This is a genomic window from uncultured Brachyspira sp., assembly GCF_944388875.1.
In the GTDB taxonomy this organism is placed as follows: Bacteria; Spirochaetota; Brachyspiria; order Brachyspirales; family Brachyspiraceae; genus Brachyspira.
This window is the reverse complement of record NZ_CALXKQ010000013.1, coordinates 1-57,671: the sequence shown is the minus strand read 5'-3', so window position 1 is coordinate 57,671 and position 57,671 is coordinate 1. Positions and strand designations below refer to the sequence as shown.

Genomic DNA, 57,671 nt, shown 5'->3' with positions numbered 1-57,671 from the left:
TTTTACAGTTACAGCAAATAGGCTTGCTAATACCACCACTTATGATATAGCTATAAAGGACATAGCAGCTAGTCAGAAATTTTCTTCTAAGGCATATAATATGTCTGATCAGCTCCCTGCAGGTACAATAGTATTAAAGGTAGGCGAAGAAGAAAAAACTATAGAATTTGCAGGCGGAAGTTTGGTTAATTTACAGAAAGCTATTGATAAAGCATTTGGTAAGGATATAAAAACTACAGTAACTCAGAAGTCTAAGAATTTACAGGTTCTTACTATAGATTTAGTTAAAACTGGTTCTAAAAATATTGTAGAAGTTGTAAGCGATGATGCTGGGATATTAAAAGAATTGAACATGTTTACAAGAAGACCATATAGATATCTTGGACATATATTCAATGAACAGCTTATAAATAAATGGGAAGATGAATCTGAAAATTTATCTACTAATTATTTTGTTAAAAAAGACTTTATGGTATTAAAAGGCGTAAATAAAGTATCAATGCCTCTTCATAGGGAAGCCGAGGCTAATGAAAATATAACTATATCAATTACAGCAAGAGCTTCTGATAGTTTGGATGATGAAGATGCACCTATGATTCCTCCTACAGTTGATTTATCAATACCTGATACTGGAGTTACATTCAATAAAATAGATAGTGTTATATTTAAAGATGTTGAATTATATGGTGAGGGATTATCTCCTGCGGATAGTTCAAGAACATTTGAGGATATAAAGAAATATAAAGAGGCTTTAGAGGCAGAAAGAAAGGCAAAAGAAGGTTTAGAAGCTGAGGCTCCTGAGGCAATAAATGCTGACGGATTTAATTCTGAGATTATAGGGGTTAAATATATAAATAAGGCTGGAGATGAGGTTGAAAAATTCTTTGCTTTGCCTACTATAAGTTCATCTTGGCAAAGACTTAATATACCTATAGGAAATCAATTTGAAGAGGGAGATGTTATAACTGAGGTTGTGCTTATAAACCATAATGAAGGCTATAATATATTTTATAAGGATTTGCTTGTTGAGGATATGGGAAGAGAAGAGGATGCCCCTAATTATTTAGTGTCTGAAGCAACAGATGCAAGGGCTTCTATAGACGGTGTTGATGTATTGAGTGAAAGTAATGAATTTAATGATGTTGTTAATGGTCTTAATATAACGGCTAAAAAAGTTACCCCTGAGGCTTATGCTACTACTATTGAAGTAGATAAAGAGGGAGTAGTTAATGCAATAGTTGATTTTATAAGGGCTTATAATGAGGTTATAGATTTGCTTAATGATACCACTCAAAGACCTTTGAGCAGGGATATAAGAGATGGTATAGAAAATATGAACAGAACAGATTTAATAGATTTAGCTACCACATTGAATGTAGAGTTTGATCCTGAAATATCTGATTCTGGATTGAAAAAGAAATTGTATTATGTAGGTGTGTTCAGCGGAAATGCCCTTGTAAGTACAATATCTCAGCGAATAAAAATGATAGTGGCTGATTCTTATGAAACTGATTACGGTGAAGAGTTGGCTTTGCTTGATCAAATAGGTATTAATAGAGGAAATGCTGGCGAAGAATGGTCTAAGGTGAAAAAAGGTTTCTTGCAAGTCGATGAAGAGAAATTTATGAATAAAATAGAAACTCAAATGGATGGAATAGAGGAATTATTCTCTAATGATACTACAGGGGATGATATACCTGATACTGGAGTTGCCTATACTATGAGTGATTTTGTAACACCTTATTCTCAAACTAGAGGTATAGTAGAAAACAGTATTACAATGACTAGAAGCCGTTTAGAAGATAATAAAAAACGTATGGATGCTGAGAAAGATAGAATAGAAGAATACAGACAGCAAAGACTTGCTTCATATTATAAAATGCAGTCAGAGCTTCAGCAGGCTGAGAGAGAAAGAAAAAGACTGGAATCTTCTTTCCAAAATCAGGGCGGAAATTAATATTTTATAATTTTAAGGCGGTATGTTTAATACATATCGCTTTTTTTATGTTTACATAATTATTATTTTATTATCAAATTATATTAAGGTTTTATATTATGATTATAAATTTCACAAAAATGCATGGAATAGGTAATGATTACATTTATATAGATTGTTTTAAAGAAAAATTTACAGCTGATGATGCTAAAAAATATGCTCCTATATTTAGTCATAGACATTATTCAGTAGGAGCAGACGGTATTATTTTGATAATGCCTAGTGATATAGCTGATGTTAAAATGAGAATGTTTAATTATGATGGCAGTGAAAGTGAAATGTGCGGAAATGGCATAAGATGTGTTGCTAAATATACTTATGATAAAGGCATATCTAAAAATAATCCTATAAAAATAGAAACTTTAAGGGGAATTTTAGAAGCAAAATTATTTATAAAGGATGATGAAGTTGATACCGTTGAAATTAATATGGACAGTCCTATATTTGACGGGCTTAAAATTCCAACAACTATAGATAAAAATCCAATAATAGATGAGCCTATAAATATTAACGGCATAACATACAATTTTACTGCTGTTTCTATGGGTAATCCGCATGCTGTGGTATTTTTGGATGAAATTGATAACATTGATATTAATTATATTGGAGGATATATAGAGAACAGCTGTATATTCCCTAATAGAACTAATGTAGAGTTTGTGAAAATAATAAGCAGATCAGAAGTTAGGCAAAGGACTTGGGAGAGGGGAAGCGGTGAAACATTAGCCTGCGGTACAGGTGCTTCTGCTGTATGTGCTGCTGGTTTTATAAGCGGACGTACTGATAATATAATATTAAATCATCTTTTAGGAGGAGATTTAATTTTAAGATATGAAAATAATAAAATTTTTATGAAAGGAGAAGCCAGATATTCTTTTTCGGGTACAATTAAATTCTAAATTTTATATGACTTTTTTAAATAAATTGTTATCTTTAAAATATATATATTAGTGTATTTTATTTAGAGCATCTAATTTATTAAGATAATATTTAAAGTGAGGTTTTATGAAAAGGATTATTATATTAATATGCTTATTCGTTGGAAGTATGACTCTTGAAACTCATAATTTCAATATTAATAATTATTCCTTTCCATCAAATGATTGGGTTACTTTGATTAAGGATGTTTCTAATCATTATAAACAAGATTTTTGGTTTATTAAAGATGTTTTTGATATTTGCGGTAATTATGATGTTGATCCTCTTCTAATGGTTGCTTTAATTAAGGTGGAAAGCAGTTTTATACCTACAGCATTATCAAGAAAAAATGCTTATGGATACTGTCAAATAACACCTATTGCTAATGAAGATGTTGATCCTACTTTAAATAGATATAATACAAGGGATAATATTGTATTGGGTGTTAGATTCATTAATAAACTTTTAAATAGGTTTGAAGGCAATATTATAAAATCGCTTAGATATTATAATGCAGGAAATAATTATGATGAGTATGGTGAATCTTATGCTGAGAGTATACAATATGAATATGATACTATGGTTAAGCTTTATGTGAAATCAGAAGATGCCTATGGTTCTATATATAGAAAAGAGGTCTTTTAATAAAATATAAAATTTCGGCTTTATATAAAAAAGGGGCTTATAAAAAGCCCCTTTATATATTTTTACTAGTTATATTTTCGCTTAATTAAAAATTATTTATTATCTTTTTAAGTTCACAACAGTAGCAAGAAGATTATCGCTTGTTTGTACAGCTTTAGAGTTCATTTCATAAGCTCTTTGTGCTACAATCATATCAACCATTTCATCAACCACTTTTACATTAGACATTTCTACAAAGCCTTGATGTATTCTAGGGAAACCATTAGCACCAGGTTCACCCTCAAAAGCAGGTCCGCTTGCTATAGTTTCTTTATATAGGTTATCGCCTATAGAAAGAAGACCTGGCTGATTTATAAATCTATGAAGTGTAATCTGACCTATTTCAACAGGGTCATTTTCATCTCCTATTTTTACAGATACAACACCTTCTCTTGATATAGATATTTGTTCTACCAAAAAATTTTCAGGAAAAACAATTTCTGGAACTAATCTGTATCCGTTTGAAGTAACCATTTGTCCGTTAGCATCAATTTTGAAAGATCCATCTCTAGTATATGAAACGCTGCCGTCTGGCATTAATACTTGAAAGAAACCTTCTCCTTCTAATGCCAAATCTAGTTTATTTCCTGTTGCCTGTAAAGAACCTTGATCAAACATTTTTTGTGTAGAAGCACTTTTTACACCAAGTCCTGTTTGAAGTCCTACTGGTCTTACTGTATCTTCTGTAGCAGGTGTTCCTTGTATTTTTAAATTTTGATATATTAAATCTTCAAAATCAGCTCTTACTTTTTTATATCCTATAGTGTTAACATTGGCAAGGTTATTTGCGATAGTGTCAGTTTTAAATTGCATACCGTTCATACCGCTTGCTGCTGTCCATAAAGAACGTACCATATAATACACTCCATTATCTTATAAATTTATTATATTATATTTTCGGTAATTACAAAAATTGCTTTATAAAAATTATAATATTATGTTAATTAATTATTATAATTTTTTTTATTGAAATTTTATTTTTTTTATATATTATTACTATTGTAAAATTATGGAGATAATATGAAAAAATTAGGTCTTGTACTTGGAGGAGGCGGAGGAAGAGGAGCTTATCATATAGGCGTTTGGAAATATTTAATAGAATCTGGTATATATGATAAAGTGTCTGCTATTTCAGGTAATTCTGTAGGTGCTTTGAACTCATGCCTTTTTGCTATGAATAATTATTATACAGCTGAGAAAGTGTGGAAAGAAGAGATAAAACATAAAATATTGTCGCATAAAAAAATAAAAGAATATTTCAAAATTAATAAATCATCTGTATTCGGAATATTTTCAAGAGAAGGGCTTATAGAAATTATAGATAAATATATTGATCTTAATCTTATTTCAAATTATCATTTTAATATATACGCATCTTGTTCAGAGTATAATCCTCCTTTCTTTGTAAAACCAAAGTATTTTAAGCTAAACGGAAATAGTAATGATAGGATAAAGAAAATACTCCTTGCTACTTCTGCATTATTAGCAGTATTTCCTACAGAAAAAATTGATGATAATTATTATCTTGACGGCTGTTATACAGATGATTGTCCTATAGAGCCTCTTTATCGTTATGAAAATTGTACTGATATAATAGTTGTTCATTTAGATTATAAAAAGCCTGTTGTAAGAAATAATGATGTTAATATATATGAACTTTATCCTTCTAAAGATTTGGGCAATTTTTTTAAAGGTGTTTTAGACTTTTCTCCTGAAGGAGCAGTAAAAAGAATAGAGCAGGGATATAATGATGCCAAAAATATTTTTCAAAACTTAAATATATTCTGACATACAACACTATAAATATATACTGTATTAACATAATTCAGTTATCATAATATATTGAAAACTATTCCTTTTTACATATTTACAAAAATCATGTTTTTTTATACATTACATAATATTGACTTTTATTAATAATTCTATTATTATAAAAGCCATTAAAAAATAATGTGTAAAAATATAGTAAGGTTATGGGAATGAATACTAGGGGTAAGTCTAAAAAGAAAATTAAGGAAAATGATAATCCTTTTTTAAATCTTAATGCCTATACTAAAGAGGATGATGAATTAGCAAAGGCATCTATTAAAACAATAGCAAACAGCGTTGTGATTACAGAAAGTGATAATAAAAGAATAGATAGAAATAAAAAAGAAGAATCTTCAGAAATAATAGACCCCGCCCGTAAGGATTGGCTTTATTATACAAGATCGCCTTTGATGGATAATTATAGAGATAACTTATATAGAGAATATTATAGTTTGTCTGTACTTTTATCTTTAAGAGGTGATAATAATAATGAGAGAACATTAGGGCTTTCTTTAAAATTAATAGATTTAGAAAATAAAAAGGAATTAAGAGTAGGCGAGCTTGAGAGTTTTTTATTTTCATGTGTTATAGGACAAACTCAGAATATAGAAGATTCTGAGAAAAAAATAGAGTTAGAGGATTTCAGCAAGTCAGAAGCCAAATTAATAAGATTTTTAAATAATTTATATGCGGAAGCTAAGCAAGTGCAGGAAAACGGTAAATTATGGTTTAAAGATTATGATGCTTATCAATGCCTGCTGTTATTAAAAGATATAGCCAATATAAGACTTGAAAGCAGAGTTATAACATTCAGTGATGAAATTTTAAATTTACAGTTGGAAAGCTATTATAATGAAGAAAAAGATTTAGTGCTTAATTTGTCTATTAAAGATATTGACTTAAATAGAGTATATACATTCGGAGAGAACTGCGATTTTATACTTTATAAAGATATTTTTTATGAAACTAATCCTTCATACCCTAAAATAAAAAAGAATATTTTTAAAGACAGTATAATAGTAAAAAAAGATTATATAAAAGATTTCTGTTCAAGAGTTCTGCCGAATTTAAAAAAGGACTTTGATAATATAGAGCTTCCAGAAGATATAAAAGAGAATGATATATTAGCTTTTCCAGCTCAGGCATTGGTATTTTTGGATTATGATGGTACTAATGTATTTTCTACTATTAAATTCAAATACGGTTCTTTTACTGTTGATCCTTATTCAGGCAAGTTTACAAGCAGCAATATGTTTGATAATGAAGTTACTGAGATTTACAGAGATACTGAAAAAGAAGAATATTTCTGCAGAACATTATCCAAATATTTGGAAAAAGTTGGTGATTATACTTTTGCAACTTCAGATGATGAGAAGATATTTTATTTATGCTATAAGATACTTCCTGCCCTTCAGGATAGAGGCTGGACTTGCTATTACAGTGAATCTTTTAAATCTTTAAAATTAAATGTTAAGCCTTTAAAAATGAGGGTTTCTTTAACTAAAGATATTAACTTTTTTGAGATTAATTTTTCTTTTGAAGGTGTTAAAGAAATACATGATTTATCTGATATTGTAAGAGCTGTAAAAGTAGAAAATAAGGAATATATAAGACTTCAAAACGGTTCATTTGTGCCTATAGATTTGGAAGTAATTGATTATATTGCAAAGATGTTTAAAGATAATCCTATAGAACAGAAAGATGATAACAGATACTTGCTTCCTATGTTCAGTGCCCCTTATTTTGCTGATATGCTTGAAAAACATAGCGGTATAGAATTAGATTTAGATGATAATGCAATAGATACAATAGCAAATATAAAAAGAGTAGACTATGATGAAACACCTCCGAAGACCATAGTAGGAGATTTCAGAAGCTATCAATTAGTAGGATACAAATGGCTTAGAAAATTGGCTGATATGTCATTAAACGGTATACTTGCCGATGATATGGGGCTTGGAAAAAGTTTTCAGACTATAGCTACAATATTAAAAGAAAAAGAAAATGGTAATAAACTTACTTCTTTAGTTGTTGCTCCTACTTCATGCGTTGCCAACTGGGAATGCGAGATTAAAAAATTTGCTCCTTCACTTGATGTAATAGTTTTATCAGGTAATTTAAAAACAAGAATGAAAAAAATAAGGGCAGTTAGTAATTATGATGTTGCTGTAATATCATATTCTACATTAAGACGGGATGTAAAAGCATTAAGTGAGAATGAGTTTAACTATCTTATACTTGATGAGGCACAGCATATAAAAAATGCTAATACTCAAAATGCAAAAATGGTTAAAAGTTTAAAATCATTAAAAAGACTTGCTTTAAGCGGTACGCCTATAGAAAACAGCATAAGCGAGATGTGGTCAATGTTTGATTTTCTTATGCCCGGATTTTTGGGTAAGCATAAAGACTTTGTTGAAGATTATGAAGCTCCTATACTTGCAGGGTTAGAGAGTTCTAGCGAGGCTTTGGATAATTTAAAGACTAGAATAGCTCCTTTTATATTAAGAAGATTAAAAACCGATGTACTTACAGATTTGCCTCCTAAACATACTGTTGTAAGTTACTGCGATTTGACAAAAGACCAAAAAGAACTTTATATGTCTATACTTGAAGCTGCTAGAATAGAAATATTTGAAACTGTTAAACGTAAAGGTTTTGCTCAGTCGCATATAGAAATATTTTCGGCATTAACAAGATTAAGACAGGTTTGCTGCCACCCTAGACTTATGCATGATGATTTGAGAGGAGAGAGTCATACAAGCGGTAAGTTTAACATGTTTATAGAGATGATAAGAGAGGCTATTTCAGGAGGGCATAGCGTATTAGTATTCAGTTCATTTACTAGAATGCTTAATCTTATGCGTAGTGCTTTCAAGAAATTGGGAATAGATTATTTTTATTTGGATGGTGCTACAAAAGACAGAATGGATTTAGTTCATAGATTTAATGCTGGAGAAGCTCCTGTATTTTTATTAAGTTTAAAAGCTGCAGGTACTGGACTTACTTTAACTCAGGCGGATACGGTGATGCATTATGATTTATGGTGGAATCCAGCAGTAGAAGATCAAGCAACAGACAGAGCGTACAGAATAGGACAAAAACGCGTTGTTACAAATTATAAACTCATAACAAGAGGCACCATAGAAGAGAAGATATTAGAGCTACAAAATAAAAAGCGTGTACTTATTGATACTGTTGTAGGCGACTCTATGGCTGATATAAATAAATTAAGCTGGGATGAAGTAAAAAATCTTATTAATTAATTTAGTAATATATACTAAGAATTTTTAAGTTTGTCAATTTTTTTATTCAGCTTTTTCCTACTTTACTCTTTTGGTTATTACTGTTTCTAATTGCAGGCGGTATTCATGATATAAACAATATTTAAATAAAATAATACCCATTTCATATATAAATTATGAAATGGGCATAATTATCAATTTAATATTAATCTATTTCAACAGAGCTTGGATCTTTTATATATTTTTTAGTCAAAGTTATAACTATAGGCGATAGTAATAATATTGCTATTAGATTAGGTATTGCCATAAGCCCGTTAAATGTATCAGCTATAGACCATACAATTTTTAAATCTATTGCTGCTCCTACTACAATTGCCGCTATAAATATTAATTTGTATGCCATTATAACAAATTTACTTCTTTTTGTCAGATATCCTAAACAGCTTTCACCATAATATGACCATCCTATTATAGTAGAAAATGCAAATAGTACGCTTGCCAAAGTTAATATAACTTCTCCTTTGTATCCTAATGCACTTTTAAAAGCCAAAGATGTAAGTACAGCTCCATCAGCATCTGTATGTCCGTATATATTAGAAGATAATATTATAAGTCCAGTTAATATGCATATTATTAAAGTATTAAATACTTCAAATATTCCCCACATTCCCTGTTCTATAGGATTATTTGTATTGCTTGCAGCATGCACTATAGGAGCAGTTCCAATACCAGCTTCATTTGAAAATACTCCTCTTGCTATACCGTATCTCATTGCAAGAACTATAACGTATCCTGATATTCCAGCACCGACAGATTTTAATGAGAATGCATTTGATATTATTAAGTTTACAGCATTGGGAATATTTTTAGAATTTATTATTAATACTATTACTGATGTAATAAAATAAAATAAAGCCATAAAAGGAACTATTTTTTCTGATATGCTTGATACCCTTTTTATACCTCCTATAATAACTATTGCAACTATAATAGCAACAGCAATACCTGAAGCTATATTTGGTATTTTGAAAGTTTCATTTAATAGACTCGCTATCGAGTTTGACTGAGTCATATTTCCGGCACCGAAAGTTGCTATTGAAGCAAAAACGGCAAATATCATAGCAAGCCATTTTTGTTTAATCCCTTTTTCTATATAATACATAGGTCCGCCGTAATGTACTCCTTTATGATCTTTTTCTCTAAAATATACGGCTAAAACAACTTCTGAAAATTTTGTTATCATACCAAAAAATGCCGAGACCAACATCCAAAATAAAGCACCAGGTCCTCCTGCCACAATAGCTGTTGCTATACCTGCTATACTTCCTATCCCTATTGTGCTTGCCAAAGCAGTACTTACCGCCTGAAAAGGTGTTACATTATGATCTATATTTTTATCTTTAGCATGCAGGCTTCCGTATGTTGATTTCATCCAAAGATTAATTTTTGTTATTTGGAATAGCCTAGTTCTTATAGTCATGTATACGCCTGTACCAACAAGCAGTACTAGCATATATGGTCCCCATACAAAACTATTTATTATATTATTTATCCTTTCTATTTCGAGCATAATTATCCCCTATGATTTTATTATATTAATGAATATATAAGAATTATTCTATATGTTGAAAATGTTAAAATAGGATTTTCCCATTTAACGAAATACCGCTATAAAATATATATTTTATAGCGGTACTACAATTGTAGAATTATTTAGCTTTTATGCTAAGTTAGTATTTATTAGCATCCTAAAGCAGCTTTTGGATCAGTATATTCAATACCAAATGCTTCAGCAACACCTTTAAATGTACATTTACCATTATAAGTGTTAAGACCAGTAAGCATGGTATTATTAGTTTTACAAATTTCTTCTAAACCTTTATCTGCTAACATTACACCATAATGAGTAGTAGCATTAGTAAGAGCGATAGTAGAAGTTCTTGCAACAGCACCAGGCATATTAGCAACACAGTAATGTACTACTCCGTCTTCAATGAAAATAGGATCATCATGTGTAGTAGCATGAGAAGTTTCAAAACATCCGCCTTGGTCAATAGCAACATCGACGATAACAGCACCTTTTTTCATTATCTTTAAATGTTCTTTTCTTAAAAGCTTAGGAGCTTTAGCACCAGGTATTAAAACACTTCCGATAACAACATCTGCTGTCCTGTATAATTCCTCTAATTTAGCAGGAGCACTGAAGTATGTGTTTATTCTCATATTGAATACATGATCAATATATTCTAATCTTTTTAGGTTAACATCAGTTATTGATACATTTGCACCAATACCCATAGCCATTTGTGCAGCATTAAATCCTACAACACCAGCACCAAGTATAACAACATTAGCTTTTTGAACACCAGGTACGCCGCCTAGTAATATACCTTGACCGCCGAATTTTTTTTCCATATATTTAGCAGCTTCTTGAATGGACAATCTTCCTGCTATACCGCTCATAGGAGCAAGACATGGAAGCTGATTCATTTCATCTTTCATAGTTTCATAAGCAATAGATCTTATTTTTTTCTTTAATAGCATTTCTGTTAAAGGTTTATCAGCAGCTAAATGCAAATAAGTATATAAGATTTGACCTTCTCTGAAACATTCATATTCTTCTTCTATAGGCTCTTTTACTTTAATAATCATATCTGCTTCAAATACTCTTTTTTTATCGGCAATTTCAGCACCAACTTGTTTGTATTCTTCATCAGTAAAACCAGAACCTTCTCCAGCACCTTTTTCCATAATTACTTTATGACCTTTAGCAATATAATCAGCAGCATTTGCTGGTGTTAATCCGACACGGTATTCTTGGTTTTTGATTTCTTTTGGGCATCCTATAAGCATAAAAAACTCCTTAAAATAAAATTACTATATATAGGTGTATATTATATGGAACATAAACCTAGATATGCATTCAATATAGTTATTTTATTTACGTTTGTCAAGAAATAATAATTATTTTTATTTCTATTTTTTTTATTTTAATATTTTTTTTATTCGTTAATCATACATTTAATATGAATACTATATACAATAAATTTTTGTATAATATACGAATATTATACTTGAAAAAAATATTTTTTATTTTATAATATTTTCTAATATAAATACTTTTTTAGTATTTATTATTTAAATTAAATCACTTAATTTTCAGGAGTACAAAAGTGAATATTAATAATAACGCCTCCCAATTAAAAAAAGAAATTTTAATTCAAATTACTTTAATGTTTATTGAGGATAGGTTAATAGAGGACATAGACAGATTGCCTATAGAAATTATACCAAGAGATAGCAAGTCAATAAGATGCTGTATTTATCATGATAGAGAAATAATGAAGAATAGGATTATGGCAAGACTCGGTATAAGCGTTGAAGGGAAAGAAGACAGCGGTATCCCTTTATCTCAGTATGCTAAATTAGCTTTAGAGAGAGAAAAACCAACTTGGCCTATGCTTACGGTACTTGATGAAGCTTGTAATGCATGCGTAAAGGCTAATTTCATGGTTACTAATGCTTGTCAGGCTTGTTTAGCAAGACCATGTATGATGAATTGTCCTAAAAATGCAATAACTATTTTGGATGAGAGAAGAGCATATATAGATAGCAGTAAATGTATTAACTGCGGATTATGTTTAAAAAATTGTCCTTATCATGCAATTATTTATATACCAGTGCCATGTGAAGAATCATGCCCTGTAGGTGCTATTAATAAGAATGAGCAGGGCAAAGAGGTAATAGATTATCATAAATGTATATTCTGCGGAAACTGTATGAGAGAATGTCCTTTTAGTGCTATGATGGATAAGGGACAGCTTATAGATGTTCTTAAGCATTTAAAAAATGATAAAAAAGTTAATGTGATGTATGCACCTGCAATAGCTTCTCAATTTAATGCCAAACCAGGTCAGCTTAAAAGTGCTTTATTAAAAATAGGATTTAATAAGGTGTGGGAGGTTGCTTTGGGAGCCGATGTTACTTCTGATAAAGAGGCGGCAGAGTTTGAAGAGAGAATGGAGAGAGGAGATAAATTAATGACTACATCATGCTGTCCTGCTTATGTAAAAGCTGTAAGAAAGCATGTGCCTGAGTTAATACCTTGCGTTTCTGAAACAAAAACTCCTATGCATTATACGGCTGAAATGATGCATGCTGAAGACCCTGATGCTGTTAATGTATTTATAGGACCTTGTCTTGCTAAAAGAAGAGAGAGTATAGATGATGATTTGGTGGATTATTGTTTATCTATGGAAGAGCTTGATGCATTATTTATTGCAACTGGTACCGATGTTGCTAAAGAACCTGATTTAGATTTGGAAGCTGTGCCTACTGCTTCTGGAAGAAAATATGCTATGACTGGAGGAGTTGCTGAGGCTGTAAAAGTAAGATTAAAACATCCTGAAAAGTTAAAAGCTGCTGTTATTAATGGGCTTGATAAAGAGGGTATGAAACAGCTTAAAGGGTATGGTAAAGTGCAGTCTGGAGAGGCAGAAGTTACTGCTGATACTCCTAATCTTGTAGAGGTTATGGCTTGCAATGGAGGATGTGTAGGAGGTCCTTGCGTAGTTAAAAATCCTAAAGCTGCTACTGTTCAATTGCAGAGATATGCTTCTACTGGTACAGAAGTAAAAAAAGATTAATAGTTTGTGAATAAATTAAGGCAAAAGTTAATATTTTTTAGCTTTTGCCTTTTTATTTTAATTATAATTCATTTATGTTATTAATATCTTGATTAAGAAGTAATTTTTCTATATTTTTTAGGTTTCTTTCTTTGGCATAATATAAAGCATCATGTCCTTTATTATCTTTTATATTTTTGTCAGCACCATATTGCAATAGAAGTTTTACTATTTCTACATAGTTAATTGTATCTTTTCCAAATATAGTTATCTCTAATAATGCAGTTCTTGATAAATTATCTATATGATTAACATTTATATCGGTGTTTTCAAGCAGTAATTTTGTGGTTTCTAAATGTCCGTTTTCACATGCCAGTATCAATGCATTGGCACCGTATATATTAACCGAATTTTTTGTATCAGCATTTTTATACATTATCTTTAATATATTTATATATCCTTTTTCACATGCATATAGAAACGGAGAATTAAATTTATTATCCTGTATATTTACATTTGCATCGTTATCTATTAAAAGTTTAGCAATTTTCATATCATTTTTATACATTGCTATCATCAAAGCTGTTCTCTTCATATCGTCTTGTATATTTACATTTATACCCATTTTTATATATTCTTCTACTAAATTAATATTTCCGCTATGCACAGCAGAAAAGAAGCCTCCCTTAAAGTCGGCAGATAATAATGTATTAGATATTATTAAAACTAAGATTATAAATGACAGTTTCATAATTAATCCTTAATTTATATGACTGTATAGTAAAATAATAACATATTTTTATTTTTTTTAATATTATGCATATAAATTTATATTTTACTCAATGTATTAATATACAGTTTTAAATTAATGTTTTTAATATATTTTTAATAATGGAATTAAAAAAACATCCGAATAATTATCTAAAGAATATAATGTTTATTAGGAATTGATTGTGCGTTATATAGTTTTTTTTATAGCGTTTATTTTATACTTTACGGCAAGCTTGAGTGCTGATGTTTATAATGTATTTTCAAATACGAATAATATTTATTATAGAACTTTAAATATTGTTACTAATAGTTTTATACTTAATCATTCATCAGTTGCGGAAGATTCATCACCTGATGTAGCTTCATTATTTGAAAAATCTATTTTAGATACAGCATATTCTCATGGTGTTACTAGAAGCAGTGATATAAAATATATAGACGGTGCAAACGGAGGAGCAGCAATACTTTTTCCAAATATAGAATCTTTTATAAAGATAGAGCATTATGAAGATAAATTAAATGATGTTATGAATAGTTTTACTATAGAGTTCTATTTAAATCCTTATAAAATAAGAATGAACTCTCAGGTTTTATCTAAAATGGCTATATATAATGATAATGGAGTTACAAAATACTCAGGTATAAGAGCAAATATTATAAATGGAAGATTGGTTTGGCAATTTAATAATTTATTTACATATAATGGAGAATATACAAATATTACTCTATCACGCGGTGAGTATTTGAAAGAAAATGTATGGAGACATCATAGTATAAGTTTTGATGCTTCTACTGGAAAATTAGTTAAATATATAGACGGACTTGAAGAAGAGGTTGTATATTTGACAAGTACTGGAGATAAAACAGGTTCTCCTTATTATGTAGATTTTAGCCACATGGCATTAGACCCTCTTTATTTAGGTCAGGGATTTATAGGCGGTGTAGATTCATTTTATTTTACTCCTAGTTATAAACAGAGTTTTAATTTATATAAATATTTAGAAAATGGAGAGATAATAAGCAAGGTTATAGATTTTGGAAGTACTAATACATTTATTGATTCTGTAAATTATATGGGCAGTTTCACTAATGGTTCATATATAGATATTTACTATAGAACTTCCGACTATTATTTTGCTCCTGATGATAATAATATAAATTGGCAGTTATTAGATGATAATAATGTTTTTGCTAATGTTAATAGAGCTAGATATATTCAAATAAGAGCGGTATTGAAAAGCAATATTGACAGAAATATTACACCAGTGTTAAATAATATTGATATAGTTTATCATAGCGGAAGATTGCCTCTTGTGCCTGATAATTTGACTGCTGAGCCTTTAAATAATAACTCTATTATGTTAAGATGGAGAGGATCGCATGAAAATGTTTCAGGGTATAAAATATATTACGGAACTAAATCAGGAGTTTATAATAATGCTGAGCATACTCCTATAGTGGTTGGAAATCAGACTGAATATTTGTTGGAAGGCTTGAATTCTCAAGAGGTTTACTATTTTAGAGTTACTGCTATAGGCGGAGAAGGCGGAAATATAGAGAGTGGTTTTTCTGAAGAAGTTTATGCTAGACCAGTTCAATAAAATAAAAAAGGAGTATTTAACGTGTCTACTACTAATACTAAAGCAATGAAATTAAGCAGTCTTGCTGAAGAATTATTAAGAAAAGGAGTAAACGAAGAAGCTATTGAAGCTTTAAAAAGAAGTATGAGACTCAGTTCAGGCGATGATATGAAATCATACTTGCAGGTTGCTGTTTCTTTATTTGAGAGCGGTAATTATGAACATGCTAAAATATTTTTAAATACTTTTTTAGAGTATTGGATGGCGGCAGAGGCATATTTTATTTTGGGTGCTATTGCTAAAAAAGAATACAGATTGGAAGAGGCTTTTGAACTTTATAGAAAAGGGCTTACTTTATATACATCATCTAATTTAAATCCTTATTATGAATTTTTATCATTATGTACTCTTATTAAAGAAGAGGATAAAGGTTTGGAGGCAGCTAAGAATGTTCTTAAAATTAATAATAAAGACAGAGTTGCTTTAGTTTATATGGCTAATTATTTCTTTAGAAATGGGCTTTATAAAGAGGCTATGAATTTCTATAAGATTTTAGTTGATAATAATTTAGCTGATCATAATGATTATCATTATTATGGTGTTTGTCTGCATGAAATTAAGGATTATAAGAGGGCTGAGAATATGTACTTGCAGGCTTTAGCTATGTACCCTGCAGATACTCCTGAAATTTTGGCTCTTAAAAATCTTAGAAGTAAAAGTTTAAGAGATAATTATCCAAATTTAGAAGAAAGTAAAGCTAAATATACTAAAAAAATAAAAGAAAATCCTGATTCAAGTGATTATTTCCATCTTGGCAATATAGAATTTATTAATGAAAACTATGAAAAAGCAGCAGAATTATACGCTAAAGCTAAAGAAGTTTATGAAGAGAAAATTTGCGTATCATAATTTTTTAATGAACTATAACTTTATTTCTTCCTAGATGTTTTGCTTCATACATTGCAGCATCTGCATTTTTTATTGTTATAGCTATAGGCTGTTTTGATGAACCCTTATGTTCAGCTATGCCTACACTTACTGTAATATTAATGATTGTGGATTCATAATTAAATCTTTTCTTTTCAATTGTTTTTCTTATTCTTTCACCAAGAATTAATGCCTGTTCTTTTTTTGTATTAGGGCATATAACAATAAATTCTTCTCCTCCATAACGTATAGCAATATCACTTTTTCTAAGCATATTAACATTATTTGAATTATTACTTAATAATTTTCCTATTTCATGCAATACCAAATTTCCGCAGTCATGCCCATATATGTCATTAATATCTTTAAAATGATCCAAATCCATAAATATTATGGATATGCTGTATTTGTATCTTCTAGCTCTCTCTACTTCTTCCTCTATTATTTTATTAAAATATCTAACATTAAATAGCCCTGTTAATGGATCTATAGTTGATTGGGCATGTAATGTATCTATTTCCTTCATTAATTTTTTTATTACTTTATCTTTTTCAAGAGAAGATTTTTTTTCTATCTCATTTACAGAATAATCCATATTTCTTATTTTTATTTTAATAACATTTTCAAATAAATCATAAATATTTAAAATGCCAACAGGATAGTTGTCTGAATTAATTACAACAATATAGTCTATTTTATTTTCTTTCATAAGTTCAAAAGTTGGAACTATATCATCTTCAGGATGAACAAGAATAAGATTTTTATTCATAAAGTTTGAAATTTCTTTATTTAATATATCCTGCTTCTTTTTGCCTGAAATTTTATTTAGAATATTAACCAATAATTCATCATAATTAACAACGCCTACTATTTTATCAGAATCATTTGTAACTGCTAATATTTTATTGGATTTTTTAGATATAAGAGGGATTAACTCTAATATAGTAGAGCTTTTTTTAACTATATTTATACGATTTTCCATTATTGATTTAATAATGCTTCTATACATTGACCAAACCCTAATCACATTATACCATTATAGTATTAAGTTTAACATATATATTTTTTTTTTCAATAATATTTTAATTATTACTAATAGTATCAATACATTTTATTCATGCTATTAATTAATATACTGTAAATTAAAATTGTCAAAATAGTAGTTTAATAATCTTGATTTTTTTATTTTATAAAGTATCATAATATAGTCATTATTATATAGTTTGATATTTTTGAGATTTTAATGAAAAAAATAAATATTTTTATCATAGTTTTATCGTTTTTTTTGTGCCGCAGTATTATTTTTGCGGACATAAATACACTTTTTTATATGGATATATATGATAGAAATATACCAGTTAATACTAATACAGGTGTTTATAGTAATGAGCTTTTTATAGAACAAACTGTTTTAGGAGGATTCAATTATATAAAATTTAATTTAGAAACCAAATTATACTATAGACTTTATATGTATAAAGATATGAGTAGTTTTTTATTTAAAAATACAAAAGCAGATTTTGGTATAGAAAATAATTTTTCTTTATCTTCAGATATGGTAGGAGTATTTGCAGATATTAAACCTTTATCATTTTTAGGTATTAGATTAAGCGGTTATGTGGATTTCATGTTTAATGCTATGAATTTTGGGTATGCTGGTTTTGATAATAATAATGTTGATTACTCTTTTAATACCTTGTTTGCAATGCAGAAGGGCAGTGCATTTGGATTTTTAATTAATGTTGCTCCTTATTTTATTTTTAAGTTTAATCATTTTGTATTAATAGATAATTTTACAATGACTTATATTAATGTTGGAGATAAAAAATATTATTATGATCCTAGAACTGCTGTATTGCATAAAAAAAGTGAATTTGAATTAATTAATGATTTTTATTTATTAGGAAATATAAATCCGTTTTATATAGGCGGATATTACGGTTTAACATATCTTATTAATTCAAAACATCTTTCGCATAAATTTGGTATAGCTGGTATTATTAATTTTAATTTTTTAAAAGATAGATTACTGCTTAATATAGGAGTTTCTGCAGGACTGCATGTAGGGCTTCCTAATTATAATAATACAACTTTTATAGAGCTTAAAGTATCTTTAGCCTATAAAATAATATGATATAGAAGTAAATAAAAGAGTTTTTATATATGGTAAGAAGAAAATTAATTCCAGATAGATATTTATTGATTATATATATAGCTTTATTAATAGCAGGGCTAGTTGCTATATATGGAGCACAAACTATACATGAACCTAATGGAAGTTATTTTAATAATCATTTGAAATTATTATCTATTATGTTGATAGGAACTATTATTGTACTTGCAGTTCCTGATTTTTTTGAGATTATAGATAAGATGGTTCCTATATTATTATTATTAACACTTATTTTACTTGTATGGGTTTATTTTTTTGGTATTACTGTTGCTGGAAGTCTTGCAAAAAGATGGCTTCTAATAGCACCTGGCATTACTATACAGCCTTCTGAGATAGCAAAGATAACATTTTCAATATATTTAGCAAGCGTATTAAGTAAAAAAGGCGAGAAATTATTTGATATAAAAAAGGGATTAGCACCTCCCTTTGCCGTTTTATGTGCAATTTCTGGTTTAATATTGATAGAGCCTGATTCAGGAACGGCACTTTTATTCGCTATGGTTGGTTTTTCTGTATTTTTTTACGGAGGCATACCTTTTAGATCATTACTTCTTTCCGCATTATTCTTAATGGTAGTTTTTGCTATATTTATATTTAATGTTCCTTATATGAGAAGCAGAGTTAATTCTTATCTTGATCCTAATAGTCAGTCAGAAGAAGATATTTATCAAATTAGAAGGGCTAAGCTGGCATTTAATTATGGAGGAATTACTGGCATACCAGATGAAGAGATAAGAGATGTAAGTACTCATTTGCCTGCAGCATTAACAGATTTTATATATGCTTCTGTATCTCAGAGATATGGCTTAATAGGTAATTTGATAATATTACTATTATTTTTATCTTTTACTATTAGGGGATTTATAATATCATCGCGGACTAATGATCTGTTTTTGAAGAATCTTTCATTTGCAATAACAATGTTTATTAGTGTGCAGGCGTATTTGAATATAATGGTTGCTACACTTATGATTCCAACTACAGGCATGCCTCTTCCTATAATAAGCTATGGAAGAAATGCTTTGGTTATTAATATGATTATGATTGCTATATTATTAAAAATAACTCAAAGGAGAGAACAATGAATATAATTTTATGCGGAGGCGGAACAGCAGGTCATATTACTCCTGCTATTTCCATATACGATTATGTTAAAAAACAAGGTCATAACCCTAGATTAGTAGTTGCTGCTAAAGATTATAATCTTATTCCTCATAATTATGACTTTAATACAGTAAATATTAATCCTCCGGGAAATATATTTAAGAATATACTATTTTTGCTCAAGTTTATACCATCTTTAATGAAGGCTGGTAAAATCCTTGATAGGCATAAACCAGATTTTGTAATAGGAATGGGGGGATTTGTATCTCTTCCTATGCTTCAAATGGCTAAATGGAAAAATATACCAATATTTTTATGCGAACAGAACTCTATACCGGGAAAAGTTAATAAAATGTTTTATAAATATGCTAAGCAAAGTTATTTAACTTTTTCTAAAACATTAGAGTTTATGCCTAAAGGAAAAGTTTTTGGAAACCCTGTAAGAGAAGATTTTTTTGTAGTTAATAGAGAAGGGGCAAGAACTGTTATGAAGCTTGGAAATAATGATAAGCTTTTAGTTGTTATGGGCGGTTCTCAGGGTGCTTTGAAATTAAATGAATTATTCTTTGAATGCATTAAGAATATAAAAGCTCAGGTTGCAAATTTGCATATAGTATGGCTGGCAGGTCCTAAATGGGGAAATGCAATTATAGAAAAAGTTAATAATGCCAAATTTGATAATGTAATAGTTCACAGTTATTTTAAGGATATGCCTACATTGCTTCATGCTGCTGATTTTGTTATATCAAGAGCAGGCAGCAGTTCTATTAGTGAAATATTAGCGGTTAATGTACCATCTCTTTTAATACCATTTCCTTATGCAACAGATAATCATCAGTATTTTAATGCTTTGGATTTATTAAATAAAGATATGGCTTATTTGATAGAAGAATCTGATTTGACTGCTGAAAAATTAGAAAATGTTATAATTAATAATTTGAATAATAATGACAGATTAAAAGCTATGAGAGAGAAAATAAAAAATAATTGGTCTTCTAGGGCTGTTTCTATGATAGTTGATGATATAATGAATACTTTAAATAATAAATGATAATCTGATAATATTGGCTGTCATGCATTTTATAAATTTGGTTGATATTTATAATAAAAAATTAGGAAATTGAATGTTTACAAGAAGAAAAGAAAAGATACATTTCATAGGAATCGGCGGAATTGGAATGAGTGCCATAGCAAGCGTATTAAATGCTATAGGCTTTACAATAACAGGAAGTGATTTAGCTAAAACTTCAAAAACGGAATCTTTAGAGGATTCAGGCATAAAAGTATATTATGGTCATAAAGCCAGCAATATAGAGGATGATGTAACTGCCGTTGTAACATCATCAGCTATAAGTCCTACTAATGAAGAAATACTTACAGCTAAAGCTAAAAAGATAACTGTAATATCAAGAGGCGAAATGCTGGCAGAACTTATGCGTTTAAGATACGGCATAGCAATATCAGGCTCTCATGGAAAAACTACAACTACATCATTAATTAGTCAGATAATGATGTATGCAGGACTTAATCCAGTTTGCATTATTGGAGGAAATCATTTTAATTTAAAAAGCAATGCTTCATGCAATGATTTAAAAAGCGAATATATGGTATGCGAGGCTGATGAAAGCGATGGGAGTTTTTTAAGACTTTCTCCTGTTATTAATGTTGTTACCAATATTGACAATGATCATTTAGATTATTACGGAAATGTTGAGGCTTTAAGGGTTGCTTTTTTGGAGTTTATAAATAAAGTTCCTTTTTATGGATGCTCTTTTTTATGTTTTGAGAATGATGTTGTAAGGGATTTATCAAAAAGTACAAATAAAAAATATTATTCTTACGGCTTTTCATCTGATTATGATTTTTATGTTGATAAGAACTCTATTAGAATAGAAGTTCCTATAACATACTTTAATGTATATCATAATGGGGATTTTCTAGGAGAGTTCAGTATACCATTAATAGGCATACATAATATATTAAATTCATTGGCATCTATTGGAGTTGCCTTTCATTTGGGTATAGATATTGATACTATAAAAGAAGGCTTGAAAACATTTGAAGGTGTTGGAAGGAGATTAAATAAACTTTATGATAAGGAGATTACGTTGTTTGATGATTATGCTCATCATCCAACGGAAATTAAGGCTACATTATCATCTGTGAGGAGTGCATATCCTAATAGGCGTATTATAGCAGTATTTCAGCCGCATAGATATACTAGAACAGAGTTATTACTTAATGATTTTGAATATGCTTTTAATGACGCTGATAATGTGATAATTACTGATATATATGCTGCTGGGGAAACGCCTATACAGGGAATAACTGGGGAAACTATATGTGATATAGTAAGAAAACAAAATAATAGTGTAAAATATATAAAAAATATAGAAGATGTATTGTCAGTATTAGATGATATAAAAGAAGATGGGGATATAATATTAACTTTGGGGGCTGGCAATATAGTAAGGATTAGTAATGAGTATGCAAGAAAATTATCAGGCAGTTGAGAAATTTCTCAATGATAATAACATAGAATATTATACAAACCACCCTTTTAATAAATTCAGCAGTTTTAGTGTTGGAGGAAATATTGATTTATTTATAATAGTTAAAGAGATAAAATCGTTTTTAGAATTGGTTTCATTTTTATATAATAAAAATATAGATTATTTTGTTATAAGGGATACTAATAGGGTTTTAGTATCAGACGAGGGGTATCGCGGTATTATGATATCTTTGGAAGGTGAGTTTGAAAATTTTGAATTTCTTGATGACGGAATTTTAAATGCTAATGCTTCTGCCATTTTGGAAAGATTATCACATGAGGCTAGAATAAGAAATTTATCAGGATTAGAATTTGTAGCTTTGGTTAATAGCAGGGTAGGGTCTGCTGTTTATGAAAAATTGGAATCATTTGGAATGTCATTAATGAATATAGTAAAAAATGTTACTATTATAGATAAAAGAACCGCAGCAGTTAAAGAGATAAGCAGAGATGAGTATATGTCAATAAGTGAAGAGGATAAAAATTATATAGTAATTTTATCTGCCGTATTTAAATTGGAGCATGATAATCCTGAGAGTATAGACAATAGAATAGATTGGTACAGATATATAAGAGGTTCAGTAGCTCCTATGGAGGCAAATATAGGTCCTGTATTTGAAGATTTTGAAGATGTGAAGGCTTATGAGATGGTGGAGCGTGTAGGGGGACTTGATATGAAGTACGGTTCAATGATATGGCATAAGAGATTTCCTAATTACATTATAAATAATTGCATGCATGAAGAAGAAAATACTCAATTATGCAAAGCAAGCGATGTAATAAATCTTATAGAGGATACTAGAAAAAAAATAGAACAGCATTATGATATAAATCCTAAAATTAATATAACTTTATTAGTATGAGTTTTAAGGTTCTTTATAATAAAGTTAATAAAGAACCTTAATAATTTAAGATAATTATTTATATTTTTTATTTTTTAGATTATTGATAACTTGATTTACAAAAAATTCAACATATTTTGTATCGGTTGCTATATTAAGACGTATAAATCCTTTATAGTTCTCATCAAACCATTCTCCGAAGTCAACGGCTATGCGGCAGTCAGTTTGTATGAACTCTTTAACTCTGTTAGGATCAACAACTTTTCTTAAATCAAAAAACGGCAGATAAGTTCCTTCTAAAGGAGAGATTATTATATCAGGAACATTTTTATTTAATTGAGTTTTTATATATTCAAAGTTATATTTTATAACGTTTAATAATCCTTCAAGCCAATATTCTCCATGTCTGTATGCTGCTTCTGCGGCAATAACTCCTAATAAATTAAAATCTGCTCTATGAACAGCTGAAGCAAATTTTTTATATTTTTTTCTAAGCTCTTCATTTGGTATAAGAACATGAGAGTTCAAAAGCGAAGCCATATTAAAAGTTTTAGAGGGAGCTGTAAAAACTATTAATCTGTCAAGATATTTATCTTTATTTTTTATAGAAAGTGCTGATATAAAAGGCTTTATACCTAAATTGATGTCCTGATGTATTTCATCTGATATTATATAAACATTATATTTTTTACAAATTTCAAATACATTTTCAATTTCATCATTAGTCCATACTCTTCCTACAGGGTTATGAGGATTGCAGAATATTATTAGTTTAACATTATTTTCTTTTATAGTATTTTCCAATTTATCAAAATCTATAGTAAAAATACCATTATCATTTTTGAGTTCGCATGTAACAAGTTTTCTGTTAGTATCTTTTACAGAACTGTGAAAAGGATAATATACAGGATTTAATGTTAATACGCTGTCATTTACCTCTGTAAAAACTTGAACAGCCCAATAGAATCCAGTTACAACACCAGCAGAAAAAGACATCCATTCTCTTTTTAAATCTATATTGTATCTCTTTTTTTGCCAAGCAGAAAAAGCATCAAAATAGCTGTCCCACATATGAGTATATCCGAATATAGCATGATCAACTCTTTTATGCAAAGCTTCTGTAACTTCTTCTGGAACTTTAAACTCCATATCTGCCACCCACATAGGTGTTAAATTATCCTCTCCAAATCTAGGATCTGACTTAATATCCCATTTTACAGAATTAGTATTTTCTCTTGATACAGCATATTTGCTGATAAAATCTTTTACTTCCATTTTTATGTCCTTTTTTTATTCGTAATGATGCATATATCATATATCTTATTTTAAGAAAAATCTAGCTATATACTCATAAAAAAATATAGCCAAAACTATCAAAGGCAGTATATAGCTTACATAGAATCTTAATTTCACAGGAAACTTTATGCTGTCGCCAGTATTGGCTTCTTTAATAAAATTGTCAAATCCCCATCCAAAATCTCTAGTACAGAAAAATAATGTTACCAAAGCACCTAAGGGAAGTATATTATTGCTGACTATAAAATCAAGAAGATCCATTATAACTGTGCCATCTCCAAGAGGTTTTATGAATGACAGTATATTAAACCCAAATGTTGTAGGCAAACTTAATATGAATAGCAGTATGAATAATATAACTGAAGTTTTTTTCCTAGTGATTTTAAACTTGTCCATTATAAATGAATATATATTTTCTAGAACTCCTATTATAGTAGTAAGAGCCGCCATTGCTAAGAATAAAAAGAATAATGCTCCCCATAATCTTCCCAAAGGCATTGAATTAAATACATTAGGCAAAGTTACAAAGGCAAGCCCAGCACCTTCTCCAGGATTTACATTAAATGCAAAACAAGCAGGAAATACTACAAGTCCTGCAAATAGTGCAACTAATGTATCTAATGCTATAATTATTAATGCTTCTCCTGTAAGCGATTGTTTTTTATCAATGTAGCTTCCGAATATAGCCATTCCACCTTGTCCGACACTTAGAGAGAAAAAAGCCTGACCTATTGCTGCATAAAATATTGCTATAAATCCTGTTATTCCATTTCCAAATAATTTATTTAAATCTGGTACTAAGTAGAATTTAAGACCTTCAGCAGCACCTTTTAATGTTAAAGCTCTTATAATCAGAAGAATTAAAAGACCAAATAATGAAAGCATCATAAATTTACTTGCTCTCTCCACTCCCTTTTCTAATCCCGCAGAACATATAAGTATTCCCAAAAGAAGGCTTATTCCCATCCATAATGTTAATGTAGATGCACTTCCTAAAACTCCATTAAAAAACTCTCCAACTTCATTGGCATTAAGTCCTGAAAATTTACCAGATATCATAAAATAAAAATATGATAAACACCATCCGCATATAGTTGTATAAAAAAGCATAAGTATAACATTTCCAAGTATTTGAATATATCCTATCTTATGCCAATTATGACCTTTTTTTTCTAATATTTTGAAAGATGTTGCTATATCATGTCTTCCAGCCCTTCCTACAGCAAATTCCATTACCATAGGTGCAACACCTAAAATAATTATTGATATGATGTATAATACAACAAAGGCACCTCCGCCGTATTGTCCTGTTATATATGGAAATCTCCAAACATTACCCATCCCAACAGCACATCCTGCCGATACTAATATAAATCCAAATCTGCTTCCTAGTTTTTCCCTTTCTTTCATTAAGATAAACTCCGAATCATTATAAACAATTTTTGAATTATACTATATATTATAAATTATTAAAACTTGTAATCATAAAAATAAAGAATTTATTTACATACCCCGCCCTTTATTCTTTACTATTTTGTTACAAATAAAAACTTAATTATATTTTAATATTATACTATCCAAGTTTTGATTATGTTTTGAATTTTATTTAGAATTAGAAGAATATATTTTTTTAAGCCTTATTTCATCATATAAAGAAATTCTATAGGAGTAAAGTTTAATAACTTTATCTAAACTATCCAAATCAGGCTTTACATACAATGAAACGCTTACCAAATCTGATGCCCACCAAATGGTATATTCTTCAAATGTCTTTTTATAGTAAGTAAAATATTTAATATCTGTTTTGCTTATATTTCCATATTTGAATGTCAATTTCTGCTTTATATCATCTATTACAGCAAGGGTGGCTGGTTCATAGAAAGATGGATTATTATAAATATCACCTATATGATTACAAATTTCTATTCTGTAAAGCTCATCATTGTAGAAATATAGGTAATATGCCAATTTTTCAGTATCATTTTTATATATATTAAGTATAGTATTATTTTTAATTTGGAATGATGCAGAAAAATCAGCATACAAATCTAAATTATAATTTGTAATTTTATTATCAGCCTCTTCAATACTCATACCGAACTTTAAATTTTTGTATCCGTCTACATCAAAAAGCTCTGGAAGCTGAGCAAATATTGTATTAAAACTTATTAATAAAATTATTATTATGTACTTCATTATTTATTTTTATAAAAATTGTTTATTATATCCAATGCTTCCTGAGAAGTTTTTGCATATTGTATTAAATCTAAATCCTTAGCATCTATATAATGTTCTCCAACCATATCTTTTTTTATCCAGCTTATAAGATCATTATAATAATCATAATTCATTACAATCATTGGTATACTCTTTAAAACTTTAGTTTGTATTAAAGTTAAAGTTTCAAACATTTCATCCATTGTGCCGAAACCTCCAGGAAATATTATAACAGCTTTGGCATATTTTAGGAACATAACTTTTCTTGCAAAGAAGTATCTGAATTTAATCTCTTCTTTAACATAAGGATTAGTTTTTTGTTCAAAAGGCAATTCTATACATAAACCAATAGAACCAGCATTAGCATCAAAAGCACCTTTATTTCCAGCTTCCATAATTCCAGGTCCGCCTCCTGTTATTATATCATATTTATTTTCAGCTAATAATTTTGCAGTTTCATAAGCTAATTTATAATGCGGATGATCAGGAGAAGTTCTTGCACTGCCGAACATAGTTACGGCATTTTTATAGTAAGACATAGTTTCAAATCCTTCTACAAACTCTCCCATTATTCTAAATATACGCCAAGATTCATTAGGCATATCTGCATTCTGTAATTCATAAGTTTCTCTTCTCATTAACTATTATCCTTTTTATTTATATTATTATTTTATTATTACAGCAGTACCATAAGCAATAACTTCTGTAGTTCCTTCCATTACAGAAGATGATGAGTAATTTATTCCTATTATTGCATTAGCACCTAGTTTTTTAGCCTCTTCAATCATTCTTTTAGTAGCTATCTCTCTAGCTTCATTAATCATTTCTGTGTAGCTTTCTACTTCTCCTCCTACTATATTTTTTAATCCTGCAAGCAAATCTTTTCCTATATGCTTAGACTGAGCTATATTTCCCTTTACCAAACCTAATAATTCATAATTATAATTACTTGGTAAATAATTAACTGTAAACAACTTGATATCAGAACTCATTTGCAATTTCCTCTTTATGATTTAGAATATTATGTTAATTAGTTTTTCGGAAATTAATATATATCTTTAATTCTTTTTTATTTAAGAAAAAATACTGCTATGCTATTTAAATTTGATGAAAATAATATAATATTGTTAACAAATATAATTATAGGATATTAATTATGGGAAAAGTTAAAAGCATTTTTACAATGGCAACTTTACATCTTATTAAAGTGTTATTGGATTTTTCTTCTAGGGTATTGCCTGTTTTTATAATAGCAATAACTTTATTAAAATTGACTAAAGTTTTTGAATTGGATTGGAGATTAATTATTGCGGTATTAGTATTAGAAGTAATACTTATAATAGTTACTATAGTATTTTATTCTTTATTTTTCAAAAAAGATGGTACTGTTAATGATGAAAATGCTAATTCTAGCGTTATAGAACAGCCAAAAAAATTACCCATATTAAATATAGCGGTAGTTTTCTTCGCATTTTTAGGTATTATATTTATAATATTGAAATTATTTAAAGCTGTAACATGGAGCTGGGTTTGGGTATTATCGCCATTATGGCTTTCAACTGCATTAACTATATCTATACTTATTATATGCGTAATAGTTTCTATTGTGTCAGCAGTATCAAAGAAAAACAAAGAAAATAATACAAACTCTGATACTAATGAAGATAATACAAATAATTCAGAAAATATTAATAATATAGAAAGCAGCAATCCTAATAATTCTGAGTCAGCAGCAGTAACAAAAGAAAATAAAGATGATAATGATAAACAATGATATAAAAAATAGATTAGTGAAAGAGGGATAAAATGGATAATATATTGTTGAATATAGTTTTTACAGCGGCTGGAATATTATTGTTATATCTTGGCGGTACTTATATAGTAGACGGAAGCGTAATGGTGGCAAATAGGTTAAAAATACCTCCTATAGTTATAGGATTAACCGTAGTTGCTATGGGTACTTCCATGCCTGAGCTTTTTGTAAGTTTGTTTGGGGCACTTAGAGGAGAGAGTGCTATTGCTGTAGGTAATGTTATAGGAAGCAATATTTTTAATGTTGTATTTGTACTTGGAATATCTGCTTTATTTATGGATATGTGTGCTGGAAAAAAATCGTATTATGTATCAATGATTTCGATGTTTATAATGTATATTGCTTTATGCATTATGCTTTTTAATATGAATACTAAAACATTAAGCGGAGATAAAATTTCTATAATAGAGGGTGCTGTACTATTAGTATTATTATGCATATATATTTATTATTTATATAATGTAATATCAAAAGACAAAGATGAAATGGCTTCTTTTGAGAAGGAAGTTTCATCATCAACAAAAACTCATTCATTATCAAGAGCTATATTTAAAATAATAGTTGCAATATTGGCATTAGCTTTCGGTTCCGATATTTTTATAAAGGGTGTTACTGGCATATTCAGAAATTTCTTAAGCGAGCATATAATTGGTTTTATAGTTGTCGCTGTTGGAACCAGCATACCTGAACTTGTTACAAGTGTAATAGCAGCCATTAAAAAAGAATCTGACATATCTATAGGTAATATAGTTGGAAGCAATATATTTAATGTTGGTGGAGTTCTTGGGGTATCATCAATAGCTTCATTAAAATTTGGCGGTATAGTATTAAATCCAGAACAAAATTATTTGATAGATTTTCTTATGATGGTATTTGCTGGAATATTGCTTTTATTGTTTACTTTTAAAGGCAGAAGTTTAGGAAAATTAAAGGGGAGTATATTTTTAATAATTTATGTGGTTTATGTCATATATCTATTGAAAACTACTTCTGTTTGATAAAAAAGAGGGCATGGGACTGAGAGTATCCCATGCTGAATTATGAATTTATTTAGGGTTATTCGGATTTCACTTGTATTACCAAAACTTTAAATGCTTCTATAGCTTTTAAAGAATGAGGAGCATTTGCTGGTATCAATATAGATTCTTCTTTTGAAACTTCAAATTTATTGCTATCAACAGTTATTTCTGATTTTCCTTCTATAACTGTAACTAAAACATCTCCAGTGCTTGTATGTGTTGGTATTTCAACTCCTTTGTCTGCAGATATTATTTTCATTGCCAAACTTTTTCTATCAACTAATGACAATGCTGATATAGAATTATTTTTAATTTCTGCCAAATTTTTCAATGACACAACTTTTTTATAATCAATGTTATTAACAAAATTTTCCATTAAATAAATATCCTTAAACTTTTATTATCATTTATTTATATTATCTATTATAATTAAATAAAAATCAGTTGCCATAGCAACAATATATAATTTTTTATTAAATTATATTTCCATCTATAGAAATAGTATATTCTTTTATAATTATGTTTTTATTTGTCATCTCAAGTGCCTTTCTAACAATCATTTCAACCCCTCCGCAGCATGGAACTTCCATCCTTACTATGGATATAGAATTGATATTTTTGTTTGCAAATATGTTGGCTAATTTTTCTATATAACCATCTATATCAATATCGAGTTTCGGACAGAACATTATAAGTATTTTATCTTTTAAAAATCTTGAATGAAAGTTAGGATATGAAAAAGGAACACAGTCTGCAGCTACAAGCAAATCAGCATTATCTAAATAACTGGCATTAGGATTCATTAATTTTAATTGTATAGGCCAATTCCTAAGTTCTGAATGCATTTGTATATTACTATTGCTGCTTGTTCCTTTGAATTGATTTCTTAAATCTCTCGGCATACTTCCCTGACATCCGCATATTTTATTTTCTTCCATATTAGGAACCTCCAAATTATTATCTTTTAAATATTTTACAGCTTCATTAAAGAGCTTATCTTCTCCATGATCTTTTAAATGCTTTAAATGTGCTTTTATTACATTAGCTCCTCCTTTTACAATATTGACCATAACTTTGCTTTCATTATACTCTTCAGCTTCTCTCTCTTCTATTTCCATAGCATTTTCAGGACAAGCCTTTATACATGCTCCAAGTCCGTCGCAAAATAAATCGCTTATGAGTCTTGCCTTGCCGTCTATTATCTGAAGTGCTCCTTCCGGACAATCTGGTATGCATATTCCGCATCCAGTACATTTATCTTCATCTATCTTAATTATTCTTCTTTTCATTAATTCTCCTTAATTCTCATTTTTATATCATCATTATTTTATTAAAATAATAGGATATTCAATAATAAAAGTCTATTGCTATGGCAACATTATACCTGTTTCAAAATTTATTTTATATTGTTTTATTTATAAATGTGCAATTTGACATTACATAAACTGTACTTCATTTGACAAAGATGCAATTACAAAAATATAAAAACTAAAGATTGAAATAGGGTAATTATTTATTAATTTTATTTTGAAATAATTATAAATTATTAGTTATTTTAATTTGCTCCAAGTATGTATATTATTCTGCTTTAATTTTACTGCCCATATCAATATTATTACTGCAAATATAAAAAAGAAAATAGAGAAAAATATTTTTGATTTTATGTTTAATTCTATTATTTCATTACTTGTTTTATCATAAAATAGTTCTTTTTTAGTGTTTTTATTTGTTATATTAATTATTCCATTATATATATTCGTTGTGCTGTATTTGTTATTATCTATTTGGAAACTGTAAATAACATAGCTTATATCTCTTTTTTTTATTCCGTACTGATAATATTCTATATCATCAATATTGGCATTAACTTTTTGAATTATTCCTTTTTTGTAATTATTTATTGTTTTTATATTTGAATATGTTATCAATATTGACATTGATAAAAACATTAAGCCTGTAAAATATAGTATAAATTTGTATTTTATAAATTTGTATCTATTATCCATTATTTTATTTTATATTATATTAATTTATTATCAATAATTATAAAAAATTATTTTACTTATATTATGAAAAACGATTTTATATTATATAGGGTTAAAATTTATAAAGGAATATTATTATGAAAAAGCTATTTTTACTATTTTTGTTATTGTGTATGGTGTCAGTTTATGCTCAAGATCCAGAGGAGGCAAAAAAACTTTATGAATTAATAAATATGGAAAGGCAAAAATCTGGCTTATATGAATATAAAACAGATGAGAATATGGATAAAGCTGCGGCAGTAAGGGCTGAAGAAATTTCAAAAGTTTTTGATTCTGTAAGACCAGACGGAAGCGAAATTTATACTGTTTATGCAGAAAACGGTATAAAGGTGGCGTATTACGGAGAATCTATAAGAACTGGTTATGAAACTGCAAGTGCTATGTTCAATGCTATGATAAAAGACCCTGAAGATTCTTCTTCGATTTTAGATATAGATTATACACATATAGGCATAGGAATATATAAAAATTCTAAAAATACATACTGGGCTATTATTTACTGTTCATTGGCTGAATAGTATAATTATGTTTATAATTTTACAATGTAATCATTTTGTAAATAAAAAAGACTTAAGTTTTTTTATTAAACTCAAGCCTTTTATTATTTAAATTAACTATTTTTTTCTTTATTATTTTTGTATTCTATAGCCTCCTGAACTATTGGAACTAACACATCAAAATCCAAAGGTTTTTCTATAAGTCTGAATACTCCTTCTGCAATAATCTCTTTAACCATTTCTGTATTACCATAAGCTGTTATAATTATTATTGGAATAGAGCTTTTTCTCTTTTTCATTTCTCTTATTAATGCAAGTCCTGTCATAGACGGCATTAATAAATCTGTGATAATAACATCAACAGGATTATGTTCTAATATAGTTATCGCTGATTTACCATTTTCTGCTGTGATTACTTCAAGATTATGAGGTTCAAAAGTATAAGTTATAAGATTCCTTATAGGCTCTTCATCATCTACAGCTAGTATCAAAGGTTTGCCATTTACCATTTTTTATCCCCGTATAATTATTTTAAATGTATTTAGATAATCTATAAAGAACACTTTTTTTACCTAAAAGTTCGCATATATGAGATAGTTCGCTTCCAGCAGCACTTCCTGTTAATACATAACGTATAGGATGATATAGGTTAGGACCTTTTAATCCAGTTTCTTTTTGTGCCTTTTTAATTAAGGCTTTCATATATTCATCTGTAATTTCATCAACGTTTTCTATATCATTCTTTATAAATTTAAGCAAATTCTTACTTTCTTCTTTATTTACAAGTTCTTTCATTTCATCAGTAAGCTCAAAATCATTTTCAAAAAATACAGGAACATATTTTACTATATCCGATAAAACAACACAGTTATGCCTTATAACAGAAACTAATTTTTTAGCCCAAGCATGTTCTTCTTCGGTGTAATTTTCTTTTAAGAATCCGCCATTAACAAGATATGGTATAAAAAGTTCCGTAATTTCATCTAAATTTGTATTTTTTATATGCCAAGCATTTAAGTGTCTTAATTTAGCAGTATCAAATATTGCAGGACTTTTTGAAAATCTGTCTAATTTGAATGCCTTAATCATATCATCATCAACCATAGTTTCCATAGCCTGAGGATGAGTCCATCCAAGCAAAGCAAGGAAGTTTCTCATAGCCTGAGGAAGAAAACCTTCATCTTTGTATTCCATTAAAGTAGCAGCACCATGTCTTTTTGATAATTTCTTTCTGTCATTGCCTAGTATTGAAGAAGTATGAGCAAATCTTGGAGGTTCAGCACCTAATGCTTCATATATGAGTATTTGCTTAGGAGTATTTGATATATGATCTTCTCCTCTTATAACATGAGATATTTTCATAAGCATATCATCTATAACAACAGCATAATTGTAAGTAGGGAAACCATTTTCTCTAACGATTATTATATCTCCAATTTCATCGCTGTTTGTTTTTACAACGCCTCTTACATAGTCATCAAATGTTATTACTTGATTTTTAGGTACTCTGAATCTAATTTTAGCAGGCTCTCCATTGGCAACTCTCTTTTTAGCTTCTTCCAATGGTATATCTTTACATTTACCGTCATATATAATAGGCTGATTAAGAGTTTTCTGCATATTTGATTTTTTTTCTAACTCTTCGGAAGTACAGAAGCAGTAATATGCTTTTCCTTCTTCCATAAGTTTTTCAGTGTATTTTTTATATATATCAAGTCTTTCGGATTGGAAATAAGGACCATAATCACCGCCAACTTCAGGACCTTCATCCCAATCTATACCAAGCCATTTTAATGATTTTATAGCCATATCAACGGCCTCTTTAGTGCTTCTTTCTTGGTCAGTATCTTCAATTCTTAATATTAATTTTCCATTTATAGCTTTGGCATACAGCCAGTTAAATAATGCAGTTCTAGCATTTCCTATATGTAAAAAACCAGTTGGAGACGGAGCGAAACGAACTCTAGTATCCGACATAAAAATTTACTCCTTGTTAGTTTAAACTTGAACTATTATACATCAAAACAAATAAATATCAATTAAATAATAGTTTTATGCTTAAATAAATTTTTTTTGTTTTTTATAATATAACTTGAAATGTTTTTTATGTTATGTTATAATTAATAGTAATTTTATATTTGGTGTATTATGAGCAATATTGTTGTTATTACAGCCCCGTCAGCCGCAGGTAAAACTACTCTAATTAAAAAATATATGGCTAATCATCCTAACGCTTCATTTAGTGTTTCCTATACAACTAGAGAGCCTAGATCAGGAGAGGTTGATGGTAAAGACTATTACTTTATAGATAAAGAAAAGTTTGAGCAAATGATAACAGACGGCGATTTTATAGAATGGGCTAATGTTCATGATAATTATTACGGAACATCATTCAAAGAATTAGAGAAAGCTGATGATGAAAATAATATTTTGATACTTGATATAGATATTCAAGGTGCTTTATATCTTAAAAGTAAAGATATAGATGCGAATTATGTATTTATAATGCCTCCTTCTATAGATGAGCTTAAAAAAAGATTGGAAGATAGAGGCACAGAAACAGAGGAAACTATAAAAACTAGAATATGGAATGCTAAAAGAGAAATAGCATATAAAGATAAATTTGATATCATAATAGAAAATACTGATGTAGAGAAAGCTTATAAAGAGCTTGAAGAAGCTATAAATTCAAAATTATAAAATCATATAATGGAGTTTAATATATGGGTATAATACCGTTGGAAAAACTTATAGAATATAAAGGCAACCGTTATGAACTTAGCAGAGCTATGATAGAGTTGGCAAAAAACGGAGGAACTTTATTAAAAGGAGAAACGAAATACAGAGGCGGAAAGTATATACCTACTGTTATGAAAAATATACTTGACGGTAAAATTAAATATGAGTATGAAGAAGGTGTTGATATGATAGTTGATGAGGAAGCACCTTTTAAACATTCTGACAGTGAATATAATGAATCTGAATATTCTGCTGCAGAAGAAGAAACTTTATCAGAAGATAATGAAGTTGAATATGCTGCTGCTGATATAGATGATTCTGATGATATGTATGATGATTATGATGAAGATGAAGATAAGCCTAAAAAAAAGAAAAGAGCTTCAAAAAAGAAAGATGAATAAATAAAGTGAAAAAAATTGTATTTATATCTGGAGCTACTGCTTCTGGTAAAAGCGGTTTTGTACATAATTTAATAGATAAATATTTCAATAATAATGCTTATATAATTTCTATAGACTCAATACAAGTTTATAAATATATGGATATAGGTTCTGCTAAGCCTTCTATAGATGAAATTAACAAATATAATTATAGAATGGTTAATATACTTGAGCCTACTGTAAATTTTAATATAAAAGATTATTTAGATATATTCAAAGATGTAATATCCAATATAAACGATAATAAAGTAATATTCGGAGTAGGCGGTACTGGATTTTATATTGATGCTATTAAATATGGTATATTTGAAGAGATGAATGATAATCAGGAAAGTTCTCAAAATATTAGAAAAGAGCTTTATGAGAGAATAGATAAATACGGACTTGAGAGTTTGTATTTAGAACTTTTAAATATAGATAAGGATGCTGCAGAAAGTATAGACAGATTTAACAGCAGGCGTGTTGTAAGGGCTTTAGAAGTGTACTACAATACAGGCAAAAAATTTTCTGAACTTAGGAAAACTAGAAAACCAGTTATCGATTTAGAATATTTAAGCTATATTATTGATATAGACAGAGAAGTTCTTTATGAGAATATTAATAAAAGAGTTGATTTAATGTTTGATAAAGGCTTGCTTGATGAGGTTAAAAGAATTATTAATATGGGGGTTAATAATTCTAATACATCAATGCAGGCTATAGGTTATAAAGAATGCTATGACTATATTATTAATAATTCAATGAGTTTAGATGAAACCATTGAGCTTATAAAAAAACGCACTAGAAATTTTGCTAAAAGGCAGCTTACGTGGTTCAGGCGAGAAGAGCATAGAAAAATTACCGTTAATGATATTGATATTACTGCAGATGATATAAAATTGTTTTACGGCATTTGATTTTTAAGCATATTTATATTATGTTTGTAATATATACTATTTGATATTATAAAGTATAGTCTTGTATTTATATATGTAAGTAATGTTTTTCTATTTGTATGTATTATTTATACCAATAAAATAAGAGTTTATATAAAATAAAAGATTAATTCTAAAACATTTTTATTACTGTATTTATATATTTTTATAACTGTAAAAAAGAGCTAATATATATTATATGTAAAAAATATATGTTGACTATAAAAATGCACTATGATATAATTAAATAGGATGCTTATTAAAACATTAGAGGTATTAAGTGGATATTTATGATATAGTTGATAATCCAGAAAAGCAGCTTGAAGTTTTTTCTTCCATTATAAAGAGAATGAATGCCAGTAATGATCATGATGAAACTTTGGTAGCCATTGTATCTGAAATAAAAAGAATAATGTATACAGATTCTATTTTGCTTTACTTAGTTGATCAGGAATTATTTAATTTAACTTATGAAATGTCTATAGGACCTTTAGGCAGTAAATTTTTCGGACATATTATAGATAATGAAAAACCATTAGCAGTAAGAGCTTATACAACATCCTGTTCATTATATTCCAATGATCCTCAGGAAGATTCGGCTTTCATACCTATGAAAGAGATTTTAGGAGATGAATTAAAAAATATATTATTTGTACCTCTAAAAGTAAGAAAAAGAAATATAGGTTCATTATTTTTGATAAATAAAAAAAATGGAAAGTTTATAGAGCAGGATACGGTTGTAATGTCATTATTTGCAAATATTGTATCTTTAGCTTTAGTTAATAAAATGGTATATGACAGAGCCCAATCTAGAGCTTATGAGGTTGGTGCTTTATATCAGATGTCTATATCTATAAATAAATGCGAAACTATAGAAGAGATACTTAATGATAATATTAGTATAGTCTGCGAGGCATTTGAGGCACATAGAGTATCTGTAATTTTAAAAGAAAACGGAGTATTCAAGTTTAAGGCTGGTATTGGTATTGATGAGGATGTTCTTAAATACGGAGTTGTAACTGTTGATGATAATGTACTTTCTGAAGTTCTGCGTACTGGAAAACCTGTTTATTCCTTTAATGTAGATAAAGATATTAGATTCAGACCTAATAAAAATTTAAGATATACTAGAAATAGTTTTATGGTAGCTCCTATAATAGCAAAAGATGAGATAATAGGTTTTCTTTCTGCTACGGAGAGAAATATTAATAAGGCATTTAATTTAAGTAATTTATCACTTTTAGAGATGTTGGCTCAGCAGATAGGTGAAAATTATATGCATATTCTATTATCTGAGGAGTCCAAAATAAAAGAATCTTTGACAGAGGAAATTAACTTCACAGAACAGCTTCAAAAGAGCGTACTTCCTAAAGAGTTTCCTAATGATGGTTTATTTGATATTGCGGCAGTAAGTATACCAAGTAAAAATGTCGGCGGAGATTTCTATGATTATGTCAAGATTAGTGATACAAAGTACGGACTTGTGATTGCTGATGTATCTGGTAAAGGGTTAGGGGCAGGTTTCTTTATGACTATGACTCGTTCAATACTCAGAGTGTATTTTTCTGAAATGGACGATCCTTCAAAAATATTAGAAGCTGCAAATAAGCATATATATAAAGATTCAAATAATGGCATGTTTGTTACATGTTTCTTGATTGTGATTGATACAGAAAATAAAACTATTACTTATTCAAATGCAGGACATTTGCCTCAATATTTAATTAAGAAATATGATATTAGTTCTTTAGATTCTATACATGAAATGCATACTCATGGCAAGCCTTTAGGTTTTATTGAGGATGCATCATATCAAAATAAACAGCTTTCTTATTCTTCTTCTGACACTATAGTATTATTTACTGATGGTATAACAGAAACATTTAATAAAGATGAAGAAGAATACGGAGAGGACAGATTAAAAGCTATTTTGAAAAATGATTATGATAACTCAAAAGAGCTTGTAAATGATATAGTAGAAGAAACTGTATCTTTCAGAGGTAAAATGCCTCAGTTCGATGATGTTACTCTTTTAGTGGCTAGATTATTATAATATTCTATTGATATATTTGTGATTATATTATATTATATTATATTATATTTGTTATGGAGACTGATATGAAAAAAATATTTTTATTAATTACAATTATGTCTTTAATTATAATTCAATGCGGTAATAAAACAGATACTCAAGCAAATGTTAATACAAATGAAACAGCAGAGTCAAATGAAACTATACCAGCAGAAAAAATATTATCACAAGCAGATACAGCATTTTTAGAAAAAGTAAAAAATAAAATATTAATAGGCGGAAATGCTCAATATACTTTCAAAGATAACGGAGATATAGAATATGTATTTGAGCACGGAGATTATAGGGAAGATAAAAATTATATCTTTGAATCTTCAAAAGACGGAACTAATGCTTATTATTATGAAACTTATAATATACAAGATAGATACAAAGAAGGACCAAGCAATATAGCTACAAATTATCAAGGATTTTCAGTAATAAATGGAATTCTTTATGAAGATAATTATGTAGGTTATGAAGGCGACCCTAATGAAACTATAATGAGTAAATGGGAAAAAGAAAATTATTATTCTAATTACTATTACAGAGAAGTAAAAGAAAATCCTAATTTTGATAATTTCCCTTATGAGAATAAAGCTGATGTAACTTTTGATGAGTACAATAGAATATCAAGAGGTATATTAATATCAGCTTCAGACTATAAACTTGAAGAAGTAGGGGATATTAATAATTATAATTTTGATAATATATATACAAATGGTTATAATGCTTCTATTGAATTAAAGAAAAATGATGATGGAACATTCTATTTCTATGCTGTTAACATAACAACAGATGAAAACGGACAAACTGTAACTAATATTCAAAGTACAGATGTTAGTAAAATGGTATTATCAGAAAATCAGTATGCTGAACCTTATTGCGAAATATTTGACAATTCTATGCAGTATGGAGAGGTTTACGGTTCTGATGGTACATATATGATAGATATAACTCCTATAAGTTCTGATGCTTTAGTTTTAGTTGAAAACAATGGAAGTTATGGACTTAGCGGAGTGTTTAAAAAGCAGTCTAATTAATTTTTATTTATTTTGAGATTGTGGGGCTTTATCAATTATTTGTTGGTAAAGCCTTTTTATTTTATAAAGTTTTTCAGTAGACTTGTTGCCAAAATAATTTTATTTATGATACTGGGGAGTCCTAATTTTATATTGGCAGCCTGATTTATTTTACTGAATATATAATTTTGGGCTTCTATAAAAGAACCAAAAAAATGCATTTTTATAATTTGTATAATAATTAATATCATAAAATAACAAACTCATAAAAATTGTTTATCAAGCACCTTTGAAACAAGTATATTATATTTTTTAATTATATAAATGATAAAAAAAATTTTCTGATATATTCCTTTTTAATTATATATGATTATTTTTCAATGAATAAATGAAAATGTTATTTTGGTATCTCATTAAATTCATAGGCTTGTTTCAAAAGTAATTTTTTAGCTAATAATTATATATTGAAACTAATATTAAAAATCTAGTATTAAATTTTTGAAATGGTTTTGGTAGCGAGTAGAAAGCATTTTATATATCTTTAAAATACCAAAAGCATGTTCTATTCTAATTCTAGCTTTATTAATTTCTCGATTTTGTTTTACTTTACCACTATTTAATTGTATTTTCTTTTTGTTTTTCTTTGGTATTAAAACTTTATTATGAAATTTATGTATAACATAATAACATTTATCAACAAATATTTTACTTTTTACATCAAAACATTCTGCTGTATTTTTATATATACTAAAATCATGTTCACTACCTTTATCTAAAACAAAATTGATAATTTTTTGCTGTCAGTATTAATTGCTGTTTGAATTTTGATAGCATGAAACTTATTTTTACATGAATAATATATATTTTATACATATTTAGGTATTTCTATACTTATTTCCGTAACATTAATAATAATTTTTTATAGTTCTTTACCTCTATGTAGTTGTAAACAAAAGTCAATATTTAAAATCTTAAAATATAGTCTTTTTAAATGATTATTATATTTTGTAAATAATATCTTAAATCTTTTAAGTACAGAAAATACATGTTCTATTTTAACTCTGATTTTATTAATAAACTGCTTCATTAATAAATTCATCTATCATTAATGCTTTTTTCTTGCTGTTTAGTTTTTGAATTAAAACTTTATGATGATATTTTTGTATTACAGTATAAACTTTATCAACTATTAAAATACTATTTTTATTTATTAATTCTAGATAGAAAAATCATGATCACTTAATTTTGCAAAGCAAAAATTAAGTATTTTTTATTTAATGCATCAATCGTAACTCGAAATTTAATAGTATGGCATTTCTATTTACCTGAATAATACTTTTTTATTTATTTTTGTATTTCTGTAGCATACATAATTATAAATGAATTTTTAGAACTATAAAAGTATAAATCTTTATTTTTGTTTATAGTTAATTTTCAATCTATTTAATTACAGATAATTTAGGCCTTCTCTTTTTCGTTTTATAATAATTTGAAGGTATGGAAGGGAACAATAGAACAAGAGAATTTTAATTAGCAATATTAAATATTTTTCTACAATGTTCCATTTTAATTTGTATAGTTTTAATAATTCATTATTATTTTTATCATTTTCAAACCATTTAGTTAATTCCTCATTATTCATTTTTATCTTTAAAAATAAAAGATTTATACTATGTTATCAATATTTAGTTATTTGAATTGTATTTATGATTGTGAGTTTTTGTACATTTTTATGTATAAACAACTATATATCAAATTATAATATTCTTCAAAACTAATTTAATAAATTTTTAATGATTTTTTTAGATTTATAGAAAGCGGTACAAGGCTTTATTTTTATTGCAAACCAAAATACAAGCAGGAAAAAAACTATTTGAGTGATAGTTGTTCACACTTGTACCGCATTTCAAACTTATTAAAATTAAAGAACAATTACTGTTATTTTTCTTTAGAGCATAAAGCTCCTTAGAAGATAGTATTATACCTCTATCAGCTTTCATATTTTTTTCCTTTAATGCTTACAAAAGTTTCTCAGGCTTTTGTTTTTTGATGCATTTTATAATTTGGTTTGCATTAACTAATATACACAAAATAATTTTAAAGTCAACAAAAAAACATTTTTTTTAAAAATTTAAAATACTGCTTTAAAGAGTGATTTTTAGTAAAGTATATATAAATGTATACCTAGATAAAAAAGTCCCTAAAAATGAGGCTCTACGCTTCAAATAAAGGCATTGTAATAAATACTTCAAGCTGTGATTTACATTATATTATCGCAACAGCATTAAAATATTTTTTTTATTTCAGCCATTATTCAAAAAATAAAATCTGCATAAGTCAGTTAGTTAGTTTAAAGTCTTTAAATAATCATTAGGTTAATCTTTAACATGTCTTTAATATATCTTTAAACTCATACAACATCTAAGGGTGTCGCTATACTTAAAGTAAGGGTGTCGCTATACTTAAAGTAAGGGTGTCATCATACTTAAAGTAAGGGTGTCATCATACTTCATTTTGATGGTTTAACCTATATATATGCAGTTTTTTTTAAGCCTTTTTAATATCCATTTCTCTCGGCAGATTATTTATAATGTCATTCATCTTGTTAGTTAAATCTTCAAACATATTTTTTATTGCAATGACTTCATCGTTTTTAGAATTATAAAAGTCTTTTTTCGTACTATATTCAAACTTAGCAAAAGGGTGATTTTCCATAGCTTCTTTTATCATTCCAGCCAAAACATAAATATATCTTGATACGGTTGTATTAATATTTTGATGGCCAAGCATTTTTGATATAACATAAACATCAGTTCCATTTTCTGCCATGTCAGTTGCAAAACCTCTTCTTAATGAATGACAAGTAACTTTTATATTTGTCTTTTTTGAAATGCTTGCCATTATATCAGTTAGAGTTTTTGTTTTAAAAATATCTCCATTTGATTTTATAAATAGCATGCTATGCTGTTTATTTTTCTGTTGCAGTATTTCTTTTCTTAATTTTAAATATTCAATTAATTTATTTTTAATATGATCAGAAAATGAAATAATTCTAGGTTTATCCCCTTTTGTTTTATAAATAGTTATGGTATTATTAGAAAGGTTTATATTTTGTATGTCTATGCAGGCAAGCTCTTTTCTGCGTATGCCTGTATTAGACATCAGCAAAAGTATAAATATATTTCTATCATCTGTAAAACTTCTATTTTTATTTTCAGCTATAGCTTTTGTAATAGATAAAGTTTTATCTGCTTTAATTAACAGCTGATTTTTTACAATTATCTTTGGAGTTTTAAGCTCATCAAAAATGTCAAAAAAAGTTTCCGTGCTTATCTTCTTTAATTTAAGCAAATACTTAAAATAATTTTTAACAGCCATAATTCTGCAGTGAATAACATCAGCACTTAATTTTTTATCATCTTGATAAACTATATAATCTTCAATGAACTTTCTATCTGCTTTATTATACATAGCAGTAGTATTGTATAATTGTATATTATCAGACTGTCCATTATTGTAATAAAAATATAAAAAATCATAGAAGTTTTTTAAGGAATGAGCATAAGTCTGTATAGTCGCTTTTGATTTATAGAGTTTTATATATTCAAGATATTGAATAATTAAATTAGAATTATTGTTGTCATATAATTTTAGATATTCTATTGTTTTCATAAGAAACAGCTCCATTTTTTTTTATTAGGCATTTGCCCGCCTTTGGCGAAAAAGTTTGGTTACGTTTCTTTATAATAAAAACAGAGCTGTTTTGGATATATATTATTATCGTCTTAAATAAATTAAGATTAAATATTTTTATATAAAAAATTATAATATTAATTTTTATTGAAAAATAATATTTTTTATTATAAACTAATAAACTGTAACTTGCATCTATATTTAAATATTCTATCTATATGGTGTAACTATTAGTTACACCTTTTATATATTTATTAGGAATAAAAAATGCAATATATAAAAAAAGGATAGGCTGAAACTTTTTTAGTTCCAGCCTTTTGGTGTTATTAAGAAAAAATATAAATTAGGATATAATGGCTATAAAAAACATCACACAGCTGTAAGCTAATTTAATAAAATAATATATTGATGTTTTCTCTTTAATAAGAGCTTTTAACCTTTCCTTCGCAGAAGGCGAGCGGTAGCCTCATTCATAAACTTGTTATAGTATTTTACTATTCCAATAAAAGTAAAAAACACCATAACGCCTATTTACTACTTAATTTATATTTGTTTAGGCAATATCCAATCTATGTTATATGTAGTTCCATCAGTTCCTCTAAACTCTAAACCGCACATGAAACCATTATTTTGTATAAAAACTAAAATTACTTTCTTCGCTTGCAAAAATTAATTGCCCTTTTATTTTATATTTTTCATCTTCATATATTATTCCAAAATCTTCGCTTACTTTAGTGGGGACATCTTATTGATTATTAATACTATTTTGCTGTCTATCAATTTAATATTATCAAAATGTTCATTAGTTACAGTAGTTTCAGAACTTTTTCGCATATTAAGATATAAATAATTTTCAAATACTAAAATCATAATGATAAAATTAGCTGTCATTATAACAGATACAATATTTTTAATATCTGATTCTATCTCTTTTGCTGTTTTTATAAACATTTTAGAACTTGTATTTGCATCTTCATATATTTCTATATTTCCTTTTAAGCTGTAAGAATGATCTGTATTTTTTACTAGAGATAAATTACTGCAGTCTTTTAGTTTATTATCAAGAATTGGCAATCCCAAAATTAGAGTTATTAATTCCTAACAATATTATTAAACTTGTTAAATTTATCATGATGACATAGTTAATCTAACAACGGCTATTATAAACTTGTTGACAGCTGTTATACTAGCCGTTATCAGTATTAAGAATGCTGGTAAATAATTCTTAATACAACCAAAGGTGAGTGGGTTCACGACCCGCTTCCTTTGGATATTATAAAATATATATATAAAGGAGTCAAGTATGTTAGGTACTATTACTTGGATAATACCCATAACTGCTTTATGCATAAGCATATTTAATTTAATAAGGGTTTTAATACTATGGAAAAAGAAATAAAAAAAGATAATATTGGCAGACCTTTTCGAGATAAAGAAAAAGGTAAAATGAATAGACATAATATAACTATGCATGATGATATATGGGAAAGTATAGTAGAAAAGGCTGCCGAACTTAATTTATCAGCTAGTCAGTATATAGCTATGATACATAAAGAATATATGAATAAGTAAAGCCACTGCGTGAGCCTTTGCGGCAGTAGAATTAGTGTTGCGATAATTTGTGTTATCGCAACTATTTCTATTTTAAAAAATAAATTAATCTATATTAAATCTTTAATTAAATATTACTTATTTTTTGTATAAAAAGTATTGACAAAATCATCAAGTATAATATAATTAATCCTAAAGAAATGAAGGAAGTAATTATGGAAGTCTTAACTTTCATAGCTACAATTATTAATATCCTCACACTTATCGTAATTGTGGTTAAGCTAATAAAAATTAAAAAATAATTTTTATTAGTTACGAAATGGAGCTAAGTTGCCCGACTTGGCTCCTGACTTCCATAGTTAATATTATATACATTATGAAGGAGTTGTCAAGATGTTAACAACTGTAAATGCAATATTATCTGTAGTATCATTATCACTTAATATAGTAGTATTAGTTCTTTTATTAAAAAGAGGTCATAATAATGGATAATAAAAAAAATAGCTGGGGTGGTGCTAGAGCAAATACAGGCGGAGCTCGTGAAGGTTCAGGCAGAAAAAGAATAACAGAAGATAGGCTTGACATTAAATTATATATGCGTGTTAGTGAAAAAGAACAGCTCCTAATAAAAGAAAAAGCAGAGCAGAATAATGTTAGTGTATCTCAGTACATTAGAGAGGCTGTATTAAAAGAATTAAATATATAATTTATTAATTATAGGTGTTGCGATAATAAAGGTTATCGTAACATACATAATAAAAAGGGATATATAATAGCTAAAGATATAAATAAACATCCTTTTGCTGAAAGTACAAAATTAAAATTAGATATATTATCTGATTTCTTTGATGATTGGTTTCCTGTTTTTTTAATGACACAAAGTGTAGATAATTTATATATTTTTGATTTTTTTGCTGGAAGTGGTACAGATTCGGATGGAGAATATGGATCACCTCTAATATTACTAAATGAAGCTAAAAAATTTTGTGAAAAGATATATAGAAAAGCTAATAATAAATCTATATCTTTTATTTTTAATGAAAAATCAAAAAATAAATTTGATGAATTGGAAGGTAATATAGACGATTTTATTACTAATTGTAGAAACCATCATTGCAATAAAGAATATTTTGATAAAGGATGTTTTTTTAATATAAAAAAAAATTAATAATGATTTTGAAAAAATATTTTTTACTAATAGAATGGATAACATACTTAATGATAATAAAAAAGCAAAATTTTTATTTTTAGATCAATATGGTATTAAACATATAAATGAGAAAGTATTTAAAACATTAATTAATAGTCCAAAAACAGATTTTATATTTTTTATATCATCTTCTATAGTTACCAGATTTAGTGATATTCCTGAAATAAAACAATATATAGATATTAATAACATAAAAATTGTAGAAGATGATTATGATAAAAGCCATTTAATTGTACTAGAATACTACAAAAATTTAATACCTAAAGATATGGAATATTATATTCATGGATTTTCTATAAAAAGAGGAGCTAATTATTATGGATTAATTTTTGGATCTTCACATAGTTTAGGAATGGAAAAATTTTTAGACGTTTGCTGGAAATATGATAAGTTTTCTGGTGAATCAAATCATAATATAAATAAAGATTCTACTTTTTTTGGAATAAGATCAAAGAATAAAGAAAATAAAATAGCCCAAAATATTTGGAAATTAGTATTAAATGGAGAGATCAAAACTAATAAGGAAGGTTTTAAATATACTATCCAAAATTGATGCAAACCATATTTATTTAGCGAGGTTATAAAAAATATGGAAAAAGATAAAAAAATAAAACTTATTCCAATTAATAGTTCTAAAATAGATCGATCACATACAAATATACATAAAGTTAATGAATATAAAATAGAGGTTTTATAATAAATGAGTACAAAAATAGAATGGACAGAAGATACATGGAATCCTGTTACAGGATGCACAAAAATAAGTGAAGGCTGTTTAAATTGCTATGCTGAAAAAATGGCTAATAGACTTTATAATATGGGGGTAGAAAATTATAAAAATAAATTTGAGGTTACTATACATGAACACATGATAAATGAACCTCAAAAAATTAAAAAACCAAAAATGATATTTGTTAATTCTATGAGTGATCTATTTCATGAAGATATACCAATAGATTTTATAAAAAGAATATTTAATACTATGAATAGATGTCCTCAGCATACTTTTCAAGTTTTAACTAAACGTTCAGAAAATATGCTAAAAATTATAGAACAAGTAACTTTAACAAAGAATATATGGTTAGGTGTTACAATAGAAAATAATAGAGTATTATATAGAATGAATGATTTATTAAAAGTAAAATCTCATGTTAAATTCATATCTTTTGAACCATTATTAGAAAATATAAATAATATAGATTTAACAGGAATAGATTGGGCAATAGTTGGAGGAGAATCAGGTCCTAATGCTAGACCAATTGAAGAAAATTGGATACTAAATATAAAAGAAGCATGTAAAAAATCTAAAACAGCATTCTTTTTTAAACAATGGGGTGGAGTTAATAAAAAGAAAAATGGTAGAATATTACAAGGCAGAACTTGGAATGCTATACCACATTACGCTTTATGAAATATTAATTCAATTTTATTTTAAATATTATATATTGAATTAATTTAAATTATGGCAATATATTATATTTTTAAGGATTTTTTATGTACGAAAGAGAAAAAGAAATTATAGATAACTATTTGAAAGAAGAAAATACAGATTATGCAATTATGGTTAGAGGTCAATGGGGTGTTGGAAAAACTTTCTTTATAAAAAATTATTTAATGAATAATGAACAATATTTATATAAATCAGTTTCAGGTATCAATAGTATAGAAGAGTTTATAAAAAAAATAAACATAGAATTATTTTTATTAATTAATAATAAAAATAAAATAAAAAAATTTATACTTAACACAGAATCAGATTCTATTTCAGATATTATTGATTTATTACCATATATAAATAAATCTAAGAATATATTAAAAAAGAAATTTATAAAAATACAAAATAATATATTAAATAAAAATAATAATTTAAAAAATACTTTACTTGTAATAGATGATTTAGAAAGATTATCAAATTCCACTAGTATAGAAGATTTATTACATAGAATACATACCCAATTTATTTCTAAAGGTGTAAAAGTTATATTCATTTCAAATGAAGAAATAATTAATAACAACAATAATAATAATGTCAATAATTATAATATTATAAAAGAAAAAACTATAGATATAACCACAAACTTTACTACTATAATAAATAATATTATTACTGAAAAAAATATAAATTTATTGAAGATAAAGCTCATATAAATGAACTAATTAATTTGTTTATTAATAGTAAACATCTAAATATAAGAACATTTTTGCAATATTTAGAACTATCAAATAAATTAAGTGATATTATTATTAATGAATTAGTAGAAAAACAAATGTGTGTATTATTGCTATTCATTTTAATTGAAATTAATAGTGGTAAAAAAAATAATTTAATAAAATGTATAAAAAAATATGAAATAAAAACATTTAATTTAGATATAGAAAATAATAAAGATTATGATTACTTCAACAACTATATTGATAACATATTTCATAGTTTAATGTATAGTGATACTATAAGTATAACAAATATAATTAATGATATAAGAAATTATATAATATCATTTTATTTAGAAGAATATAATATAAAAAAATTAGATAATTTTTATACTGAAACTACTAAAGAAAATTTAAAATTTAATGAATCTTATATATTTTTAAGTAAATTAGAAAATGAACAATTATACAATAATGAAGAAATAAAAGAATGTTTGGAAAAAATATCTGACATTATTAACGATTATAAAATCAATGGAAATAATAGTTCTATATGTAATGATAACATAATAAAAAATATAAAAATGACTTATGAAAACTATATTGAGAAATATGATGATAATTTATATAAAGATGAAAAAGAAAAAATTAAAAGCTTACTTGATGAATTAATGGAATTAGAGAAATATGATTTTTCAAATTTAGAATCAGATGAAATAATAAGCAAATATAATATGTATTTAGATCTAAAAAATAATACATATTATAGTATCTATAATGAAAAATTTAATAATAAATTTTATGAAGAAGCATTAAAAAAAGCATATATAAATACAAAAAATAAAATTTTAGATGAAATACTTATAGAATTAAAAAATAAAAATAAATCTTTATTATTTAATATGCAATACGATATGTATTATAAAAATATAAATATAAGTGAAATTATTGATGATAATTTTTTAAATAAATTAGAAATTTCTCCATTTAATATTTATTTTATTGCCTCTATATTGAATAATAAAAATATAAAATTAGAAAAATCTAAATATGATCTTATCAATGATTTTATTAATCAAATAACATTAGAAGATTATGATTATAATACCAACAAAAGTATAGATTATTTGAAAGAAATACTTTGCAGGATATATTCATAATAAATATTGCGATAACAGTAATTATCGCAACACTGTATCTAATTGATATAATCTAAAATAAGTTTTTTATATACTTACGTACACTCATATTATTTTCTTTAGCTAATCTTTTTAATAGCTTATATTCTTTATATGTGAATCTGCAAACTATTAATCTTTTTTTCATTATTCTACCTCCAAACTTTTTAAGTATATTCCTGTTATAGCTATACTGCTATGATTTAATGCCTGCCTAACAAGTTCTATGTCTTTAGTTTGTTTGTATAAAGTAACAGCAAAATAATGCCTTATATCATGTATAGAGTAAGCAGCTTTTATTTTGCCTTGTTCATATAAACGCTTTGAACTCCTATAAAAAATATCTCTTATCACTTCAGAACTTTTATTTTTAAAAGTACAATTGAAAGAAAGATTATTTTGTTTCGCTCTGCGGGCTTTAGCCAATAACTTAATAACTTTATCAGTAACTTTCCAGCTTATTTCCTTGCCTTTAGAATAAGAATAATATTTGAACGAACGTTCCCCTGTACGCCTGTGGAGTGCGGTTGTTTCTAATTTCTAAATTAGGTAAAGCACCAACACGCACACCACATTCCATTATAAATATTATGGCTAATTTTATAGGAGGATCTGATATATCTTTAATTATTAATTCAATTTCTTTTTTAGTTTGTACTTCTAAACGTTTCTTATTTTTAACAGGCAGACGAGTTTTTGTCCCTCGAAAAGGATTTTTCATAAATGGGTATCTTCTCTCTAAAAATGAAAAGAAAGAGGAACAGGAAAAAACTAATGCACGTATGCTTAAATTATGAATTGACTTCTGTTATAAAATCATCAGCTTCTCTCGCTTTAATAAATAAAATATTTTTATTATTCATTTCACAGCAGGGGCAGTATTCCTCTAATTTATTAAGTCCGTTTTTATATTGTCTTTTTGTGTGATTGCTTTTTGTTTTTGAACATTGCTTAAAAAAGTTTTCTTTCTCTGTTTCATAATCTATCTGTTTAATAACCTGCTCTTCCTTCATATAGTCAAGTATATTTAAGTAATTAGCTTATTTTACTAAAATAGCAGCCTGTTCTTTGCCGTAGGCACACCTTTGGTGAGTTATTATATTATTATTGCTTTGTGATATTAATTTATTATTTTTTTTAGAAACCATGTTTATACCTTAAAATATAGTAAAGACTTATTATTACGCTTTCAGCCTCACATATAAGCTCATCAATACTAAAGTATTGATGATGCTCGAGTCTATACTATATAAAAAGAATATAAACTTTTATAACTCCTAATTTAATTTTATTACTATATCACAAAGTAAAGCAGCAATATTTGATAAGAAGAAACAAAGTAAATAGAACGCCTTAGCAATATCATTTCTAGATGTTATGCTAATAAAAATACATACCATACTGAATATTCCAATTTATCATAATATTGTTTTCATTATTCTTATTAAGAGCTTCTGTGATTAAATTTATTTTTTGATCTTTTCTTAAGATTGTTTAAATTCCATAATTTCAAAAGGTATTGCCAACAGATATGTAGGATAATCTATTTTTACGTAAAGTGCTAAAAACTTTTCTAACTCTGCCATTATTATATACCATCTAATATTTTTTATAAATCAATTTTCGTACTAACATTAAAACGCCTCCGTGATTATATTTTTTATTCCTCCTTCTGCAGTGATAAAAATTATTATGGAAAATAACTGCCAGAATGATTTAAATAAATTTATACTGCATCTATTTTTGATATTTTTTAGCAGGAATGCTAATTGATGAAATAAACTCTGTTCTTTATATAAAAAAAGTCAAGCATAACTTTTTAGTTGTAATTATTTTAAATAATTTTGAAAATTGCTGTTTGTTAAAATCTAGTATTGGGAGAACATGTGCTAGATTTTTTATTATGTCGATTATTAAAGATTGTGAAACTTGTACCGCTTTCCATATTCTTTTGAAATTCATTAAAATATTTATTAATTTCATTTTAAAATAAGGCTAATATTCTATTTACAAAAACTAAATAGGTTATATAATATATAAAAAATACATATATTACGGATATGATATTGAAAAAAGTATTACTGCTATTTATATTAATTATATCATTGTCATCATGTGCTGCAAAAGTTCATTTAATAGAAGATTCTTTTTACGGAGAAAAATTTTATCAGACTGATTATATATCAATTAATTATTGGTCAGCGACTTTGAAATTTAGATTAAAAAATATAAGCAGCACTAATAAAATTATTTTAGAAGCCCAATATATAAGCGATGAGGCATTTAATATAGCAGAAAACAGTAAGATAGTATTGAAGTTTGATGACAGCACATTTGTGAATTTATATTATACATCTTTAATGCCAAAAACTGATGTTGAAGTGATATACGGAACATCTATATATTTTATGGATACTTCTTATGTGGACAGAAGCTACAGCATACAGGCAGAAAATGAAATAAAGAAACTTCCTCTCTTAACTGACATAAGAGTAGAAACTGCAGAAGGATTTAAAAATTTTACTGTAAAAGAAAAGTATGCAAATGAATTAATAAGACTTTATAATGAAATTTTAAGTTCTATAGGAAATGATAACATGTAAATGCCGTACAATTTATTATTATACGGCATTCTATATATTTATAAAAAATACCCATCCAATTTCGTTTCGCCTAATAAATGCTTTTCTATAGAAGCGGCAATAGATACAAATGAATCTTTTATACCTATATCCACATTACTTTTTAATTTTTTCCCGTATGCAAGTATAGGTATGTACTCCCTTGTATGATCGCTCCCTTTATATGTAGGATCGCATCCATGATCTGCTGTTATAATAAGCAAGTCATTATCATTCAAATTATCAATAATCTCTGGTATATACTTATCAAACTCTTCCAAAGCGTTTTTATATCCTATAGGATCTCTTCTATGTCCGTAAAGCATATCGAAATCAACAAGGTTGGTAAATATTAAACCTTCATCAACTTCTTTAATAGCTTTTATAGTTTTCTCTATACCATCAAGATTGTTTATATTAGTTTGTCTATTCTCTGTAATACCAACACCAGCAAATATATCGCTAGTTTTTCCTATCCCTATAACAGGAAGATTTTTATTTTTTATTCTATCAAGCATTGTTTCACCGCTTGGAGGAACAGAATAATCATGTCTTCTTTCTGTTCTCTTATAATTCCCTTTAGTACCTATATAAGGACGTGCTATAACTCTGGCTACTGGAGAGAATTCATTGCATATTTCAAGGGATTTTCTGCATATTTCATAAAGCTCATCTATTGGTATAATTTCCTCATGTGCTGCTATTTGAAGTACAGAATCAGCAGAAGTATACACTATAAGAGAACCGTTTTTAAATTGTTCATCCGCATAATCATCTATAACCTCTGTACCTGAATAAGGCTTATTGCATACAACTTTTCTTCCAGACATTTTTTCAATAGCTTTTATCGTAGTTTCTGGAAAGCCATTTGGATACGTATTAAAAGGCTTTTTAGATACAAGCCCTGCTATCTCCCAATGTCCAGTAGTTGTATCTTTAGCTTTTGATGTTTCCATGGCCTTACCATAATAACCTATAGCATTATTATTTTTAGAAACACCTTCTATATCTATTATATTTCCTAATCCTATTTTCTCCATATTAGGAAGAGATATTCCTTTATTAAATTCTGCCAAATGTCCTAAAGTATTAACACCCTCATCCCCAAATAATGCCGCATCAGGCAAAGCACCTACTCCGCAGCTGTCAGCAACTATTAAAACTGCTTTCTTTTTATTGTTCATCTTATATATCCTAATATTTTTTACTATAGTTATAATAACAATTCTAATTTAGAATAGAAAAATTAAATCTATTAATTAATATAGATAATAGGAATAACAAAACATACAAACAAAGAAAATAATAAATAAACATAAATAAATAATAAAGGCTTATTGCTGATAACAATATTTAACGTACTATTATCCAACCTATTTCTAAAAGAAATAACGGTATTAATAGAAATAAAAATTAAATGAATAAGAAAAATTATATTTAAAATAATCAATACCAATTTATTCGGAGTTATGCCGAAATTCGCTATTCTATATATTGAAACTGTTATTGTTAATAAAGCAAATATGGCAGCAAAAAGAGGAGTTATCAAATACATTGCTTTTATAAAAATATTTGACTTTTTATCCATTCTAGTAAACATTAAACTTGTAACAGTAAAAGCTAGAACCATATTATATATTATATAGACGGCTCTATTGTTATACGGACTTGACTCATAAATAAATATGAAAAACAGCATTATAAACATGGCAAATAGATTAAATACTAATAAAGCCCTTGAAACATATATTGATATAATTGATTTGGTTTTAGTATATATAATATATGATACAAATGGAATAAAGCCGTATATGAATATAAACATACATATAACAAATTTTGCTATCAAAAATCCAATTTCTGTTTCAGCTGAAAATAATGCCATTACAGAAAAACCTACAATAAATAAAGAGTAAAATAATATACTCAATACTGTACTGCTTGCCATATTAATTATTAAAAACCATAAAAAAGTATCTCCAAATACTGTAAAGAAATCTGCAATCTTATCAGTATTTGCAGCATTAAAAGAATTATATGAAAGCATTAAAATTACAAAAAATATAATATTAAAAAATATAAAACGGTTTAATAATACCTGAAAATCAGGAGTATTAGAAGGAGGCATATATACATAATTAAAAGAAATATTTGAAAAAACAGCTATAAGACTTATAAGCAGAAATGATAAAAAAGTCATAAGCACAACTCTCTTATCAAAATTATTTATATGAAACATCACTGAAAAACAAAATAAATAAAAACTAATAAATATATTAATATTTAAAAATATTGGAAATATATAGCTTGTGTCTATATTATTTAATGTAATTATATAAATACATATAGGAATAGTTGATATAACATTAATCAATAAATATTTTAATAGTTTTATATATTTATTCATTTTATCTGTTTTATTCATTGGAACTCTCTAAATAATTTAGCTAATAATATATATCAGAAACTAAAAAAATCAATTCCTAATAAATGCATAATAATTAATTGATAAAAATTTTATTTTGTATTAAACTTAAATAATCACTTTAGGAAGTCAATATTATGAACAAAGATATAGAAAACTGCTTTTTAAATTTCTCAAAACAAATTGAAAATGATGCTGTTCTAATAGCACTTGATTTTGATGCAGATGCAGAAATAAAAAATAAATTATATACAATAGACAATAACTATAGAATAATAAAAAATGATATAAACAATTCTTTATCAGGATATTTGTTCAGCAATAATTTTCTAATACATAATAATAATATATATATAGATAATGAAATAAATAAAAATATAGAATATATTAATAACTTAATAGAAAATGCATTCAAAAAAAATATATTGTATGGGATACCTTCATATTTTGCTGATGAAAACAAAAAAATTAATAAGGCATTATTTCTTGACAGAGATGGTGTACTAATGGAAGATGTAGGCTATATTGGAACAATAGATAGAATAAAAATAAAAAGAGAGTTTATAGATATAGTTAAATATGCAAATGATAGAGGATATATTACAATAGTTACAACCAATCAGGCTGGTGTATCCTATAATTATTACAGCAATGAAGATGTTAATAAAGTTCATCACTATATATACGAAGAGTATAAAAAACACGGTGCCATTATAAATGATTTTTATTATTGTCCGTATCATATAAAAGGAAATGTAAAACCTTACAATATATTATCGGTATTAAGAAAACCAGAAGCTGCTATGCATTTGCTTGCATCAAAAAAATATAATATAGATTTATTTAATTCCTTTATGATAGGCGATAGGGACAGCGATATTATAAAAATACCGTATCTTAGAACTATGCTGATAGAAACTGATATTTATGAAATAGAAAATAAAGAAAATATAGTAAATATAAATGATATATACAGCATACTTAAATAAAAATTTTCATTCTAATAAACACTTGGGCGGGTTTGCTGTTTCTAATTAGGCTATAAAAATAATGTAAATTAAAATTTTAAATCTCACAATGAAGAATAAAGGGTGGGGTATGTAAATAAATATTAATTTTGAAACAAGTCTATTGAAGTATTAAAAATATATAATATGAAATAGGGGCGGTTAATATTACACTGTCAAATATATCAAATACTCCTCCATGACCTGGAAATAGCTTGCTGGAATCTTTAGTGTCATACATTCTCTTTATAAGACTTTCTCCCATATCGCCAAGAAATCCAGTTACTGTGAATATCGAAGTTAATAATATTATTTGAGGCAGAGTGAAATTGGGTATATTTTTCCCAAGAAATAATGTTAAATATCCGTTAGAATATAGATAATAATATAGAAGTCCTATTGGTATTGTAAATATAAACATTCCAACTAATCCCTCATAGCTTTTATTTGGAGAAGCACTGTTGGAGAGTTTATGTTTTCCTATTTTTCTTCCTACAACATATCCTCCTGTATCACTTAGCCAAGCACATAATAAAATAAATACTATATAATATTTTCCGCTAGGCATGAAACGCATAAGGGATATATGCCATACTCCCAAACCAACATATATAAAACAAAATACAGCAGTTAATATAGCACGTCCTTTTTCTTCAAAAGTAGAAACATTAACTTTAAATATATTTATTATAAATAATACTGCTATTAAAGCAAAAACCATTACTAAAGATAAATCCATTGAAGGATGCTTTGTTTCTATTATCTTATATAATGCGGATAAATCACCTTTGAATATATTAAGACCGCATATAGTGATAACATATCCTAAAATCATTGCTATCATAGTTGCAACAACTGTTCTGAAGTTTTTTTGTCTGTGAACTTTTGCCATGTAGAATATTTCCAAAGCACTAAGAATGGATATAGATAATATAAGAAGATGGAATAAATATATAACTTTATCATAAAACATTATTACAGTAAATAAAGGCAATGTAATTGCTACAGATATTAGTCTTTTTTTCATAATAAAATTATAGACCCCCGTATCTTCTGTTTCTATTGGAATATTCATCTATAGCTTTTTTAAAATTATCTTTAGAGAAATCAGGCCATAATATGTTTGTAAAATATAATTCGCTATACGATGCCTGATACATAAGAAAATTGCTTAATCTGCTTTCCCCAGATGTTCTAATAATAAGATCAGGGTCTGGAATATCTTTTGTGTATAGATAATCTTTAATGAAATTTTCATCAATATTTTCTATTTTTATTTTATTATTTATGGCATCATAGCATATATTTTTTACAGCATTTTTTAGTTCATACCTAAAGCCATAATTTAAAGCTAATACTACAGTTAATATCGGATTTTTGCATTTTTCCAATGTTTCTTTTTCTGTTTCTTCTATTGTTTTTATAGTATCTTTTGGAAACGCTGAGATATCGCCTATATGCTTTACTAATATATTATTTGAAATAAGTCTTTTAATTTCTTTTTTGTAGAATTCTTTTAATAATTTAAACAGAGCTTTCTTTTCTTCTTCAGGTCTTTTCCAATTTTCTGTAGAGAATGCATATAGAGTTAAATACTTTATATTAATTTCGCAGCATGCTTCTACTATATTAATAACATTTTCACTTCCAGCCCTATGACCATAACTTCTGCTTTTATTATGAGCTTTAGCCCATCTTCCATTGCCATCCATGATTATAGCTACATGTTTAGGAATTCTAGCATCATCAGTAATCATATAGTATCTAATTCTTTTTCTTTTGAAGTAATTAATTCATCAATTTTTTTAATATAAGAATCAGTATCATTTTGTATTTTTTTCTCTTGGGATTTAGATTCATCTTCAGTGATAGTTTTATCTTTTAAATCTTTTTTTATTTTATCGTTTTCATCCCTTCTTATATTACGTATAGCAATTTTAGCTTCTTCACCTCTATGTCTTACTCCTTTTTTTAACTCTTCTCTTCTTTCTTTAGTAAGTTCAGGAACAACAATTCTAATATTCCCTCCGTCATTAAAAGGATTAAACCCTAAATCTGCTTTTAATATGGCTTTTTCTATGTCGCTAACTAAGCCTTTATCAAACGGCTGTATCATAATAGTTTTTGAATCTGGAGTAGAAACGTTTCCTACCTGTTTTAACGGCATATTGCTTCCATAGGCTTCTACTTTAACACCGTCCAATATTGAAGCATTAGCTCTGCCTGTTCTTATACCTTTTAAATCATTTTGCAAACTTGAAATAGCTTTTTCCATTCTATCTTTATACGATTCTTTTGACATAGATAAAACCTCTTTAATTCTAAATAGTATTTTCTTTGGTAGATTATAATTTAATATAATAGTATTGTCAAGTTAATTCTTTGCCTCATTATTTATCGAACTGGCATATATTGTATTTGAATATTAGTAATTTTTTGGTACAAATTAATTAACAGGATATAGCTTGTATTAATTCAAATATATGTTATAGTAATGTAAAATATTATATGGATATAAAAATGTTAACAAGACAAGA

Annotated in this window: 56 protein-coding genes and 1 pseudogene (1 of these 57 running past the window's edge); 30 read left to right on the top strand and 27 right to left on the bottom strand. The window is 27.2% G+C overall.

Annotation, left to right across the window (positions count from 1 at the left end; genetic code table 11):
• From fliD to Q0J69_RS08865, 3 genes are all read left to right on the top strand, one after another.
• Positions 1–1,957, top strand: the 3' portion of a protein-coding gene (gene fliD / locus Q0J69_RS08875) for a flagellar filament capping protein FliD (RefSeq protein WP_297206402.1). The gene continues 242 nt to the left of window position 1, outside the view; only the last 1,957 of its 2,199 coding nucleotides appear in the window; its start codon lies beyond the left edge, outside the window; its stop codon occupies positions 1,955–1,957.
• Between the two features lie 98 nt (positions 1,958–2,055).
• Positions 2,056–2,895 carry a diaminopimelate epimerase gene (gene dapF / locus Q0J69_RS08870; RefSeq protein ID WP_297206400.1) on the top strand — a complete coding sequence of 280 codons (840 nt, stop codon included), beginning with the start codon at positions 2,056–2,058 and terminating at the stop codon, positions 2,893–2,895.
• A gap of 106 nt (positions 2,896–3,001) precedes the next feature.
• Entirely contained in the window at positions 3,002–3,559 is a 558-nt protein-coding gene (locus tag Q0J69_RS08865; protein WP_297206397.1) for a lytic transglycosylase domain-containing protein, read from the top strand.
• 99 nt (positions 3,560–3,658) lie between these two features.
• On the opposite strand, the gene flgG is transcribed toward Q0J69_RS08865, so the two are convergent.
• Positions 3,659–4,453 carry a flagellar basal-body rod protein FlgG gene (gene flgG, locus Q0J69_RS08860; protein WP_008726144.1) on the bottom strand — a complete coding sequence of 265 codons (795 nt, stop codon included), beginning with the start codon at positions 4,451–4,453 and terminating at the stop codon, positions 3,659–3,661.
• A gap of 165 nt (positions 4,454–4,618) precedes the next feature.
• Between flgG and Q0J69_RS08855 the strand changes: the two genes are divergently transcribed.
• Both Q0J69_RS08855 and Q0J69_RS08850 read left to right on the top strand, forming a co-directional pair.
• Positions 4,619–5,386: a patatin-like phospholipase family protein gene (locus Q0J69_RS08855; protein ID WP_297206392.1), complete on the top strand. Its 768-nt coding sequence runs from the start codon at positions 4,619–4,621 to the stop codon at positions 5,384–5,386.
• 191 nt (positions 5,387–5,577) lie between these two features.
• Positions 5,578–8,673, top strand: a complete 3,096-nt coding sequence (locus Q0J69_RS08850) for an SNF2-related protein (RefSeq protein WP_297206389.1) — start codon at positions 5,578–5,580, stop codon at positions 8,671–8,673.
• 184 nt (positions 8,674–8,857) lie between these two features.
• Here Q0J69_RS08850 and Q0J69_RS08845 read toward each other — a convergent pair whose 3' ends face one another.
• Together Q0J69_RS08845 and ald are read right to left on the bottom strand one after the other, a co-directional pair.
• The gene (locus Q0J69_RS08845; protein WP_297206386.1) at positions 8,858–10,222 is read right to left on the bottom strand and encodes a sodium:alanine symporter family protein; all 1,365 of its coding nucleotides are present in this window, start codon (positions 10,220–10,222) and stop codon (positions 8,858–8,860) included.
• Between the two features lie 170 nt (positions 10,223–10,392).
• Positions 10,393–11,505 (bottom strand): alanine dehydrogenase, encoded by a 1,113-nt coding sequence (ald, locus tag Q0J69_RS08840; RefSeq protein WP_297206383.1) that lies wholly within the window; start codon positions 11,503–11,505, stop codon positions 10,393–10,395.
• A 320-nt stretch (positions 11,506–11,825) separates the two neighbouring features.
• Between ald and Q0J69_RS08835 the strand changes: the two genes are divergently transcribed.
• A complete protein-coding gene (locus Q0J69_RS08835; RefSeq protein WP_297206380.1) occupies positions 11,826–13,298 on the top strand; it encodes a 4Fe-4S dicluster domain-containing protein in 1,473 nt (490 codons plus the stop codon).
• A gap of 61 nt (positions 13,299–13,359) precedes the next feature.
• Here Q0J69_RS08835 and Q0J69_RS08830 read toward each other — a convergent pair whose 3' ends face one another.
• Positions 13,360–14,028 (bottom strand): ankyrin repeat domain-containing protein, encoded by a 669-nt coding sequence (locus Q0J69_RS08830; RefSeq protein WP_297206376.1) that lies wholly within the window; start codon positions 14,026–14,028, stop codon positions 13,360–13,362.
• A 202-nt stretch (positions 14,029–14,230) separates the two neighbouring features.
• Between Q0J69_RS08830 and Q0J69_RS08825 the strand changes: the two genes are divergently transcribed.
• Both Q0J69_RS08825 and Q0J69_RS08820 read left to right on the top strand, forming a co-directional pair.
• Positions 14,231–15,649: a fibronectin type III domain-containing protein gene (locus tag Q0J69_RS08825; RefSeq protein WP_297206374.1), complete on the top strand. Its 1,419-nt coding sequence runs from the start codon at positions 14,231–14,233 to the stop codon at positions 15,647–15,649.
• Positions 15,650–15,694: 45 nt separating this feature from the next.
• Positions 15,695–16,537, top strand: coding sequence for a hypothetical protein (locus tag Q0J69_RS08820; protein WP_366030511.1), 843 nt, complete (start codon positions 15,695–15,697; stop codon positions 16,535–16,537).
• Positions 16,538–16,541: 4 nt separating this feature from the next.
• On the opposite strand, the gene Q0J69_RS08815 is transcribed toward Q0J69_RS08820, so the two are convergent.
• Positions 16,542–17,564, bottom strand: a complete 1,023-nt coding sequence (locus Q0J69_RS08815; RefSeq protein WP_297206369.1) for a diguanylate cyclase — start codon at positions 17,562–17,564, stop codon at positions 16,542–16,544.
• 234 nt (positions 17,565–17,798) lie between these two features.
• On the opposite strand from Q0J69_RS08815, the gene Q0J69_RS08810 reads away from it, so the two are divergent.
• The 5 genes from Q0J69_RS08810 to Q0J69_RS08790 all read left to right on the top strand — a co-directional run bounded on the left by Q0J69_RS08810 (position 17,799) and on the right by Q0J69_RS08790 (position 23,246).
• On the top strand, positions 17,799–18,689 hold the full coding sequence (locus Q0J69_RS08810; protein WP_297206367.1) for a toxin A: 891 nt from the start codon (positions 17,799–17,801) through the stop codon (positions 18,687–18,689).
• Positions 18,690–18,718: 29 nt separating this feature from the next.
• A complete protein-coding gene (locus Q0J69_RS08805) occupies positions 18,719–19,813 on the top strand; it encodes an FtsW/RodA/SpoVE family cell cycle protein (RefSeq protein WP_297206365.1) in 1,095 nt (364 codons plus the stop codon).
• Positions 19,810–20,883: a UDP-N-acetylglucosamine--N-acetylmuramyl-(pentapeptide) pyrophosphoryl-undecaprenol N-acetylglucosamine transferase gene (locus tag Q0J69_RS08800; protein WP_297206363.1), complete on the top strand. Its 1,074-nt coding sequence runs from the start codon at positions 19,810–19,812 to the stop codon at positions 20,881–20,883. Before Q0J69_RS08805 ends, Q0J69_RS08800 begins: the two co-directional genes overlap by 4 nt.
• A gap of 73 nt (positions 20,884–20,956) precedes the next feature.
• Positions 20,957–22,345 (top strand): UDP-N-acetylmuramate--L-alanine ligase, encoded by a 1,389-nt coding sequence (gene murC, locus Q0J69_RS08795; RefSeq protein ID WP_297206360.1) that lies wholly within the window; start codon positions 20,957–20,959, stop codon positions 22,343–22,345.
• Complete coding sequence (locus Q0J69_RS08790) at positions 22,314–23,246, top strand: UDP-N-acetylmuramate dehydrogenase (RefSeq protein ID WP_297206357.1); 933 nt, start codon at positions 22,314–22,316, stop codon at positions 23,244–23,246. The genes murC and Q0J69_RS08790 overlap by 32 nt, the downstream gene beginning before the upstream one ends.
• A 54-nt stretch (positions 23,247–23,300) precedes the next feature.
• Here the strand turns inward: Q0J69_RS08790 and Q0J69_RS08785 are convergent, their stop codons facing one another.
• The 5 genes from Q0J69_RS08785 to Q0J69_RS08765 all read right to left on the bottom strand — a co-directional run bounded on the left by Q0J69_RS08785 (position 23,301) and on the right by Q0J69_RS08765 (position 27,730).
• Positions 23,301–24,500 carry a MalY/PatB family protein gene (locus Q0J69_RS08785; RefSeq protein WP_297206354.1) on the bottom strand — a complete coding sequence of 400 codons (1,200 nt, stop codon included), beginning with the start codon at positions 24,498–24,500 and terminating at the stop codon, positions 23,301–23,303.
• Positions 24,501–24,545: 45 nt separating this feature from the next.
• A complete protein-coding gene (locus tag Q0J69_RS08780) occupies positions 24,546–25,931 on the bottom strand; it encodes a sodium-dependent transporter (protein ID WP_297206351.1) in 1,386 nt (461 codons plus the stop codon).
• A 192-nt stretch (positions 25,932–26,123) separates the two neighbouring features.
• Positions 26,124–26,717 (bottom strand): hypothetical protein, encoded by a 594-nt coding sequence (locus tag Q0J69_RS08775; RefSeq protein WP_297206349.1) that lies wholly within the window; start codon positions 26,715–26,717, stop codon positions 26,124–26,126.
• Positions 26,717–27,376: a TIGR00730 family Rossman fold protein gene (locus Q0J69_RS08770; RefSeq protein WP_297206347.1), complete on the bottom strand. Its 660-nt coding sequence runs from the start codon at positions 27,374–27,376 to the stop codon at positions 26,717–26,719. Before Q0J69_RS08770 ends, Q0J69_RS08775 begins: the two co-directional genes overlap by 1 nt.
• A gap of 27 nt (positions 27,377–27,403) precedes the next feature.
• Positions 27,404–27,730, bottom strand: a complete 327-nt coding sequence (locus tag Q0J69_RS08765) for a YbjQ family protein (protein ID WP_297206343.1) — start codon at positions 27,728–27,730, stop codon at positions 27,404–27,406.
• A gap of 164 nt (positions 27,731–27,894) precedes the next feature.
• Here Q0J69_RS08765 and Q0J69_RS08760 point away from each other — a divergent pair, with 164 nt between their 5' ends.
• Complete coding sequence (locus tag Q0J69_RS08760) at positions 27,895–28,512, top strand: hypothetical protein (RefSeq protein ID WP_297206340.1); 618 nt, start codon at positions 27,895–27,897, stop codon at positions 28,510–28,512.
• Positions 28,513–28,544: 32 nt separating this feature from the next.
• Entirely contained in the window at positions 28,545–29,549 is a 1,005-nt protein-coding gene (locus Q0J69_RS08755) for a calcium/sodium antiporter (RefSeq protein WP_297206337.1), read from the top strand.
• A 58-nt stretch (positions 29,550–29,607) separates the two neighbouring features.
• On the opposite strand, the gene Q0J69_RS08750 is transcribed toward Q0J69_RS08755, so the two are convergent.
• The 3 genes from Q0J69_RS08750 to Q0J69_RS08740 form a co-directional block, all read right to left on the bottom strand.
• Positions 29,608–29,946, bottom strand: a complete 339-nt coding sequence (locus Q0J69_RS08750) for a cupin domain-containing protein (protein WP_297206334.1) — start codon at positions 29,944–29,946, stop codon at positions 29,608–29,610.
• 97 nt (positions 29,947–30,043) lie between these two features.
• Positions 30,044–30,859: a 4Fe-4S binding protein gene (locus Q0J69_RS08745; protein WP_297206331.1), complete on the bottom strand. Its 816-nt coding sequence runs from the start codon at positions 30,857–30,859 to the stop codon at positions 30,044–30,046.
• A gap of 261 nt (positions 30,860–31,120) precedes the next feature.
• Positions 31,121–31,507 carry a hypothetical protein gene (locus tag Q0J69_RS08740; RefSeq protein ID WP_297206328.1) on the bottom strand — a complete coding sequence of 129 codons (387 nt, stop codon included), beginning with the start codon at positions 31,505–31,507 and terminating at the stop codon, positions 31,121–31,123.
• Positions 31,508–31,692: 185 nt separating this feature from the next.
• On the opposite strand from Q0J69_RS08740, the gene Q0J69_RS08735 reads away from it, so the two are divergent.
• On the top strand, positions 31,693–32,133 hold the full coding sequence (locus Q0J69_RS08735; protein WP_297206325.1) for a CAP domain-containing protein: 441 nt from the start codon (positions 31,693–31,695) through the stop codon (positions 32,131–32,133).
• A 92-nt stretch (positions 32,134–32,225) separates the two neighbouring features.
• Here the strand turns inward: Q0J69_RS08735 and Q0J69_RS08730 are convergent, their stop codons facing one another.
• Positions 32,226–32,621 carry a response regulator gene (locus Q0J69_RS08730; protein ID WP_297206323.1) on the bottom strand — a complete coding sequence of 132 codons (396 nt, stop codon included), beginning with the start codon at positions 32,619–32,621 and terminating at the stop codon, positions 32,226–32,228.
• Between the two features lie 22 nt (positions 32,622–32,643).
• On the bottom strand, positions 32,644–34,089 hold the full coding sequence (gene gltX / locus Q0J69_RS08725) for a glutamate--tRNA ligase (protein ID WP_297206321.1): 1,446 nt from the start codon (positions 34,087–34,089) through the stop codon (positions 32,644–32,646).
• Between the two features lie 171 nt (positions 34,090–34,260).
• Here gltX and gmk point away from each other — a divergent pair, with 171 nt between their 5' ends.
• From gmk to Q0J69_RS08700, 5 genes are all read left to right on the top strand, one after another.
• Positions 34,261–34,812, top strand: a complete 552-nt coding sequence (gene gmk / locus Q0J69_RS08720) for a guanylate kinase (protein ID WP_297206319.1) — start codon at positions 34,261–34,263, stop codon at positions 34,810–34,812.
• 23 nt (positions 34,813–34,835) lie between these two features.
• Positions 34,836–35,252 carry a hypothetical protein gene (locus Q0J69_RS08715; RefSeq protein ID WP_297206317.1) on the top strand — a complete coding sequence of 139 codons (417 nt, stop codon included), beginning with the start codon at positions 34,836–34,838 and terminating at the stop codon, positions 35,250–35,252.
• Positions 35,253–35,257: 5 nt separating this feature from the next.
• The gene (gene miaA, locus Q0J69_RS08710) at positions 35,258–36,187 is read left to right on the top strand and encodes a tRNA (adenosine(37)-N6)-dimethylallyltransferase MiaA (RefSeq protein ID WP_297206315.1); all 930 of its coding nucleotides are present in this window, start codon (positions 35,258–35,260) and stop codon (positions 36,185–36,187) included.
• 298 nt (positions 36,188–36,485) lie between these two features.
• Complete coding sequence (locus tag Q0J69_RS08705) at positions 36,486–38,258, top strand: SpoIIE family protein phosphatase (RefSeq protein WP_297206313.1); 1,773 nt, start codon at positions 36,486–36,488, stop codon at positions 38,256–38,258.
• A 65-nt stretch (positions 38,259–38,323) separates the two neighbouring features.
• Positions 38,324–39,319: a hypothetical protein gene (locus Q0J69_RS08700; protein ID WP_297206311.1), complete on the top strand. Its 996-nt coding sequence runs from the start codon at positions 38,324–38,326 to the stop codon at positions 39,317–39,319.
• 455 nt (positions 39,320–39,774) lie between these two features.
• Here the strand turns inward: Q0J69_RS08700 and Q0J69_RS14225 are convergent, their stop codons facing one another.
• From Q0J69_RS14225 to Q0J69_RS08680, 5 genes are all read right to left on the bottom strand, one after another.
• Entirely contained in the window at positions 39,775–40,086 is a 312-nt protein-coding gene (locus Q0J69_RS14225) for a transposase family protein (protein ID WP_366030509.1), read from the bottom strand.
• Positions 40,087–41,106: 1,020 nt separating this feature from the next.
• Positions 41,107–41,298, bottom strand: coding sequence for a hypothetical protein (locus tag Q0J69_RS08695; RefSeq protein ID WP_297206308.1), 192 nt, complete (start codon positions 41,296–41,298; stop codon positions 41,107–41,109).
• Positions 41,299–41,845: 547 nt separating this feature from the next.
• Positions 41,846–42,970, bottom strand: coding sequence for a tyrosine-type recombinase/integrase (locus tag Q0J69_RS08690; RefSeq protein ID WP_297206305.1), 1,125 nt, complete (start codon positions 42,968–42,970; stop codon positions 41,846–41,848).
• A gap of 564 nt (positions 42,971–43,534) precedes the next feature.
• On the bottom strand, positions 43,535–43,657 hold the full coding sequence (locus Q0J69_RS08685; RefSeq protein WP_297206303.1) for a hypothetical protein: 123 nt from the start codon (positions 43,655–43,657) through the stop codon (positions 43,535–43,537).
• Positions 43,658–43,717: 60 nt separating this feature from the next.
• The gene (locus Q0J69_RS08680) at positions 43,718–44,071 is read right to left on the bottom strand and encodes a hypothetical protein (protein WP_297206300.1); all 354 of its coding nucleotides are present in this window, start codon (positions 44,069–44,071) and stop codon (positions 43,718–43,720) included.
• A gap of 303 nt (positions 44,072–44,374) precedes the next feature.
• On the opposite strand from Q0J69_RS08680, the gene Q0J69_RS08675 reads away from it, so the two are divergent.
• The 7 genes from Q0J69_RS08675 to Q0J69_RS08645 all read left to right on the top strand — a co-directional run bounded on the left by Q0J69_RS08675 (position 44,375) and on the right by Q0J69_RS08645 (position 49,063).
• Positions 44,375–44,563: a hypothetical protein gene (locus Q0J69_RS08675; RefSeq protein ID WP_297206299.1), complete on the top strand. Its 189-nt coding sequence runs from the start codon at positions 44,375–44,377 to the stop codon at positions 44,561–44,563.
• Between the two features lie 463 nt (positions 44,564–45,026).
• Positions 45,027–45,248, top strand: coding sequence for a DUF6290 family protein (locus tag Q0J69_RS08670; protein WP_297206297.1), 222 nt, complete (start codon positions 45,027–45,029; stop codon positions 45,246–45,248).
• Positions 45,249–45,251: 3 nt separating this feature from the next.
• On the top strand, positions 45,252–45,710 hold the full coding sequence (gene tcmP / locus Q0J69_RS08665) for a three-Cys-motif partner protein TcmP (RefSeq protein ID WP_366030507.1): 459 nt from the start codon (positions 45,252–45,254) through the stop codon (positions 45,708–45,710).
• On the top strand, positions 45,706–46,305 hold the full coding sequence (tcmP, locus tag Q0J69_RS08660) for a three-Cys-motif partner protein TcmP (protein ID WP_366030505.1): 600 nt from the start codon (positions 45,706–45,708) through the stop codon (positions 46,303–46,305). Before tcmP (Q0J69_RS08665) ends, tcmP (Q0J69_RS08660) begins: the two co-directional genes overlap by 5 nt.
• Before the next feature lie 147 nt (positions 46,306–46,452).
• Positions 46,453–47,163, top strand: a complete 711-nt coding sequence (locus Q0J69_RS08655) for a phage Gp37/Gp68 family protein (RefSeq protein WP_297206293.1) — start codon at positions 46,453–46,455, stop codon at positions 47,161–47,163.
• 83 nt (positions 47,164–47,246) lie between these two features.
• On the top strand, positions 47,247–47,900 hold the full coding sequence (locus Q0J69_RS08650; protein WP_297206291.1) for a P-loop NTPase fold protein: 654 nt from the start codon (positions 47,247–47,249) through the stop codon (positions 47,898–47,900).
• 119 nt (positions 47,901–48,019) lie between these two features.
• Positions 48,020–49,063, top strand: a complete 1,044-nt coding sequence (locus tag Q0J69_RS08645; protein ID WP_297206288.1) for a hypothetical protein — start codon at positions 48,020–48,022, stop codon at positions 49,061–49,063.
• A 165-nt stretch (positions 49,064–49,228) separates the two neighbouring features.
• Here Q0J69_RS08645 and Q0J69_RS08640 read toward each other — a convergent pair.
• Positions 49,229–50,229, bottom strand: a pseudogene (locus Q0J69_RS08640) (site-specific integrase).
• 129 nt (positions 50,230–50,358) lie between these two features.
• Positions 50,359–50,481, bottom strand: a complete 123-nt coding sequence (locus tag Q0J69_RS08635; RefSeq protein ID WP_297206286.1) for a group-specific protein — start codon at positions 50,479–50,481, stop codon at positions 50,359–50,361.
• A 660-nt stretch (positions 50,482–51,141) separates the two neighbouring features.
• Here Q0J69_RS08635 and Q0J69_RS08630 point away from each other — a divergent pair.
• Positions 51,142–51,684: a hypothetical protein gene (locus tag Q0J69_RS08630; RefSeq protein ID WP_297206284.1), complete on the top strand. Its 543-nt coding sequence runs from the start codon at positions 51,142–51,144 to the stop codon at positions 51,682–51,684.
• 38 nt (positions 51,685–51,722) lie between these two features.
• Here Q0J69_RS08630 and Q0J69_RS08625 read toward each other — a convergent pair whose 3' ends face one another.
• Both Q0J69_RS08625 and Q0J69_RS08620 read right to left on the bottom strand, forming a co-directional pair.
• Positions 51,723–52,886: a phosphopentomutase gene (locus Q0J69_RS08625; protein ID WP_297206281.1), complete on the bottom strand. Its 1,164-nt coding sequence runs from the start codon at positions 52,884–52,886 to the stop codon at positions 51,723–51,725.
• Positions 52,887–52,957: 71 nt separating this feature from the next.
• On the bottom strand, positions 52,958–54,127 hold the full coding sequence (locus Q0J69_RS08620; RefSeq protein ID WP_297206278.1) for a hypothetical protein: 1,170 nt from the start codon (positions 54,125–54,127) through the stop codon (positions 52,958–52,960).
• A 137-nt stretch (positions 54,128–54,264) separates the two neighbouring features.
• On the opposite strand from Q0J69_RS08620, the gene Q0J69_RS08615 reads away from it, so the two are divergent.
• Positions 54,265–55,116: an HAD-IIIA family hydrolase gene (locus Q0J69_RS08615; protein WP_297206275.1), complete on the top strand. Its 852-nt coding sequence runs from the start codon at positions 54,265–54,267 to the stop codon at positions 55,114–55,116.
• 139 nt (positions 55,117–55,255) lie between these two features.
• On the opposite strand, the gene Q0J69_RS08610 is transcribed toward Q0J69_RS08615, so the two are convergent.
• The 3 genes from Q0J69_RS08610 to frr are packed head-to-tail and all read right to left on the bottom strand — an operon-like array spanning position 55,256 to position 57,436.
• Positions 55,256–56,161 carry a phosphatidate cytidylyltransferase gene (locus Q0J69_RS08610; protein WP_297206273.1) on the bottom strand — a complete coding sequence of 302 codons (906 nt, stop codon included), beginning with the start codon at positions 56,159–56,161 and terminating at the stop codon, positions 55,256–55,258.
• A 7-nt stretch (positions 56,162–56,168) separates the two neighbouring features.
• On the bottom strand, positions 56,169–56,891 hold the full coding sequence (locus Q0J69_RS08605; RefSeq protein ID WP_297206271.1) for an isoprenyl transferase: 723 nt from the start codon (positions 56,889–56,891) through the stop codon (positions 56,169–56,171).
• Complete coding sequence (gene frr, locus Q0J69_RS08600) at positions 56,888–57,436, bottom strand: ribosome recycling factor (protein ID WP_297206269.1); 549 nt, start codon at positions 57,434–57,436, stop codon at positions 56,888–56,890. Before frr ends, Q0J69_RS08605 begins: the two co-directional genes overlap by 4 nt.
• Between the last annotated feature and the right edge of the window lie 235 nt (positions 57,437–57,671).

What these genes read in the sequence shown, in the direction of transcription:
- Q0J69_RS08780 (WP_297206351.1), bottom strand. Translation starts at nt 25,931, where the DNA reads ATGAAAGAAAGGGAAAAACTAGGAAGCAGATTTGGATTTATATTAGTA.
- Q0J69_RS08675 (WP_297206299.1), top strand. Translation starts at nt 44,375, where the DNA reads ATGGAAAAAGAAATAAAAAAAGATAATATTGGCAGACCTTTTCGAGAT.
- Q0J69_RS08735 (WP_297206325.1), top strand. Translation starts at nt 31,693, where the DNA reads ATGAAAAAGCTATTTTTACTATTTTTGTTATTGTGTATGGTGTCAGTT.
- Q0J69_RS08770 (WP_297206347.1), bottom strand. Translation starts at nt 27,376, where the DNA reads ATGAGAAGAGAAACTTATGAATTACAGAATGCAGATATGCCTAATGAA.
- gltX (WP_297206321.1), bottom strand. Translation starts at nt 34,089, where the DNA reads ATGTCGGATACTAGAGTTCGTTTCGCTCCGTCTCCAACTGGTTTTTTA.
- Q0J69_RS08695 (WP_297206308.1), bottom strand. Translation starts at nt 41,298, where the DNA reads ATGAAAGCTGATAGAGGTATAATACTATCTTCTAAGGAGCTTTATGCT.
- Q0J69_RS08615 (WP_297206275.1), top strand. Translation starts at nt 54,265, where the DNA reads ATGAACAAAGATATAGAAAACTGCTTTTTAAATTTCTCAAAACAAATT.
- ald (WP_297206383.1), bottom strand. Translation starts at nt 11,505, where the DNA reads ATGCTTATAGGATGCCCAAAAGAAATCAAAAACCAAGAATACCGTGTC.
- Q0J69_RS08670 (WP_297206297.1), top strand. Translation starts at nt 45,027, where the DNA reads ATGGATAATAAAAAAAATAGCTGGGGTGGTGCTAGAGCAAATACAGGC.
- Q0J69_RS08855 (WP_297206392.1), top strand. Translation starts at nt 4,619, where the DNA reads ATGAAAAAATTAGGTCTTGTACTTGGAGGAGGCGGAGGAAGAGGAGCT.
- gmk (WP_297206319.1), top strand. Translation starts at nt 34,261, where the DNA reads ATGAGCAATATTGTTGTTATTACAGCCCCGTCAGCCGCAGGTAAAACT.
- Q0J69_RS08740 (WP_297206328.1), bottom strand. Translation starts at nt 31,507, where the DNA reads ATGTCAATATTGATAACATATTCAAATATAAAAACAATAAATAATTAC.
- Q0J69_RS08820 (WP_366030511.1), top strand. Translation starts at nt 15,695, where the DNA reads ATGAAATTAAGCAGTCTTGCTGAAGAATTATTAAGAAAAGGAGTAAAC.
- Q0J69_RS08745 (WP_297206331.1), bottom strand. Translation starts at nt 30,859, where the DNA reads ATGAAAAGAAGAATAATTAAGATAGATGAAGATAAATGTACTGGATGC.
- Q0J69_RS08805 (WP_297206365.1), top strand. Translation starts at nt 18,719, where the DNA reads ATGGTAAGAAGAAAATTAATTCCAGATAGATATTTATTGATTATATAT.
- Q0J69_RS08730 (WP_297206323.1), bottom strand. Translation starts at nt 32,621, where the DNA reads ATGGTAAATGGCAAACCTTTGATACTAGCTGTAGATGATGAAGAGCCT.
- Q0J69_RS08790 (WP_297206357.1), top strand. Translation starts at nt 22,314, where the DNA reads ATGAGTATGCAAGAAAATTATCAGGCAGTTGAGAAATTTCTCAATGAT.
- dapF (WP_297206400.1), top strand. Translation starts at nt 2,056, where the DNA reads ATGATTATAAATTTCACAAAAATGCATGGAATAGGTAATGATTACATT.
- Q0J69_RS08610 (WP_297206273.1), bottom strand. Translation starts at nt 56,161, where the DNA reads ATGAAAAAAAGACTAATATCTGTAGCAATTACATTGCCTTTATTTACT.
- Q0J69_RS08635 (WP_297206286.1), bottom strand. Translation starts at nt 50,481, where the DNA reads ATGGTATGTATTTTTATTAGCATAACATCTAGAAATGATATTGCTAAG.
- Q0J69_RS08815 (WP_297206369.1), bottom strand. Translation starts at nt 17,564, where the DNA reads ATGTATAGAAGCATTATTAAATCAATAATGGAAAATCGTATAAATATA.
- Q0J69_RS08645 (WP_297206288.1), top strand. Translation starts at nt 48,020, where the DNA reads ATGTGTGTATTATTGCTATTCATTTTAATTGAAATTAATAGTGGTAAA.
- Q0J69_RS08850 (WP_297206389.1), top strand. Translation starts at nt 5,578, where the DNA reads ATGAATACTAGGGGTAAGTCTAAAAAGAAAATTAAGGAAAATGATAAT.
- Q0J69_RS08715 (WP_297206317.1), top strand. Translation starts at nt 34,836, where the DNA reads ATGGGTATAATACCGTTGGAAAAACTTATAGAATATAAAGGCAACCGT.
- Q0J69_RS08605 (WP_297206271.1), bottom strand. Translation starts at nt 56,891, where the DNA reads ATGATTACTGATGATGCTAGAATTCCTAAACATGTAGCTATAATCATG.
- Q0J69_RS08765 (WP_297206343.1), bottom strand. Translation starts at nt 27,730, where the DNA reads ATGAGTTCTGATATCAAGTTGTTTACAGTTAATTATTTACCAAGTAAT.
- murC (WP_297206360.1), top strand. Translation starts at nt 20,957, where the DNA reads ATGTTTACAAGAAGAAAAGAAAAGATACATTTCATAGGAATCGGCGGA.
- Q0J69_RS08655 (WP_297206293.1), top strand. Translation starts at nt 46,453, where the DNA reads ATGAGTACAAAAATAGAATGGACAGAAGATACATGGAATCCTGTTACA.
- flgG (WP_008726144.1), bottom strand. Translation starts at nt 4,453, where the DNA reads ATGGTACGTTCTTTATGGACAGCAGCAAGCGGTATGAACGGTATGCAA.
- Q0J69_RS08810 (WP_297206367.1), top strand. Translation starts at nt 17,799, where the DNA reads ATGAAAAAAATAAATATTTTTATCATAGTTTTATCGTTTTTTTTGTGC.
- Q0J69_RS08750 (WP_297206334.1), bottom strand. Translation starts at nt 29,946, where the DNA reads ATGGAAAATTTTGTTAATAACATTGATTATAAAAAAGTTGTGTCATTG.
- Q0J69_RS08775 (WP_297206349.1), bottom strand. Translation starts at nt 26,717, where the DNA reads ATGAAGTACATAATAATAATTTTATTAATAAGTTTTAATACAATATTT.
- Q0J69_RS08630 (WP_297206284.1), top strand. Translation starts at nt 51,142, where the DNA reads ATGATATTGAAAAAAGTATTACTGCTATTTATATTAATTATATCATTG.
- Q0J69_RS08865 (WP_297206397.1), top strand. Translation starts at nt 3,002, where the DNA reads ATGAAAAGGATTATTATATTAATATGCTTATTCGTTGGAAGTATGACT.
- Q0J69_RS08755 (WP_297206337.1), top strand. Translation starts at nt 28,545, where the DNA reads ATGGATAATATATTGTTGAATATAGTTTTTACAGCGGCTGGAATATTA.
- Q0J69_RS08800 (WP_297206363.1), top strand. Translation starts at nt 19,810, where the DNA reads ATGAATATAATTTTATGCGGAGGCGGAACAGCAGGTCATATTACTCCT.
- Q0J69_RS08785 (WP_297206354.1), bottom strand. Translation starts at nt 24,500, where the DNA reads ATGGAAGTAAAAGATTTTATCAGCAAATATGCTGTATCAAGAGAAAAT.
- Q0J69_RS08620 (WP_297206278.1), bottom strand. Translation starts at nt 54,127, where the DNA reads ATGAATAAAACAGATAAAATGAATAAATATATAAAACTATTAAAATAT.
- Q0J69_RS08625 (WP_297206281.1), bottom strand. Translation starts at nt 52,886, where the DNA reads ATGAACAATAAAAAGAAAGCAGTTTTAATAGTTGCTGACAGCTGCGGA.
- Q0J69_RS08845 (WP_297206386.1), bottom strand. Translation starts at nt 10,222, where the DNA reads ATGCTCGAAATAGAAAGGATAAATAATATAATAAATAGTTTTGTATGG.
- Q0J69_RS08690 (WP_297206305.1), bottom strand. Translation starts at nt 42,970, where the DNA reads ATGAAAACAATAGAATATCTAAAATTATATGACAACAATAATTCTAAT.
- Q0J69_RS08760 (WP_297206340.1), top strand. Translation starts at nt 27,895, where the DNA reads ATGGGAAAAGTTAAAAGCATTTTTACAATGGCAACTTTACATCTTATT.
- Q0J69_RS08830 (WP_297206376.1), bottom strand. Translation starts at nt 14,028, where the DNA reads ATGAAACTGTCATTTATAATCTTAGTTTTAATAATATCTAATACATTA.
- Q0J69_RS08700 (WP_297206311.1), top strand. Translation starts at nt 38,324, where the DNA reads ATGAAAAAAATATTTTTATTAATTACAATTATGTCTTTAATTATAATT.
- Q0J69_RS08650 (WP_297206291.1), top strand. Translation starts at nt 47,247, where the DNA reads ATGTACGAAAGAGAAAAAGAAATTATAGATAACTATTTGAAAGAAGAA.
- frr (WP_297206269.1), bottom strand. Translation starts at nt 57,436, where the DNA reads ATGTCAAAAGAATCGTATAAAGATAGAATGGAAAAAGCTATTTCAAGT.